This window comes from Nostoc sp. UHCC 0302 (assembly GCF_038096175.1).
Classification (GTDB): Bacteria; Cyanobacteriota; Cyanobacteriia; order Cyanobacteriales; family Nostocaceae; genus UHCC-0302.
In genome coordinates this window covers 1,904,972-1,962,642 of record NZ_CP151099.1, presented here as the reverse complement: position 1 = coordinate 1,962,642, position 57,671 = coordinate 1,904,972, and the positions used below count along the sequence as shown (strand labels likewise).

Below are 57,671 nucleotides of genomic sequence, written 5' to 3'. Positions count from 1 at the left end.
GAACTCCACTAGAGATGGTTTGCCGTTGCTCATAGCTACTTCTAGCGGTATGGAGGCATTGTCTAACTTACTGAGAGAAACTGAATTTGTCTCAGTTCGCAGTCCCAGAAATAAGGCAACAGTAAGGGCGATCGCTACAATAGCAATTAAGAAGTTTCTTACACGCGCCCCTAATGTGGATTCAGACTTTACGGGAGAATCATTTGTCATAAAAGAAACATTAAAACTTATTAAGTACTATCATTTTTAGTTTAGCTGACCTAAGCCGCGCGATTCGCTTTTGGAGGAGAGACGCGATTAACGCGTCTGTACAAGAGGCAAGAGTTTTGAATTATTCTCCCAGTCCCCAATACCCAATCCCCACTCCCTACTCCCTCATATCACGTTTAATTTGTTCACTTTCAATCGCTTCAACCAAGGCGCGAAAATTACCTTCCCCAAAACCTTGTACTTGGTAACGCCGTTCAATAAACTCAAAGAAAAAGGTTGGCTGTCCAAAAATGGGCTGAGTGAAAATTTGCAGTAGTAAAGGTACATTCTGCTGCGCTTCTGGGGAAGTATCTTCTTTCCAGTCAACTAAGATTTCTTGTTGGGCGATCGCTTCAAATTCTTGAGATGATAGTGGCAGTCTTGGCCGCTGTTGTAACCGCTTGTAATAGGTTTGAGGAACTGAGAGTAAGGATAGGCCAGAGGCACGAAATTGAGCGATCGCACTTACAATATTGGTTGTTTTCAAGGCGATATGTTGGATTCCTGCCCCTCGATTCACATCTAAAAATTCTTGAATTTGGGAATTGCCAGAAGCTGGCTCATTAATAGGTATTTGTACGTTACCGTTACGCGAAACCATCACTTGGCTGTGTAAAGCAGAGCGATCAGTTTTGATTTTAAACATCTGCTGAGGTTGAAAATCTAAGATATTTTCATACCAAGCGACAGCACGCTCTAAATCCCCTGCTGGCACATTCAGTACTATATGATCTATCGCAGTAATCGTGAGGGAAAGGGAAGAGGGAACGGCAAGGGGAAAGGGGAGAGAAGACAGAATCGCTTCCCCCCTGCTTCCCTGCCCCTCGGTCACTGAGCGTAGCCGTACTCCTCCGGGGAAGCAAGCTACGCGCAGCCTATCGTAGAGAAGTGCTGCTCCCCTGCTTCCCTGCTCCCCTGCTTCCCCCGCAGAGTGCCTTTCTATCAACGTATGACTCAGCCCGCCCCAGGCGGCAATTTTGCTCCACTTTAGGGACACATCACCTATTTGATGTTCCTGAATGGGTTGGAGGATTTTAGCACCATAGACTTGAGCCTGAGCGATCGCATCTGCCACATCTTCAACAGCGAAAGCAACATCCGCTACACCAGGTGGATGCTTACTTAGAAACTCAGCCACGGGACTTGTGGGCAAAATTGGCGAAGATAGTAAAAAGTAGACAACACCACTTTTCACCACTTCCGTGCAAGTGTGAACCGAAGTAATGCCACTGTCTATTGCTTCAAAACCGAGATGGTGTACAAACCAATCCCGCCACACTTGGGCATTTTCTACATAGAAGTGAATGTGATCAATTTTTACCATAATTTCCGAAAATCCAGCATAAAAGCATATATATCTGTAAATTCTGCCTTTTATGCCGTTTTTTCAATTCTTTCCTAAGCAATAATTATCTACGCACACTAAGATATCCTTTGAATTTAGAAAAACAGATGACTATCAGGTTGAATGTTAATTTCCATAGGCACAGCTTGCGGTTCAGCAGAAAGAGCAAAGAAAATTGCATTGGCAGCAGTTTCTGGACTAAGCATTTTTTTTCGGTCTACCTTTAAGTTCACGTTGTCCCAGAAAGGAGAATCTACCCCACCAAAGTAGAATAGCGTGAACTTGATACCAAAACGCTTGAGTTCTTCGGCCATGCACTTACTAAAACCGACAACACCAAATTTGGAAGCAGAATAAGCCGCAGCCATCGCCATCGAATGTTTACCCAGAATTCCAACCACGTTACAAATATGACCAGACTTGCGCTTTTGCATCTCCTCAGCTGCCGCTTGCGTGGTGTAGAAGCTACCTTTTAAGTTGATATCTAGCATCTTGTCTAAATCAGCTGGTTCCAGGTTGTTGTAGGGCTTGAGGATGCCAGCACCAGCTGCATTTACCAAAACATCAATTTGACCGAATTGGGCGATCGCTTTTTCTATCAAAGTGTCTACCTGTTGCGGATCAGTAATATCAACGGGAACAGTCAATGTTGTCCCTGGTAGCTCATTTGCGAGTGTTGTTAACCGAACCGCATCTCTCGCTGCCAGTACCAATTTCGCCCCTGTAGGAGCCAGTTTACGAGTCAAAGCTGAACCAATGCCGCCAGTAGCACCGACAACGAGAATAACTTTATCCTGCATCGTATTGTTTACATTTCTTTACATCATTCTACATAATATTGGGGATTGGGAGAATAATTCAAAACTCCTGCCTCTTGTACAGACGCGATGAATCGCGTCTCTAGTCCTGCCTCTTGTACAGACGCGTAGACGCTCGAAGAGCGGCTTCTCGTAAGAGTATAATCGCGTCTCTACCATGCCCAATTCAAGAAAGCTTTGTCAAAAACCCCAAAAGTCTTTTAGTATTTGATGTTAAAAGTGTGCGGCGATAACTATCTGCTGCTTTCTTAATCGCTTCAGCTTGAGTGGGATAAGGATGAATTACACCACTGAGTTTACTCAAACCGAGTTTACCAACAATTGCTGTAGTGATTTCCGAAATCATTTCACCGGCATGACGGGCGACAATGGTTGCACCTAAAATTTCATCAGACCCCTTTTTGTGGTGAATTTTGAGAAATCCGAATTCTTCACCATCTGCGATCGCTCGGTCTACACTACTAAAAGGAATTTTAATTGTCGTCACCTCAATACCTAACTTCTGCGCCTCCTGTTCGGATATCCCTACATGGGCGATTTCTGGGTCAGTGTAAGTTACCCACGGCATCACCAAACTACTGAGTTTAGAACGTCCCAAGCCAAAGGGAGAAAACAGTGTATTCTTAATTACAATCCGCGCCGCCGCATCAGCAGCATGGGTAAACTTCCAGTTCATGCAGATATCACCAGCTGCATAAATCTTGGGATTTGTAGTTTGCAGGTAATCATTCACCTTTACACCGTGGCGCTTGTCGTACTCCACGCCAACAGCTTCTAAATTCAGACCTTCGACATTCGGCGCACGTCCTGCACCCACTAAAATCTCGTTTACCGTCACAGAATCTCGGCGACCATTAGAAGAAAAATAAAGCCGTTTGCCTTCAGTAACAATTACCACCTCTTCTAATTGGGAATTCAACACGACGCGAATTCCTTCGCTCATCAAGACCTTTTGAAGAATTTCGGCAGCTTCAGCATCTTCTTTATTTAGAATGTGAGAACCGTTATGGAAAAGTACCACCTCACTACCCAAACGCCGGAAAGCCTGCGCCATTTCGCAACCAATTGGCCCACCGCCAATTACCGCCAAACGGTCTGGTCGTTGAATCAGCGAAAAAACCGTTTCGTTGGTAAGATAACCCGCTTTTTCAATTCCTGGAATCGAGAGTTGCGCGGCTCTAGCTCCGGTAGCAATTACGGCTTTTTTAAACCGGAGAGTTTTATCGCCAACTTCTATAGTATTTTTACTTGCAAACCGACCGCTACCCAAAAAGACATCGACCCCTAGCTTTTGAAAACGCTCCGCTGAGTCATTGGGGCTGATATCCGCTCTTATCCGTCGCATCCTTGCCATGACTGTGGCAAAGTCAACTCCAATATTATGTTGTGGAACGTTAATCCCAAAGTGTTTGGCGTTCCAGATTTCGCCGACTACGCGAGCTGAGCGGATAACAGTTTTAGATGGGACGCAACCAACATTTAAGCAATCTCCACCCATAAGATGCTTTTCAATTAATGCCACTTTTAAGCCTAAATCGAGACCCGCTGCACCTGCTGCTACCACTAATCCCGCTGTACCAGCACCAATGACTACCAAGTCGTAAACATCAGCGGGTAGAGGATTCTCCCAATTAGGCGGATGGACATAAGATACCAACTTCTGGTTATACTCATCCATTGGGCGAACTGTGACTCTCTCGAATTCAGAATTGGACATTATCAAACCTCTTTTAACAATTAAAAATTTAAAGTTTAAAATTAAGAACTTTTAGAGATTTAGGCAGTTCAATAATTTATTTTTAATGTTTGTTTAACAAGGAATACAGCTTTTGAAATGTTTTGTCAGTTCGATAATTGACAGATAATCCTCAAGTTTTACTGTACAAAGCTTTTAACTACTGATATAGCTTTTGAATTTTTAATTGTTAATCACTTCCTCTTCTAAAGCTTTCTGGGCAATACGGGTGATATAAATTGTTACGGTGACTGTGGCAATAAAACCCAGAATCCGAATTGCCCATTGGACAGTGGGATTGGTGGGTTGAGCCTCAGTCCCAATTCTGGCAAGATTACCAGCAAGGGAACCAAGATAAACGTACATGATGGTTCCGGGAATCATGCCTATAGAACCCATAAAGTAATCTTTGAGTGAAACTCCTGTGATGCCAAAGGCGTAGTTGAGCAAATTGAAAGGAAATATCGGTGATAGTCGCGTTAACAGAACAATTTTTAATCCTTCTCTGCCAACAGCTTGGTCAATAGCAGCAAATTTTTTGTTATCTGCGATTTTAAGCGCAACCCAATTCCTTGCTAAATAACGTCCGACGAGAAATGCAGCGGTAGCCCCCAGGGTTGCACCAACAAATACGTACAATGAACCCCAAAATATACCAAAGACAACACCTGCTCCCAAGGTAAGAATAGAGCCTGGTAAGAATGCAACCGCGGCAATAATGTAAAGTGCAATAAAGGCCAAATCTCCAGCTGCACCAAGGCTATCAATCCATTGCAAGGCATTGCGTAAAAGTGTTTGGGGATTGAAAGAATTGGAATTGGTGGATTCTTGTGCGAGGGCAAAGTCTGTGTTTAGCAGAAAAGCTAAGCTAAATGCTAGTAGTATTAATATACTTAGGCTGAAATACTCCTTTAATATTTGGTAATAAGATTGATTTTTCATGGTTTACAGGTAATTGTCGGTAAATGAATGAGATTTTTTTATCTCACGCCAAGACGCAGAGGCGCAGAGAAGAACGCAAGAGTTTGACTAGTTAATTATTGGTTTATTAAGTCTTAATAGGAAGTTAATTCTTGTTGTTATTGTTTTGAGCTTGGGTGATTTCTACTGTTGCTACACTTTCAGTTAGAGCTTTTTTGGCAATTTTTGTAATATAAATAGTGACGGCAATGGTGGCAATCAAGCCAATTACTCGCATTACCCATTGCCAGATTTGAGTTTCTGGGGTGGTTGGCTGATGAGGCGTGTTAATCATTGCAAGGTCAGTGGCTAAGGAACCGATGTAAACGTACATCACAGTGCCTGGAATGATGCCAATGGAACCTAAGATATAGTCTTTGAGGGAAACTTGCGTCACACCAAAAGCATAATTTAATAAGTTGAAGGGAAAGATGGGTGACAGGCGAGTTAATAAGACAATTTTCCATCCCTCTTTGGCAACTGCTAAATCAATTGCTTTAAATTTAGGATGTTTGCCAATCTGTTGGGAAACCCAATCCCGCGATAAGTAGCGTCCGATGAGAAAAGCTAAGGTTGCTCCAATTATTGCAGCAATTAACACATATACTGAACCCCAAAAGACGCCAAACAAACAACCGCCTTTGAGCGTTAGCAGGGAACCTGGTATAAAAAGTACTGTAGTCAAGTTATAGATGAATATGTAGGCGATGGGGCCGAAGGAACCAAGACTGTTGACCCAAATAACTGAGGTCTCTAAAAGTCCGTGAACGTTAAAGTATTTGGCAGAAATTATTAAGGTGGCAATTACGCAACTCAACAGTAGCAGTTTGAACTGGGATTTTAATTTACTCTTCCTCATTTTTATAAGTTTCACCTTCAGAAGCTCAAGTTTTATCTTCAAAGGCTCGATGTTGACCTTCGGAAGCTCGACAATGACCTACGGAGGCTCGACGTTGGCCTTTGGAAGCTCGAAGTTGACCTTCGGAAGCTCGACGATGACCTTCGGAGACTCGACGATGACCTTCGGAGGCTCAATGATGACCTTTGGAAGCTCGACGTTGACCTTTGGAGGCTCAATGATGACCTTTGGAAGCTCGACGTTGACCTTTGGAGGCTCGACGTTGACCTTTGGAAGCTCGATGTTGACCTTCAGAGGCTCAATATCTCAAATCCAATGTCTCCAACATAGGCGAAATAAGTGGACATAACAAAGTTAAAGATATTTTATGGCTTGCAGTTTGCGTTGTGAGCGCTAAAGCGCAACTACAAACTACCTACTTACATAAGATACAGCTTAAATTCTCTTAAATTTTTCCCGGCGATACCAGCTACGAATTCGCTGAGGTGAAACACCGAGTAAATAAGCAGTAATTACTATTTGATTAAGTAGGGTAGTTTTCAACACTCCCTTTTGCAACCATCTCCGGGCTGAGGTGACAACTGCAACGGGTAGAATTACAATCCTGCCAGTGCGTCTTAAACGACGTATGAGTTCAAAGTCTTCCATAATTGGCAAGTCGGGAAAACCGCCAACTTGTTGAAATACCTGTTTTGTTAAAAAAATTGCTTGGTCACCGTAGGGCATTTGGCAAAATTGCGATCGCCAATTAACTCCCAACTCCACCCATCGCAAACTCAACAGCGATGCATCAATTCGCAACTTAAACGCACCTGCCACAATACTAGGCTTTTGTATCGCTGTGCGAATCATGACATCAAATCCAGTCGGTAAACGAGTATCTGCATGGAGAAACAGCAGTATATAACCGCTAGCAGCTACAGCACCCGCATTCATTTGAGCAGCACGACCAGGAGATGAAGAAATAATTTTTATACCTAATGATTGAACGATTTCTACTGTGCTGTCTTGAGAACCACCATCGACTACAATCACCTCTATATTTGTGCTGGGTTGGGTAGTTGTAATTGCTTCTTTGATATTTCTCGCTTCATTAAGAGTCGGAATAATAATCGAAATTCTGACAGCACTAGTATCACGGCTCATGTTTTGTAAAAGTGTGTTACTCTCTGATTCTTTCCCCCTGCCTCCCCTGCTCCCCCTGCTCCCCCTGCTCCCCCTGCTCCCCCTGCCCCCTTTAATTCCAGTCTTGCTCTTCTTTCTTCCCGCGACTTTTGTAAATCCCTCCCAGGTTATGAAGTTGGCGAGTTCTCTCATAAAGCTCGGCTTCTGTTAAACCCCACTGTTGCAAAACTTTATCCAAGTCTTTTTGGATGTCTCTCGCGCCTGGAAAGCCTAAATAACGGATTCGCAATCTAGCCAATTCAGCTAAGTTGTAGTCTGTCGGCTCTTGAGAGAGTAAAATATCAATAAGGGGGCGATCGCGATTGTAAAGAGGGTGCTGTTGGTCTTTACTTCCGGTTGTATTTGTCATCGTAAGTCTTGAGTACTGAGTTAAAAGTTACGAGTTAAGAGTACTGAGTCCTGGTTTTTAAGTTTAGCTCAGAGAGTGAGGCAGTGTTTCGGCTACTTCGATTACGCTCAGCATAAGTACGCTCAACAACCAGGCAAAAGGGAATCATCTACTATTGAAGGATTGAATGTCAAATTGATAACTTATCACCTCTAACTCCTAAGACGGCTACTGAAGAATTAACTCTCATATTGAGAACTTTTAACACCTTACTCATAATTCAAGACTCCTTAGACGGCAACTACACCTGAGTCAATACGGCTCTCCTCACTGCCATTCAACTTTAAATAAAGATACATTGTCCTTAAGAAAATACAAAAAACTTTAGATGAGGGTGAGCTTTTTCTCACCCAAACTTAAAGCAGCAAGGGAGCAAGAACCCGTTATGTTTGAACACTTCACTTCCGAAGCCATTAGAGTAATTATGCTAGCTCAGGAGGAGGCCCGTCGCCTGGGACACAACTTCGTAGGAACTGAACAAATTCTCCTGGGTTTAATGGGAGAAGGAACTGGGGTTGCTGCTAAAGTGCTGGCTGAATTAGGCGTTAACCTCAAGGATGCACGTCGCGAGGTAGAAAAAATTATTGGCAAGGGTTCTGGCTTTGTACCACCAGAAATTCCTTTTACTCCCAAGGTGAAAAACCTCTTTGAGCAATCGTTTAAGGAAGCTCATAGTCTAGGACAGAATTACATTAACACTGAACACTTACTCTTAGGATTGACTGAAGCAGGTGAAGGTGTCGCCGCCAAAGTACTACAAAATCTAGGGGTTGACCTCAAGACCCTCCGCAGTGCCATCATTCGCCGTTTGGGTGATAATGCATCTGTTGCCGCAGGTAGTGGTGGTCAAAAGCGCACGCAACCGCTAACTATGGAAGAGTTTGGTAGGAATTTGACCAAACTAGCACAAGAAGGCAGACTCGACCCTGTAGTTGGTCGCCAGAAAGAAATTGAGCGGGCTATCCAAATTCTCGGTCGCCGGACTAAGAATAACCCAGTGTTAATTGGGGAACCAGGAGTTGGTAAAACTGCGATCGCAGAGGGTCTAGCTCAGCGTATTGTTAACCAGGATGTTCCCGAAACTTTACAAGACAAGCAAGTTATCAGCCTCGATATGGGGTCTTTGGTAGCAGGGACTCGCTTCCGTGGCGATTTTGAAGAACGCATCAAAAAAGTTGTGGAAGAAGTCCGTACAGTGGGCAATATCATCCTGGTAATTGACGAAATTCACACACTGGTTGGTGCTGGTGGTACAGAAGGCGGCTTAGATGCAGCCAATATCCTCAAGCCTGCTCTAGCACGGGGTGAACTCCAGTGCTTAGGCGCAACCACCCTGGATGAGTATCGTCAACATATCGAGCGCGATGCCGCCCTAGAGCGTCGTTTCCAACCGATTATGGTTGGGGAACCCTCAGTCCCAGAAACTATTGAGATTCTCTACGGTTTGCGCGGTGCTTATGAGCAGCACCACAAAGTAACAATTTCTGATGCCGCACTTTCAGCAGCAGCAGTGTTGTCTGATCGTTATATTAGCGATCGCTTTTTGCCAGATAAAGCGATCGACTTGATTGATGAAGCTGGTTCTCGCGTTCGTCTGCGGAATTCTATGGCTTCCGCTGATAGAGAAATCAAGCGGGAACTCGCTGGTGTGACCAAATCTAAGCATGATGCTGTCAGAACCCAAGATTTTGACAAAGCTGGACAACTGCGCGACCAAGAATTGGAACTCACAGCCAAACTGGAAGCGACATTATCACAAGACGATCAGCCAAAGAATTCTACTGTAGTTGACGAAGAAGACATCGCTCAAATCGTTGCTTCTTGGACTGGTGTACCAGTCAACAAACTCACTGAATCTGAATCTGAGTTACTCCTACACTTAGAAGAGACTCTCCACGAACGGCTTATCGGTCAACAGGAAGCAGTCTCGGCTGTATCTCGTGGTATCCGTCGCGCCCGCGTCGGACTAAAAAGCCCAGATCGTCCTATTGCTAGCTTTATCTTCTCTGGCCCGACTGGAGTTGGTAAAACAGAATTAGCGAAAGCATTGGCTGCTTACTTCTTCGGTTCCGAAGATTCCATGATTCGCCTCGATATGTCCGAATACATGGAAAGCCACACCGTTTCCAAGCTAATTGGTTCGCCTCCTGGTTACGTCGGATATGACGAAGGCGGGCAACTTACAGAAGCTGTGCGGCGTAAACCATACACGGTACTGCTATTCGACGAAATCGAAAAAGCTCACCCCGATGTATTTAATATGCTGCTGCAAATCTTGGATGACGGACACCTCACTGATGCCAAAGGCCGGAGAGTAGACTTCAAGAATACACTGATCATCTTGACTTCTAACATCGGTTCCAAGGTAATCGAGAAAGGTGGTAGTAGCTTAGGCTTTGAATTCGATAATCAACCTGGAGCTAGTTACAACCGCATTCGTACGCTGGTAAATGAGGAATTAAAAGCTTACTTCCGTCCTGAGTTCCTCAACCGTGTCGATGAAATTATCGTCTTCACCCAGCTTTCTAAGGATGAAGTTAAGCAAATCGCCGAAATCATGCTCCGCGATGTTTCTACCCGGTTGACTGAAAAGGGAATTACCCTAGAAGTCACAGAACGCTTCAAAGAGCTTGTGGTACAAGAAGGCTATAACCCCAGCTATGGTGCTAGACCATTACGTCGGGCAATTATGCGCCTCCTAGAAGATTCTCTCGCCGAAGCACTGTTGTCTGGTCAAATCACAGATGGAGACACAGCCATTGTTGATGTTGACGATGACTCTCAGGTGAAGGTACAAAAGGCAGAAGAACGAGAGCTGTTATTAGCAAATGTTGGCTAATAATTATACCTGAGCGCTTTTTGTTGTAAGATTTGGGGAATGCTCCGACCTCTGGCCTAGACTAGAGGCACAAACGGAGATCATCTCTGGCAAACATAAGTGAAATGGTATTAAATATTCCTCCCTTGGTAGCAATACTGGGGGATTTTTTTTAATGCTATACAGATTCAATTAATGATTGCGATAGTAAAGACGTTGCAATGCAACGTCTCTACATGGTCTATGTGTCACATTGCGATATTGATTCTTCTGGCAACAATTCTGCTGCTTCTTCACCCTCAACCAAATTCTCAGAACTAGTAGATTTAGAAAAACCATCTGCTACATCTTTAATAAATCCAGCAACAGGTACTGCAACTAGCAAGCCCAATACCCCACCAATATTAGTTCCTACGAGTAAAGCAATTATCACCCATAGTGGTCTAAGTCCTGTGAATCTGCCCAAAAGTCGTGGTGCGATCGCTTGGTCAATTAACTGATCAATTACAATAGCTAATGCAAAAACCTTAAGTGCTAACCACACATCATGTGTTGCTATTATCAAAGTTATTACAAATAGACTGACAATATCACCAAAAGGAATTAAGCTCAAAAGCCCAATTCCCAAACCAAAGAGTAAACCAAACTGTACTTGAAAAGCTAACAGTAATAAAGTTTCTGAAACGCCCATTAGCAAAGCTAAACTTCCTTGTCCAATAAAGTAATTTTGGAAGTTTTGCTGAATAGATAGGCTTACCTGCTTAGTAAAACTACCAGGCAACTTTTTAAATATCCCTTCCCACAAGCGAGGGCCATCTAACAACAGGTAAAAAGTTAATACTACTGTAATTAATGCTTCAGATACACTATCGATAGTATCTATAATAATGCTCAAAAGTTTGTCTGAAACATACTCTAATTCATCAGGCAAGCGGTCAGTTACTCGCGTTAATAATTCACTTAAATTTACATTTAATTTATGTCTAAAAAACCAATCATTTAAAATTTGAAGCCTTTCACTACTAGAATCAATCCATTGCGGAAGTACTCTAGTTATCTCATTAAATTCCTCAATAACAATAGGCAATAAGGTGATTCCAAAAGTAACTAAAATCACCAAGGTTAATATAAAAACTGATGACACTGCATAGTTGCGTTTAACTCCCCGCTTTTGGATAAACGAAACAGGGTAGTTTAAAATAAATGCAAATAAAGTAGCTAAAATAAAAATTGTTAACAGAGGTTGCAAATTTTGAAAAAGCCGAAACGCTAGCCACCCATTGAGAAAGAGTAGAGGAAACAGCAGCGTAAAAATTAACCATTTAAGTAGTTGATTGAGCGAGAAATTCATAAGTAATTTAAAATTCAAAATTATTCGGTTGCTTAAAAGCGTCTAGGAAAATAAAACTGGTCATAGTTAAGAAAATACAATAGATTTTTAATAATCTATCAGAGTAACTTGACTGGGTAAACAAAAAATTCAGTGAAATACAAAAACGTCTACCAGTAAACTTAAATTGAGTACTAACTTTCAGTAAAAGCTAAAAATTGCTCATCATTTATCCTTCCTGCTTGATATAAAGTATTAGTAATTTCTGAAAGAGTTAAGACCGCATGACCGCGATAACCATTGTCTTGTAACCTATCTCTTACTCCTTTTTCATGGTCAATAAATACCACAATATCATTAACATTTAATCCTGCTGATTTCAATTTTTCTGCTCCTTCCATGACACTTTTACCACTGATCAGAATATCATCAACTACCACAATTGTTTCACCAGGGTAAAAACTACCTTCAATTACTCTACGAGTTCCGTGGGCCTTGACCTCTTTACGAGGAAAAATCATCGGACACTGAAGACGTAAAGCTAAACCAGTAGCAGTGGGCAAAGAACCATACGGAATACCTGCTAATCTATCAAAATCAAGGTTTTTCAAAATTTTCTCATAGGCACAGAGAACTTGATTAAAAAGTTGAGGATTGGAAATAATTTTGCGTAAGTCGATGTAATAAGGAAATATAGCTCCTGATGCTTGGACAAATTTCCCAAACATAATGCAACCAATGTCATAAAGTTGCAAAATCAAATCTTGTTGAGGGTGCTGATTAAAAACACAAACATTAGGTAACCACACAGAACACGTAGAATTCTCATCAATAATTTCAGTTTTAAATTGATTAATTTCTGCGTTTAAAGACTGGATTTCTTGAGATAATTGTGAGCTTCCTAGCATATCTTGAGGAACCGGAATCAGCAAACCATCACCGTTAGTATTCAAACCTGCTTCTAAAATTTGCTTGAGATTTCCACCTTCTGCCCAGATACTACGCGCCATAATAATACGTTCAGGAGCAACTGATCGAATGAGCGCTAAAACTTCAGGATTTATAGTTCCTACTTCCAAACCCAATTGTTCTGGAGTTCCCCAGTTTTTTGACTCTTTAACGACTTGTAAATAAAGAGGTGTTTCGTTACCAGGATACTGTTGTAAAGCTTCTGCACCTGCATTAGAAGTACAGCATAAAATAAACACTGCTTTATCAGGATAAACCAAAAAAGGCACTACATGATCTTGTCCTGTATAAGGACTCAGAGTGATTGCATCTACCTGCCATTCTGTAAATACAGCGCGAGCAAAGATGGTACTAGTATTTAAATCACTATGTTTAGCATCTAAAATAATTGGGATGTGGCTTGGAATAGCTGCTAAAGTTTTATGCAATAGTTCTAAGCCTGGAATACCCAAAGCTTCATAAAAGCCAAGTGTTGGTTTATATGCACAAACAAAATCAGCAGTTTCAGTAATGATGAATTGCAACCACTGCCATAAACCAGTGATGATGTCTTCAGATTCGTAACGAGCCGGCATCATCTCTGGATTTGGATCAAGGCCTACAAAGAGTAAACTTTGATTTTGAGAGATGTTAATATGTAATTTATCGAAAAAATTCATATCTTGTATTCCTAAAAAAGGATGAATAGCCACATCATAAATTTATAACTCCTCACTCCTAACTCTCTATAATCCTGCAAACCATTCATAGCCCTGATCTTCCCAGTAACCTTTAAAAAGTGATAAGTAACTAACAAGTGTAATTCGAGTTACCCACTTGCTCTGCTTATATCCAAGTTTAATTGGTGATGCTAAACGCAAAGGTGCACCATTTTCTATTGGCAAAGGATCACCATTTTTCTGATAAGCTAACAAAGTTTGGGGATGTAAAGTTGAAGCTATATCCCAACTTTCATAGTAGCCATCAGCTGATTTAAAGTAAGCATATTGGACATTTGCTTTGGGTTGAGCAAGGGCAACTATTTCCTGTAGACGTACGCCACCCCACTGAACGATCGCTGCCCAACCTTCCACACAAACATGGCGTATAATCATGGAAGTCAGAGGTAAAGCCTGGATTTCTGCCATACTCAGGCTTAGAGGATTGTTAACCTCACCATCAATAATTAAACGATACTGTGCCGTATCTATAATTGGAGTAGACCTAAAACTATTAACTATTAATTCTTCTGGTTTAATCTCACTAAAAGAAAATTCCGCTACAGGCTTTTGTGGTTTAAACACTAACTCTTCAACTTTCTGATTAAGTGGCTCAGAAAGTTTACCTACAATATCTTCAAATGCTGGTGTACCACAGCCACCCATAAGAAACCCCATGCCAGAAACTCCAGAAATTTCTAAGAATTTGCGGCGTGTTAATTGAGGACGATTTATGCGAATTAATTTTTTGTCATTTATCATTAGTTATTAGTCATTTGTAATTTGTCATTGGTTTTTCTCCCTCATCCTCCAAAGTTTTGTTTACCAAAACATTGATTCTGTAAGTTGGGAACCTCCAGCCTTACGTCCTAATAAAGAGTGAATAATTGTAAAGATAATAAACATCGGTACTGAGGCAAAGTGAACAATTCTTAGTGCTTGCCAACTACCAAACATATCAACAACCCAGGAAAATTGAACAGGTTTATACATACCTATTCCTGTAAGTAACGCTAACAGTAAAATAGGAATAATGGCTGTATAGACGATGCGATGCCAAGCGTAAATGAGACGCTTGGAATTTTGACTTTTTTGTAATGCTCTAAGATCATTGCCTCCTATGAACCGATGTCGCCAACGTCGGGTAATTAAAACGTAAATTCCATACCACAACAGATTTAACGAAAATAGCCACATTGCTGCAAAATGCCAGTGTCTACCTCCCGCTAGCCAACCTCCCAAGGTAAATATCGAAGGAATATGTAAACCTTCACGTCCACCAAAAACAGGGTTGGCGTTGTAAATTTGTAGTCCACTGGTGAGCATTATTGACAGGCTAACAACATTACAGGAGTGAAAAATTTTGGCTCCTATTGCTTGAGTTGGTAAATTCCGAGTTTTAGGGGGAACGGTCGAAGTCATATATATTTACTGAGAAAATTTTATATCTCTCTGTCTTGGGTAAATAGCCCAGCAGGTTCGGAAATTAACATTGCTTACTCTTATCTTCCCATCCTCTGATTCAGTTAAAACAAAGAACTTATGCTACACATGAGGTTATATCTATGTGAACAGTTTAGTGTTGTGCTTTCAACGTCTGAAACTAAGCACGAAAAACAAATAAGTGAGTAGTTATAGCCTAAGAGACTTCTATATTCTGAATTTTAGCTTCTGGAAAAGAGGCGTTTTTATAACCAGCTCTGAATATTTTCTTCGTGAAAAGTTGGCGATAGCTTGTGAGATTATTAACTAGTGTTATGTAAAAAGTTCAGCTTCTATCAGAAGAGAGGTAAGTGATTTTATATACACGAGTATTGCTAAATTATAGGAGATATTCTCAGCTTATAGCCTGTTTTAATACCCAGGACTTAAGTATATTAAGTGTAATTTTATTAACAAGATAGTGAATTTAGCCTATTAGGCTGTAATCTATTTAGACATTTATCAGCCCCTCAGATCAATTTTGATGTAATCAAGAAAAAGCTAACTGGATGAATCTTAGAGATATTGCGATCGCCGACATTATTCTCTAGAAAAACTATACATATCATATTCAGATAAATTCTTAAGAATTATTAAAATAAAATATATTATATGACATAAAAATTAGATAAAATTATAGAAAAATATTAAAAAAAATCTTCTTATCAAGTTATGTTAAATTTTCCTCATCCAAAAAATTGTCAAAGCTTGTTTGTAGCTGTTGGGGAAAGACTCGCTAGTTAAGTATCCTCAGAAATAAAGCTAGGTTGAGCGACGAAAAAGCAGGATTTGGGCAAATGTCATTTAGAAGTAGAGCTGATGACTAATGACTATAGATGAAGTAGTACTGCTACTAAAAGCCAGTCAAGCAACCGGTTTAACGACACTCCAAGAGATAGTGTTACGTTCTTTATGGGAAGGAAAAACCTATACGGATATAGCGTTGGCAACGCAGCACGGAGAAGAGCAGGTTAGGAAAGTTGCTGCTAATTTATGGCAACTTTTGAGTAACTTTTGGAAAGAACCTATCAATAAATCTAATCTCCGTCAGAATCTAGAAAATCGCCTTATTAGCCAAGCATATAAGCAATTAATAAGAGAATTTCATCGGACAGCCACAGCCATATCCTTAGAATTTCCTAGTGGGCCAGTATCTCTTGATTCTCGGTTTTACATTTTTCGTCCACCAATTGAGGAACTTGCCTATGCAGAAATAGCTGTACCAGGGAGTGTCATTCGGATAAAAGCTCCCAAGAAAACGGGAAAAAGCTCCCTGATTTTACGGTTGCTTGCACATGCTGCTAATCAAGGTTTTAATACCGTAAGTTTGGACTTCCAGCAAGCAGACAAAGTAGTATTTACTAGTTTAGATAAATTTTTGCGCTGGTTTTGTGCCAACCTCAGTCGAGAATTACAGTTAGAACCAAAACTCAATGATTATTGGGATGAGGATATGGGTAGCAAAGTCAGCTGCTCTATCTATTTCCAAAGGTATTTGCTGCCTGCTTTGGAAAGCCCTCTTGTCTTAGTATTGAATGAAGTAGATTGGTTATTTGATTATCCAGAAATTGCTAGTGAATTTTTGCCACTATTACGTTCTTGGTATGAACAAGCTAGACGAACAGAAATTTGGCAAAAATTACGCCTTGTTTTGGTATATTCTACAGAAATTTTTGTTCCCTTAAAACTGAGTCAATCACCATTTAATATCGGTTTGCCAATTAAACTGTTCCCGTTTACAAAAGAGCAGGTACAAGATTTAGCACAACGTCATGGATTGGATTGGACAGATGGTAAAGATGCCGAACGTTTAATGGCAATGGTGGGGGGACATCCTTATTTAGTAAGACTAGCTTTGTATCACCTTGTCAGTAAAGGGGGGTTAGAGCGGGATTTACAGCAACTTTTGCAACAAGCACCTACAGCAACAGGAATTTATAACGAATATTTAAATCGGTACTTATTAGCACTGCGAGACGAACCAGAACTAAGTACTGCTTTTTCTCAAGTAATTAATGCTGAAGCTGATGTAAAATTAGAGCCATCATTGGCACATAAATTACAGAGTTTGGGGCTGATTAATTTAGAAGGCGATCGCTGTACTCCAGAATGTGAATTATACCGTTTGTATTTTCGAGACAAACTGACAGTAACTGAAAATTTCAGCAACGCTAGCTTTGAACGCTTGAAAAGAGAAAATCAACAATTGCGTGTCCTCTCTATCTTAGATGAACTAACTCAATTAGCCAATCGCCGTTATTTTCAGACCTACTTGCAAATTGAGTTGCAACGCTCCGCTCGTGAAGGCACGCCGATATCATTGATTTTATGCGATATTGATTATTTCAAAATTTATAATAAAATCTACGGGATTTCTGCCGGAGACAAGTGTTTGCAAAAAATCGCCAACACTATTTGTAACTGCGTTAACTTACCAATAAGTAATAGCAGTATTTCATATGCCACTAAGAGTATTGAATACCCTGCCACTAATACTTTTGCAATTACCCGAATGGCAGATTCTAAGATTGAAAACATTTCGATGCTAGCGGCTCGTTATGGTGGTGAAGAATTTGCCATCCTCACCCAGGCAGATGTTACTGTGGCTATGTATATCGCTGAACACATTCGAGAGCAAGTGAAAGCTTTGGCAATTAAGTGTGATTATCCAGGTATGGGTGGTCTTCCCGCTGCTGTTTTAACTGTCAGTTTAGGCGTAGCTAGCATTATTCCCACAGTATCAACTGAGCCTGCAAATTTAGTCCACGCTGCTGAAAAAGCGTTGCATCAGGCAAAAAGAAAAGGACGCGATCGCGTGGTTTTGAGTTAGGAGTAGAGACGCGATTAATCGCGTCTGTACAAAAGTTCTCTGTTTCTTTAAAAATCAACCCCTCGTTTAAGTTCTACGCCGTGATTGGCGTAGTGTTTGTGGCAGTAAACTTCAGAGTGAATACTAGCTAAGTCAAAGTATGCTGGTTGATTTTGGCAGCGACCGGTGATGATGATTTCAGTGTCGCGGGGTTTGCGGAGCAAAGCTTGGACAATTGGTTCAACGGGAAGTAGTTCTAAATCAACGGTGGGATTGAGTTCATCGAGAATGATAGTTTTATACAAACCAGAGGCGATCGCTACTTTTGCAATTTCCCAACCCCGTTCAGCTTCTACATAGTCCAATTCTTGCCGGGAATTGCGCCAAACGATCGCATCTCGACCACAGCGTTGATGATCCACCACTTCTGGATATGACTGCTGCAAAGCGGCGATCGCTGCATCTTCTGTGTAACCACTACCGCCTTTAAGCCACTGCATAATCAGTACGCGGGTAGACCCTGGATGATTGATTCCTCTACCAATTGCCTGCAAGGCTTTACCTAAAGCACTAGTAGATTTACCTTTACCAGCACCAGTGTAAATTTCAATACCCTCCAAAGAAAGTGCTTTTGCCGTTGGATGGTGTTGAGGTTTCATTTCTGAGTGCAAATCCGCAATATCGAGCAACTTTTGCGGTGCGGCGCGTCCAGTAGCGATAATTTCCAACTCTTGGGGTTTAGATTTTAACGTCCCTACCACCTCATCAACTGGGAGTAAACCCAAATCTAGAACAGGGTTAATTTCATCCAAGACAACAACTGAATATAAACCGCTGGCGATCGCACCTTTAGCCACATCCCAACCCCTTGCTGCTTCAGCTTTATCAAAGGGGGTAATTTCTTCTGCCCCAAAAAATTCTGCTCTACCTGTGCGAACTTGGTCAATTAAATGGGGAAAACCACGCTGCAAAGCTGCGATCGCGCCATCCTCATCATAATCACGTTCTGGGCCTTTTAAAAACCGCAGTAGTAACACACGGTTGGAATAGTTAGGTGTATTTATCCCTAAACCTATCGAGCGCAAAACCACCCCCAAAGCTGCTTGGGACTTACCTTTGCCTACACCATCATAGACATGAATTTGACCAATGAGCCGTTCAGAACGCACTTGCGCCGTGCGAATACCGATGCCGTTCCTTGTCATCTGTTGAAAAGCTGTAACGTGGAAGTCTTTCATCTTACCGAACGTCTTGTACTCTGAGATAGAAACATTGTTGCTTCAGTATCTCAGTACAAGTCCCAGCGAAATGTATAAACAAGATTAATAAGGGAATACTGGCATACCACATGGTAAACGACAAGAACAATGCGATAATTTCCCCCATCACCCTGGCTATGCCAGTTATACTCTCTACAGCTAACCCTTGCAGTTGACCTTTATGTTGGAAAATTTAACACTTCCTATAATTTTTCCTGTCGGTGTAGTTTTATTTGACTTTTTATTTTTACTAATAGCTATTCCCATAGAAGCATATGTTTTTAGCTATAAACTAAAATTTGATAAAAGAACTAGTACATTTTATGCTATTTCGACCAATCTATTTTCTAGCGTCATTGGTTGGTTAGTATTTTTTCTAGCTGAGCCAATGTTGCCAATAACGCTTAAATCAGAATTAATTAATTATGTATTTTTCAATAGTTTTAAATCTGCGAGTTCTCAAACTTTTTTGATTTTAACAGCCTTTATAATTTTCTTTGCTACTTTTATAATGAAATTCTTTATTTTAAGAGTTTTATTAATATCGTTAAGAGAAGAACTATGGAAAAAAGAAGAAGAGGAAAAACCATTTCAGCGGCGTAGGGCAAGTCGCTTTAGCACAGCAAAATTGCAAAACACAAATTTAGTTACTGCTACATTAATAGCTAATTCTTTAAGCTACAGTGCTATTACTCTTGTTTTATTTATTCGCTCAAGGTAGGAGATAATAAACTTTTTTACTCGGAAATATGGCTTCTAACTTCGGCGCAATACAGTCATAACCTCACAGAATATTTGAGTAAAGCAAATGCTTCCCTATCCTTACTAAAGAAAGAGACAGTGGGTGAGGTTAAAAACTATACTTAATGCAAACGATAAGCGCTATAACTACTCCACAAAAGCAAATTTGTTAAAAAAATGAATCCTATGTCTGTTTAAAACAGCAAAATCAATCTTTTCGTACTAATTAGTTAGAGGTCAAAATATGGATACATTGCTAAAAGATGTATTTAAAGCATTTAAATTTGTTGAAGAGCTTTACGCAGGAGTTAAAAAGTTATTAGTTCCGCCAAAGGCTTATTCCTGGCAAACTTTAATTTATTTAAGTGTTTTTTCTTGGTTTATCTCATCTTTTGCTACAGGTTATATAAGAGATATAATTGCCTTTTGTGGTTGGTTATTTTTAATTACTGGAACATCTTGGTATACCACTGAAGACCCTTTAAGGGTTCCTGGAACTTTTATGCCAGTAGGAGCAGTAATCACTGGCTTTTTAGTCAGTGTTTTTGCGTTTGGAAGTCCAGAAAACGTAATTTCGGAAAGAACAATTGTTTTCTGGCCGGTTCTTTCGGCGCTAATTACGGCGATTCCCGAATTCATTGAGGGGAGTGACACCGATGCTAAAGCTCGTATTCCTAAATCAGCAGACCGACCAAAAATCATAATTTTAGTTGCCAGTTGTATGGTACTGAGTTGCTGGATTCAGTTTTACTTTGTTTTAGATAGTTGGTTACAAGAATATCCTAGTTTGCAGGCAGACAGTTTTAAGCGCAGTACCTTTGTTGTGTCAACACAACCCATAATAAAAGTTCCGCGAAACGGCGTTGTAATTTTAGAAAAACTTCAACCAATAGTCGAAGAACAAATAGCTGAAAGACCTTGGTCAGAAGTTGAAAGATGGTTACTAGATGCAAAACAGCGAGTAGGCAGCTTGGGTAACCAAGTCATTCAAAAAAATCTAGCAAAATATGAAGAAAAAGAACTGTGGCGCGTTGAACCACGAGTAGTAAATACTAAATCTGGGTATATATTAGATTTGCTCAGTATCTGGATAGGGCCAAGTTCTAATCCACGCGGATATTACCTCAAAAAATCTTGTCGAATCGAACCAGTTGCAGCAACAAACAACTCAGGTAACAAAATCACAGTTGCAGAAATTGAATGCGATCGCCTGAGTAAGTTTATCGCTGGGTCACCACCTCCGCAGCAGTAAGAGTAGGGGGAGACAAATTAATTAAAAATTAAAAATTAAAAATTAACAAATTAAAGCAAGAAGATTCATTCTGCCTTCTACCTCCTGGCAAATGACCAATGACCAATGACCAATGACCAATAACCAATGACAAATGACTATTACCAGAATTTTTGTACTAGCAAAGAATGTGTTTCAGGAAATGGTGCGCGATCGCATCTTATATATTATCGGTTTTTATGCGCTGATACTTGCCACAGTTTTCCTTGTGCTGCCGCAATTTGCTGCAACAACTGAAAACAAAATATTTTTAGACTTTGGCTTGGCAGCAATGAATGCAATTAGTTTAATTGTTGCTATATTTGTTGGTACAGGATTGATTAACAAAGAAATTGAAAAACGCACTGTTTTGGTACTAATTGCTAAACCTGTTAGCCGCAGCGAAATTATTATCGGCAAATACCTGGGGCTATCCGCAGTTCTAGCCGTAATGATTGCCACGATGACAGTGATTTTTCTGATATTTTTACAATTTGGGAAAGCTACTTATTCAATACCAAGCATTTTGATAACTGCATTTTTTTTACTTTTGCAGTTATCCTTAATCACTGCTGTGGCAATGGTTTTAGGAGTATTTACTAGTTCCCTGTTAGCGACTGCTTTAACATTTGCCGTGTATTTAACCGGGAATATTACTCAAGATTTAGTCAAACTCGGCCGTCTTAGCCGCAATCCTGGACTAGAACACATCACACAAGGTTTGTTTCTCATATTGCCAGATTTATCGCGGTTAGATTTAAAAAATGATGCTGTGTATGGTTTCCAAGCACTACCAAACACAACTGCGCTGATTACCAATACTGGCTACGGCTTACTGTACAGTGCTATGTTGTTAGCGATCGCAATTTTTATCTTCTCACGACGCGAGTTTTAATCATTTAATCCTTTGTCTTTGAAGTTCAGAGTGCAGGAAGCTTAAGCCACGACTTTTCTGGTTGTCTTTTGTTATTCACTAATGACAAATACTTCTCTACGAGAGGCTGCGCCCTAAGCGTAGCTATGCCGCAGGCTTTACGACTTCTCTGCGAGACCAAGGCGTTAGCGGAGCTTTCGCTTTAGCGATACGCTCAGTACAAGTGACAAATGACTAATAACCATTAATAAATCACCATTTGAGGTTGTTCAATTGTCCCATCAGGCATAATAGTATCCCGCAACTTTGCATAAATCAGGTTTGTTTCCCAAAGATTTGCTTCACTCAAGTTAGCCTTAGTTAAGTTTGCCCATGCGAAGTCTACACCAGTTAAGTTGGCTTGGTTTAAATTAGCTTCTAATAAAATTGCACCACATAGCTTTGCTCCGGTAAGATTTGCCCTGACTAATTTAGTTTCAATTAGTGAGGCTTCAATTAATATGGCATTGCTTAAGTCTGCTTCACTTAAATCCGCGTCGCACAAAGAAGCACCCCAAAGGTTACTATCTGTGAGCTGCGCCCGTAATAAGGAACTTCCACACAAATTTGCTTGTGTTAGATCAGCATCAATTAAATTAGCTTCACGCAAACAAGCTTCATACAAATTAGCTTCACGTAAACTAGCGTGCATTAAATTTGCACCACTTAAATTAGCACGAGTCAGGATAGCACCACACAGATTTGCATCCTGCAAATCTGCTCCTATTAGGTTAATACCACTTAAATCAACTGCTCTCAGGTCAATTCCCCTCAAGTCACATCCACTGAAATCTTGGTCTTTAAAACATTTATTTGGGATTTGACTTAAGAGCAATTCTTGCTGCTCAGCATAATTTTTCATGGTATTCACCTCAGGTGTAATTTATCTCGAAGACCGATCATGAGAGCTACCGTATATTGAGAGTACACCCGAAATGTAGATAAGCTAGATACATAATCTTAAATAAATTCCAAAAAAATGAGAAAGAACGTAAAAATGCGCTTTTGAATAGGTTTTTACAACAAAAAATGCTGACATAAGTCAGGAAATATTGATAATGTAAAAATATCCTAGAATTAAGAGATTATGAATCGTTTTGTATGCAATTTTCTTTAATAAACAGTAATTACTACATCAAATGTTAATTATTTATTAACAAATGCATAGCTTTTTGAGAACGAGAAACTTAGCTTTGAACAGTACGGGAGCGACTATATGATACATCTGGAAGCAGACATAAAACCAAGGGTTTATCTTAGTAAAAGTTACAGCTATTTTAAATAGTCTTTAATTAGTAAAATCGTTGTAAAACCCCTATCTATAGGAGGATTTATTTGCTGCCAAAGTTAGATTTAAAAAAAGGATCTACTTATATAAAAATATGCCAGATTCCTAGAAAAAAACTGCTAGTACAGCACGGCGAAAATAAACCATCCATTGAGAATGCCTGAAACCTTTGTGAAAACGTAATTAAGAATTACGAACTTGTACTGAGTTTCGACTACGCTCAACTACCGCGTAGCCGTAAAGGTTGCGGCATAGCTACGCTTAGGGCGCAGCCTCTCGTAGAGAAGTATTACGAATTCCGCATAGCGGTACTAGTAACTAATTATTACTCAAGCAAGCAATCCTAATTCATGGGCAAAAAAGTCCCGCCTAGTTTATTGAACCTAACAAGATGCAAGATCAGGAAAAGTGCAATTATCAGGTAGTTGGGGAGCAGTTAGATGCTCTACGCAGCAGACACGCCACTGTGGAAGAGGGGATGATCTTTCAGTTGGCTGATGGCAACATCCAAGCATATAATGCTAGCGCTGAGAGCATTCTAGGGCTTACAACCGAGCAAATACAGTCCTGGGCTGCCCTAAACTCTTCCTGGGTTCATCAAGACGGGTCACCCTTGAGTGCGGAAACTCATCCGGCTATGGTTGCTTGGAGTACAGGCAAGCCCTGTCTAAACTGCGTTATTGGTTTTTCTAAGCAAAGCGATGAGTTAATTTGGTTGTTGATCAATTCGCAGCCCTTATTCCAGCGTAACAAAACTGTACCCTACGGAGTTGTATCGACGTTTACCGATATTACTGAGCAAAAACGGGCAATAGATGCGGTTGCCTCTAAAACTGCACGTAGCGCGATCGCCCCAATTATCACTCACCAAGATACTGCTGAAGCACAAAGACCTTTGGTAGAGTTAACTGCCGAGCTTCAACGCCTACATACTGAGCGCCAGCAGATGGAAAAAGCGCTACAAGAAAGTGAAGCTCGCTGTCGGCAATTAGTTAACTCCAATATTATTGGCATTGTTTTGGCAGATTTTGAAAAAATTATAGAGGCTAATGATGTTTTTCTCCAGATGGTGGGCTATACCCGTGAAGAGCTACTTGCAGGAGAAATCCGTTGGCCACAAATTACACCCCCAGAATATCGCCACTTAGATGAAAAGGCATTGCAAGAACTTTTAACGTTTAATTGCTTTACTCCTTTTGAAAAGCAATATCTTCGTAAAGATGGCTCTCGTGTATCAATTTTGATTGGTGGCGCTCTTTTGGAGCAGTCTCCACCTAGTTGTGTCTGTTTTGTGATGGATTTAACTGAGCGCAAGCAGGCAGAGAAATCGTTGCGCGATGTCTTACCAAGGCTCAATTCTCATGTGGAGAATTCTCCTTTGGCAGTAATCGAGTGGGATCAAGAATTTCGTGTATGTCGCTGGTCACGAGAAGCCGAGCGAATTTTCGGCTGGCAAGCTCAAGAAGTTATGGGTAAAAAGTTTGATGATTGGCAATTTATCTGTGATGAAGATGAAGAGACAGTCAACGACATAATTATGGAGTTATTGAGCGGCAGAGAAACGCAGCGTGTTTCTGTAAACCGCAACTATACCAAATATGAGTCTATTGTTTATTGTGAGTGGCACAACTCGGCTTTATGTGATGAATCAGGCAAGCTGATTTCCGTGCTATCCCAGGTGCTGGATATAACTGAACGTAAACGGGTAGAAGCCGCATTACGAGAAAGTGAGACACGATTCCGTCAGGTGGCAGATGCATCTCCCTCTCTGATTTGGATGTCTGGTGCTGATAAGCTTTGTTACTACTTTAATAAACCGTGGCTGGAGTTTACAGGACGCTCAATAGACCAAGAAATGGGTAATGGTTGGGTGCAAGGAGTGCATCCTGATGATTTACAGTACTGTTTTGAAACTTACGTCAATGCCTTTGATGCTCGTGAAGATTTTAGAATGGAGTACCGCCTCAAACGCTTTGATGGCGAATATCGTTGGATTTTAGATATAGGTGTGCCACGTTTAACACCAGAAGGTAATTTTCTCGGTTATATCGGCTCATGCATTGATATTACCGATCACAAACAGGCAGAAGCAGAACGAGAACAAATGCTAATGCGATCGCGACAATACGTCAGCCAATTACATGGCTTGACTCAAGCAGCATTAACCATTAATTCAACACTCTCGATTGAAGAAGTTTTGCGGTTGATTACAGAACAGGCGCGTGGCATCATCGGCGCACACCAATCAGTCACCAGCACGACAATTGATCATAATTGGGCGCAGTCTGTAAGCTCGATTTCACTCTCAGATAAGTATGCCGCATGGCAAGATTATCAGGAAAAGCCTGATGGTACAGGCATCTACGCCTCCGTCTGTCACATGAATCGTCCCATGCGGATGACTCAAGCCGAATTGCAAGATCATCCCAGGTGGCGAGGGTTTGGCAAAGAAGCCGATAAACATCCTCCAATGCGTGGGTGGCTGGCTGCACCCCTAATTGGCAGGAATGGTGGCAATATTGGACTAATTCAGTTATCTGATAAATACGAAGGTGAATTTACCGAAGAAGACGAAGCCATTATTGTGCAGTTAGCTCAGATGGCATCAATCGCAATTGAAAACACTCGCTTGTACGCAGCCGAACAGCAGGCACGCGCTCAAGCTGAAGAAGCAAACTGCATCAAAGATGAGTTTCTTGCCGTTCTTTCTCACGAATTGCGATCGCCCCTCAACCCTATCTTGGGTTGGTCTAAGCTACTCCAAACTCGCAAATTCGACGAATCAAAGACAGCAATAGCCTTAGCAACTATTGAGCGCAATGCCAAATTACAGGCTCAACTCATTGAAGACTTGCTAGATGTCTCACGTATTCTTCAGGGCAAACTGACATTAAATATTGCCAAAGTAAATCTGGCATCTACAATTTCCGCCGCAATAGAGACAGTACGCTTGGCAGCAGAAGCAAAATCCATCAATGTAAAATTGTCCCTAGTTGATGAAAATAATCAGAGTAATTCCACATTGCTAGTGACGGGAGACCCTAACCGCTTGCAGCAAGTTATTTGGAATTTAGTTTCCAATGCTGTTAAGTTTACACCTCCAGGTGGACGAGTAGAAGTACGACTGGAAAGGGGATTGGGGGCAGGGGAGCAGGTGGTCACTGAGCGGAGTCGAAGTGAGGCAGCACTTCGGCTCCGCTCAGTGACCGAGGGGCAGGGGGGCAGGGGAGCAGGGGAAGCAGGGATAAAAATTACAGATGCCCAATCCCCAATGCCCTATGCCCAAATTATCGTTAGCGATACAGGTCAAGGAATTAAATCTGACTTTTTACCTTATGTATTTGATTACTTCCGGCAAGCCGATAGCGCTACCACCAGAAAATTTGGTGGACTAGGACTGGGGTTGGCTATTGTTCGACAGATAGTAGAACTTCACGGTGGTACAGTCTTGGCAGAAAGCCAGGGTGAAGGACAGGGGGCGACATTTACCGTGAATCTGCCACTTTTACATCCAACACTAGCCGCCGGAGAAAGCCAACAAGAAGATGAAGTGGACTCCAATTTGGGAAATCTTCAAGGGTTCAAAATACTAGTAGTTGATGATGAAACCGATTCGCGGGACTTTATCAGCTTCGTCTTAGAAGAGGAGGGGGCAGAAGTAATTGCAGTACAATCGGCGACGAAAGCACTGCAAGCCTTAGCAGATTATCAGCCAGATGTTCTATTAAGCGATATTGGAATGCCAGAAATAGATGGCTATATGCTAATTCGCCAAGTGAGAACCTGGACACCAGAACAAGGGGGACAAATACCTGCGATCGCTCTCACTGCCTATGCCGGAGAATATAACCAGAAACAGGCACTTTCAGCAGGTTTTCAGTTGCACCTTCACAAACCAACGGAGCCTTCTGAGCTAGTTGCAGCTGTCGTCAGCCTAGTTAGCAGAGTTCGGCGTTAGGAGTCGAAGTGCTGCCTCCTGCCTCTACTCCTCCCCCCAAGTTCGCAGCTGCAAATACACTAGTACCAACGTCATTGCTAACAGCACCGTTGCCCCTGCTGCTGCATAACCAAAATCAAATTGAGCAAAAGCCTCTTGGTAAATGTAGTAAACCAGCAAATTAGTTGAATTCAAAGGGCCACCACCGGTCATTACATAAACTTGCTCAAAACTCCGTAATGTAAAAATCGCAGTGGTAATTGTTGCAAATATGACGGTGGGACGTAATCCAGGTAAGGTTATATACCAAAATTGTTGCCAAGCATTCGCTCCATCTAAATCTGCTGCTTCATAACGACTGGGAGGAATTGCTTGCAATCCAGCTAGAAAGACCACCATATTGAAACCCAGTTGTTTCCAAATACTCATTACAATCAGTACTGGCATTGCCCAAAATGCATCTCCCAGCCAGGGTATTACTGGAATTCCTAAAAAATCTAAAAATGCGTTTACAGGCCCAGTGTTTTGAAACAGCCAGCGAAACCCCAAACCAGCTGCCACAAGGGAGATAATTGAAGGCAGAAAATAAGCACTTCGCAATATTCCCCGCAATGCTATAGAGCGGTTTAATAAAACTGCCAGCCCTAAAGGAATAACTAAACTGGGAATAAGAGTGGCAAGGGTAAAATATAAGGTGTTACCAATAACTTGCCAGAAATCTGGGTTCAGTAGCAAGCGCCAGTAGTTTTTTAAGCCTACCCAATAAGTACCTTTTGAGGTAAAACTGCCTGCGGTGAAACTAAGATAAAACAAATAGGCGATCGGCCAAATAATGAATAAGGTGAGTAAAATCAGTGCTGGTGTGAGAAAAACCCAAGCGGCAACTGTATCATTATCAAGCAGTTCCATACGAGAGGAAGGCGGTGTTTTCATGGCAATGTTAGCTGTTGAATGTCGGCAGAGTGCAATTCTACGCAGAAGTACTGTTAAGATCCTGTAAATCTAGTGGCTCTAATGCAAATGCCTAAAATATTCCCTTATTTTGATCAACTTGCGATCGCCCAAGGAGCGCAAGCAAAGGTAATCGCTAGCAAATTCATTACCTCAAGCGTATTTATAGCATTGTTGGTCACACTCGACACAACTGTGCTAGCTCAACCTACAACAGCACCAACTCCCAATCCAGTACCAACACCGAATCTATCACCAACTCCAAATCCATTACGAACACCAATTCAGTCTCAACCACCACAAGCAACAAATCCTATTGCCAAGAAATTATTAGGGCAATGGCTAGCTAAAGACCCTTCATCTCCTCAAACATTAACTTTTATCTTTACACCAGAAGGCAAACTATTTTTTCTTTTTCCCGTTCCTGATAAGCTTGTCGCTGTTGAATTTCAATATCAGATTGATCCAACGCCAAAACCAACGCATCTAAATGTCACAATTCCAGGTAGCAAGGAACCGGTGCAAACAATTTTGGAATTTACTCCTGATGGTCAACTGCGACTACAGTTAGATGGCACTAATCCTGGACAACCCAGACCTAGAAATTTTTCTCGAACAGCGACGCTATTCAAAAAAGTTTCTGATGCCACAACATTACCTGCTAATGTTCAACTCATCGACCCAAATAAAGAAGCTCAACCAACTAATCAGCCCGAAGTTGAAGGTAAACAAGTTATTGGCACTATAAACCGCGTACAACAAGCTTATTACCTGGAAAACAAAAAGTTTGGTACAACTCTTGAGCAACTACAACTTGGTATTAAACCAGAAACTGAGAATTACACTTATCGAATAATACCCCAAGGCAGACAAACCCAAAGTGTAATTAGTACAGCCGCTGCTAAAAAACCTGAACTCAAAAGCTATACAGGCATTGTATTTATCACAAAAGTTAAAGGCGAGACTGTTACAAATACAGCTATTTGCGAAACTGATAAACCATCTACCACACCGCCAGCTCAGCCGAAACTTCCCACCAGAGAATCACAGCAAGTTCAATGCCCAACAGGCTCACATTTATTGTAATATTGATACTCTATGAGTAAAAATTCCACAATAGATCCTGCTGCTAGCCTGATTTCTCCTAACATCTCTAGCAACCACTTTACACAAAATCCTCCCTTGAAATTGGGAATTATGGCTTCTGGAAATGGTAGCAATTTTGAGGTAGTTGCCCAAGCTATTCAAGACGGAAAGCTAAATGCCGAAATTCAAGTTTTGATTTATAATAACCCTTCTGCTAAAGCAGCAGTCAGGGCAGCAAACAGAGGCGTAGAAGCTGTGTTATTAAATCACCGCAACTACAAAATCCGAGAAAAATTTGATGAACAAATTGTGCAGACATTACATAAATATAATGTCGAATTGGTGATTATGGCAGGCTGGATGCGATTGGTGACAGAAGTATTAATTGATGCTTTTCCTAACAAAATTATAAATATACATCCGAGTTTGCTACCCAGCTTTAAGGGAGTTCATGCTGTAGAACAAGCTTTGGCATCTGGGGTAAAAATTACTGGCTGTACCGCGCATATAGCCTGTTTAGAAGTGGACAGTGGCCCAATATTAATGCAAGCAGCAGTGCCAGTATTGCCAAATGATACACCAGAAACGCTTCACGCCAGAATTCAAGTTCAGGAACATCGGATATTACCACAGGCGATCGCTTTAGCAGCTTATCAATTGATAGTTGACAGTTGATAGTGGACAGTGGACAGTGAGCAGTCAATAGGATTCAAGAGCTATTAATTAGTAATCAGTAATTATTTTTATCAACTGTCAACTGTTTAACTTCTCTTAAAACAACTCAAAATATTCTCTTTGCTCCCAGTCTGTAACCTGTTTTAAATAATCTTCTGGGGCTTGATCAGCGACAGCAGCCAAAAAGCGGTTAATTTCGCTCTCTTTGATTTTAATAATGTAGTTAATGAACTGCTGCCCCATTTTTTCAGGGAAAAGTTCGCTTTGTTTGAGATGTGCGATCGCCTCGATTAAACTTTTGGGTAAGGTGGGATTTTCAGTAGTATATGGTTCTTCTGTCGGCGAACCAGGGTCAAGTCTGCAATCTACTCCATCTAACCCAGAAATTAATTGTGATGCCATGTAGAGATAGGGATTGGCTGCTGGTTCTCCAACTCGGTTTTCAATATGAGTACTGGGATCACCAAAACCCCCTTGAACTCGAATCATTGCCCCGCGGTTTTCTAGACCCCACCCAGCACGGTCTGGGGCTAGGGAATTTGGTCTAAAGCGTTTGTAACCGTTAATTGTCGGGGTTGTGAAAACAGAAGCAGCATTGGCGTGTTTGAGAATACCAGCAACAAAGTGTTTGCCTAAATCTGACATTAGTGTTGTTGAGTCCGCAGACATGAAAGCATTTTCGTCTGTAGCTACGTCTACAAGCGATTGGTGTAAGTGCCAGCCATTAGAAGAACTGCCTTTCAATCCTGGACGACACATAAAAGATGCTAAATAACCTTGCTGACGGCAGATTTGCTTAGTTGCCATGCGAAACATCATCATTGTATCCGCGGCTTGTAATGCCGGAATCGGTTCAAAGGTAAATTCAAATTGACCGATTCCCCCTTCGTTTTCCACACTCCTTAAAGGCAATGCCATTTCTACTAAATTCTCTGCTAGAATTCCCAGCAGGTCATGAATCGCTGGATTGTGGGATTCCAAAAGGTATTGGAAGCTATGCTCAACGGCGCTGACTTTTGGGGGTTCACCAGGGTTTCCCGGAAAGCCAACATGAGCGATCGCTAACATCGGATCTTCCAATTTTGCCAGATACCATTCAACTTCTAAGCCGACAATATGCTCTAATCCTCTTTGGTGTAATTCTGCCAGCGATCGCCGCAAAATGCCTCGACTAGAAAAAGGCATCGCCTGACCATTTTGAAAATACTGATCGCAAAGGATAAAGCCAGTCCGTTTCGCCCAAGGCAGAATTCGGAAAGTATGGGGGTCAGGAACAGCTAGAAGATTTGGCGCACCCGTCATTTCTGGCATCTCTAAGCTACCACCAGCAACAAAAGGATTAAATACCAGCGCACCCCCACTATCAAACAAGTATGTACCTGTACTAATTTGCATCCCGTTTTCTAAAGCGCTCAAAAATGCTTGAGGTAGCAGCGACTTACTCCGAACTATGCCATGTTGGTCTTCCCAAGCAGTGCGAATTAATAATAAATTTTGTTCTTTGACAATAGTCTTAATCTGCTCAGATAGTTCTGTTTGGGCTGCTGTCCACAGGTGATGACGCTCAATAAAACCAGGTTTTTTCATGTTGATGGTTAATCATATTCAATTGTTTAAAGCTCCTCCAAAGTAGATACAGCTACAAAATGCAGGACTCAAAATCAGATATATATTATTCCTCTACACCCTTCTTTTGTGGCCGTACCGTTAGTTTTAAATCGGCACTCATCAAGCGTTTCCATTCTTGATGATAGCCACGAATTGCCAATTCATCAGTTACAGGGCCAGTCACTACACCATTATCATCTACATGATGGCGATCGCTCATGCCAAAACCCCGATTCATGGCTACCCACTCTATTTCTGGAATACTCAGCCCCCGATGACATTCGGCAAAGTTCATCAAATCATCAGGGCTACCAAAACTCGGAAAGTCTTCCTGAGTTCGCATTCGCAGCACATTGACTTCATCTGGTACTCCGGTAATAGTGGTGGCATAAATGGTGAGTTGAGTACGATCTACAGCTAGTGGTTCAATCACCTCAATTTGATTGCCAAAAATTATCAGATTGGGGAAGATAGTCAAATTCATTTGCGAACCAACGGATAAATCTAACCAATAATTTGCTTTATTACCCCACTTTTCTTTAAGCTTTGCTTCATAAACTTCCCGTCCTGGCTGAGGCCGCTGTTGCTCCCAGAAAGCGCCATCACGGTTCTCGTAACTGGGGCGCTGATCGATGAACATATGTCCATTGCCAAGATATTGTACGTACATCGGGCTTTCATCGGGACTTTGAGCAAAATATTGCATATCTTTTTCTTCATCTAACCGATTTGCTACAGCCAGTAAAGAACGGTGTGAGAAGGCAACATGATAACCGTCAGCAGCATTGTCGTAGGTAAACTTCCAGTTACCTTGATAAATCATTTTATGAGCGCTGCTTTTCACAGTGATTTCGGCGTTGGGAAACCGATCAATCCACTGATCTAACAAATCTTTCGCTCTTCCCAAATATGTCTTTAAGTCTGCTGCTTCCGGGTTCAAAGTACCAAAGATAAAACCCCGATAGCTTTCTACCAAAGGAATTTGCCCAAGGTTAAATTCAGAGCGATTAAAGTCATCAGCATACCCCTTTGCCCAAGGAACGCCTGTTAATTTACCTGTGTTGCTATAAGTCCAGCCATGATATGGGCAAGTGAAAGTTTTTGCACCACCACGAGTTGAACGACAGACTGTCGCGCCTCTATGACTACAACGATTGAACAAGGCGCGAATTTTTCCTTGATGATCGCGGAGGATAATAATTGGACGATGCCCAAGTTGAGATATCTTAAAATCGTTAAGGTTGGGAATTTCACTTTCATGGGCAAGATAAACCCAAGTTCCCCCAAAAATCCGTATCATTTCTTCTTGGAAAATTCTAGCATCGGTATAAACTGACCGATGCACTCGCTCTGGTTGAACTAAATAATCCCAGTCATATCCTTCCATAAAAGTTACAAGACTAATGTTGATGAAGAAGTAATCAAGAATCAGGAGGCAGGAGGTAGGAGGCAGGGGAGCAGGGGGAGCAGGGGGAGCAGGGGAGCAGGGGAAGCAGGGGAGCAGGGGGACAAGGGGGAGTTTTTATACTTGTTCACGAGTATCAAAGACTCGTTAACGAAGCTTTGAGAGAGATGAACGAAGCTCTGAGAGAGATGAATGAAGCTTTGAGATAGATGAACGGAGTATCAAACACTGATTGTTGCATTCCAAAATATATCTCTCACTCGTCCTCCTTGTCCCCCACTCTTTTATCCCCTCATCTCCCTTTAAAGTAAAAAAGTCAAGTTTTCATGTCCCTGATCTGAGTCAATCAAATTAACTTGTTTGAGAGCTATTTTCCATTTGCCATCCTGCTGGTGCAACTTGTGCCGATACGACCCAGCAAAAGTTTTCATCTGACCGAGGCGAAATTCGTGGATGACAAAGTTAGAACGAATTTTGATTTCTCCTTCCTTTGCACAAGGAAATAGTTCTATGTTGCTAATCATCCGGCTAGTACGCGATCGCGGTGTTTGCGCGTAAGCAAAACCACACTGCAACCAAAATACCCTATCTTCTAAGCGTCTCTTGTCATCGAAAGCGATCGATACTTCCCGTCTTGGATCTCCACCACCTGAAATGCTAGGAATCCAATAAAGGCAATTGCTGGTAAACAACTCCAACCAAGCATCAAATTTTGCCTCATCTAACAACCGCGCTTCACGAAACAGCAACGCCTCGCACTCTAGCCTAATTGATTGGTTAACTAATTCCTGTTCATCTTCCCATCTCTTAATTTCCTCAACTAATTCAGTATAAAATTTATCATTTACATAATAGGAAAAACGGGAACTGTTAGTATATTCTTCTTCCTGATTAACTGACAATCTTCACCTCTTTTCTATTTAAAATTTTAAATTTTAGATTAAAATTGCAAAATAGCTATTTATTCAGTGACGAATAGCTTAACAGTATTTTTAATTCGTATTATTTCCTGCCCTCTGCCTCCCTGCCTTCTGTAAGGTACACAAGCCAATTGCTGGTATAATTCCCAGCATCACTGCCGCAAATCCTTGTCCAATCCAAGTACGATTTGCCTCTGGAATCAAATCTTGCACAAGAGAAAGTAATCCAATTAAGACACTGATAAAGAAAAAAGAAATCGAGGGGAGAAAATTCCACCACCAAACATCTGCTGTGTATCGTCTCAACACTAGCCATTGACAAATACCTAGCCAAATTCCCGAAAAAATATAAGCAATAGTTGACAGAAATCCAAAAATAATTGCTGCTTCAGGAGATAAAGTTTGATTTAACGATAAGGCAACAGATGAAATATAGCCAATCCAAGCTGTAGAAACGGTGTTGGCAATCAGCCAACCTAAGCTAGTTGCAAGTATCCACAGCCAACCGGGTAAATATCGGTAAAGTACTAGTGCTTGATCGGCGGCAAAAACCACTGCAAAAATAATATTGCTGAGAAATCTTACCAAAGTGACGAATATTGCTGACTGTTGAGCGGCAGTAACTGCCAAGCTTTCCAAAATAATTTTTTCTATAGCTATGCTGGCAATGCCACCCACAATCCATCCCAAGACGGTCATTAAGGTAAACTGGATAAAGAATCTCCGGCGCTGGGAGCGGGGGATCAAAAACTTTCCAGAATTGGAATCGTTATTAGTAGATGCAATATGATAGGGACTGTTAGAGTCGCTTTGCATATAAAGTTAAGTAAAGATGCAATTAGGGCTTTTGACACGAACCTGCTGAAAAAGCGTAATCTCAGAATGATAAGCTAAACAGTGGCATAAAAAAGTGACTTAGGATGAAGTGTTAAATGGGTGTTTCGTTAACGGCTCCTCATCTCCTCCGGGCTGCTCGCGGTGAAGTAGTAGATCGTCCCCCCGTATGGATGATGCGACAAGCGGGACGATATATGAAAGCATATCGAGACTTAAGGGAGAAGTACCCTTCGTTTCGCGATCGCTCAGAAATTCCTGAAGTCGCAATTGAAGTGTCCCTCCAACCTTGGAAAGCCTTTCAACCAGACGGAGTGATTTTATTTTCCGACATTGTAACCCCATTGCCTGGTTTAGGCATTGATATGGACATTGCCGAAGGTAAAGGCCCAATTATTTCCTCGCCGATTCGCACTCAAGCACAAGTTGATAGTCTGCGCCCCTTAGAACCAGAAGCAGCTCTACCATTCATTAAGACAATATTGCAGGCTTTGCGCTCAGAAGTGGGCAATAAATCAACCGTGTTGGGTTTTGTGGGTGCGCCGTGGACATTAGCAGCTTATGCAGTAGAGGGGAAAGGTTCCAAAACCTACTCCATCATCAAAAACATGGCATTCTCAGACCCCGCAATACTGCATCAGTTGTTAGCTAAATTCGCAGACGCGATCGCTGTTTATGCCCGCTATCAAATTGACAGCGGCGCTCAAGTTGTGCAAATGTTCGATTCTTGGGCTGGACAATTAAGTCCTCAAGATTACGATACCTTTGCGCTACCTTATCAGCAAAGAGTCTTCCAGCAAGTCAAGCAAACCCATCCTGATACACCTTTAATTCTGCTAGTTAGCGGGAGTGCAGGTGTGTTAGAAAGAATGGCAAAATCCGGTGCTGATATTGTCAGTGTAGATTGGGCAGTAGACATGGCAGACGCACGAGCAAGATTAGGCAAACAAGTGAAAGTACAGGGTAATCTCGACCCTGGAGTGTTATTTGGTTCCAAACAGTTTATCCGCGATCGTATTCTTGATACCGTTCGCAAAGCTGGAAATTGGGGTCACATTCTCAATCTAGGTCATGGTGTACTACCAGAAACTCCAGAAGAGAATGTCGCTTTCTTCTTTGAAACGGCAAAACAACTCAATGCACTTGTTTAGTCATTTGTCAATAGTCATTTGTCATTGGTTAGTTGTTATTAACTGCTGACTATTAGCAAATGACTATTGACTCTAACAATAAAAATTTTATATGAGCCAGAAACGCATTTTAGTGACTGGTGCAAGTGGCTGTGTGGGCCACTACCTCAGTGAAGCTTTAATTAAAGAAACAAATCACGAGTTGTATTTGCTGGTAAGGAACCCCAGTAAACTGCAAGTTGATACTCAAGCACGTCCAGGTATCACCGTTTTGCAAGGCGATATGCAAAAAATTAGCGATTTTGCTGATTTGCTCAAAATAATTGATACGGCAGTACTCACAGCGACGGCTTGGGGTGGTGAAGAGACATTTGAGATTAATGTAGTCAAAACTATAGAGTTACTTAAGCTTCTAGATCCAAATAGGTGTGAACAGGTAATTTATTTTTCTACTGCTAGCGTTTTAAATCGCCACAATCAACCGTTGAAGGAAGCAGGAGAACTTGGAATAGATTATATTCGTTCCAAGTATAAGTGTTTAGAAGTGATGTCAGAGTTAGCGATCGCACCCAAAATTACTAAAGTTTTTCCGACTTTAGTTTTGGGCGGTGATGTTAATAAACCTTATTCTCATGTTTCCTCTGGTATTTCAGAAGTTACCAAATATATAAATTTAATTCGCTTCTTCAAAGCAGATGGTAGTTTTCACTTTATTCATGCACGAGATATTGCCACCGTCGTGCGATATTTAATTGATCATCCCCCTAAAGAAGATGAACCACGACAGTTAGTTTTAGGTCAAGCACAGTTAACAGCAGACCAAGCAATACAACAAGTTTGCACCTATTTAGGCAAAAAAATTTACTTTCGCATTCCATTATCTTTAACCTTAGCTAATTTTATTATTGCTGTATTCCGCATTCAGATGGATGCTTGGAGTAGATTTTGCATGGACTATCGACATTTTACTTATGAAAATGCGATTAATCCTGCTAGTTTTGACCAACCAAATTACTGTGCGACTATGAGTGATGTGCTAAAAATTAGCGGTGTTGATGCTGATTATGATTGACTGCAAAAGTTATTGTAGTGCAGGTCAATGGAAGTAGTAAATCCATTCCTAAATATAAAATATAGACTTATACAAAAGATGTTTAGGAACTATCGCAGTCCTGTTTGATTTGTAAAAATTATATATACATTAAAAGAATAAAGAATACGCGATCGCTAATTACTGCGGGACTAAAAAGACAGATAATTTACGTTATGGCTGAGAAAATCAGAACAATTACTAGTTGCTAAAAGCTGGTAAGTTTTGGTTCGGTTTTCTTGCGCTTATGTAATTATTGTTGGAAGAATCTAGTTCTTAGAGTTCTTATAATGAAAAAATAGAGGTATCTAATGTGGCAAGTATTTCGTTCTAGTTTGGTTATGCTTAACACTTTACTGATTGTGATGTTGCCAACAGTTTCTCATAGTCAATCAAAACCAACTGCAAAACAAATAAACTGGAATACTAGTGCTTCCTCTCTTAAACTTAGTGGACAAATAGATCGGGCTTTTAAATTTGTTTGCCCCTCTAGTGGTCGTATTAGTTCGGTGTATGGGACTGATACATACTACATCGGTTCTTCGATTTGTAGTGCAGCTGTTCATGCTGGACTAATCACAGCTAAAAATGGGGGGCAAGTAACCATTAAAATTATCTCAAATCCAGAAGGAAATTATGTAGCAACCAACCGTCATGGTGTAAGAAGCAATGGACTTAACTCCGGTTCGGAAGGCTTCATTTTTCTAAATACTAATGGTTCTCCTGTGGCAAATCTGGATTCAAGAGAAATAAACTGGAATACTAGCGCTAGTTCTCTTGACCTGAGCGGACGACTAGATCAGGATTTTAAATTTGTTTGCCAACCTAATGGTCGTATTGGTTCGGTGTATGGAACCGGCACTTACTACATTGGTTCTTCGATTTGTAGTGCAGCTGTTCATGCTGGACTAATCACAGCTAAAAATGGGGGGCAAGTAACTATTAAAATTATCGCAAGTCCAGAAGGAAATTATGTAGCAACCAATCGTCATGGTGTAAGAAGCAATGGGCTTAACTCCGGTTCAGATAGCTTTATTTTTCTAAATCCCGATGGTTCTCCTGTAGCAATTGAGCCTACGTCATCAAATGTTCCTGCTGTTAATCGAGTTATTAATAAGGTTAAGCCCAAAGTTTGCTTACCTGTTGTCGGTTGCTTGTGAACTACCGTGTACACACATCTTTTTGGATTACTAAAATACTTACTGCATGAACATTTGAGCGTAAGTTGGCGGTCATACAGATTGTTTAACCACGTACTTGTCGCAATGTATTAAATGCTTTACTCCGTAACTGCACTGGTAATAACGATAAACCTAAACCAGTCAACGCTTTAACTGTTGAAATAGATTTTCCTGCCAAAACTAGCTCTCTACCTTTTTGCGTTTCACCTTTTTCAATTAAACGTAAACCTAATAATAGTTGCGCTTCTGCAAGGCGATTTCGTCTGATAGCTTCTAGTTTCTCTAAATCAAACTTATAACTTTCTAAATATTTGATTTTATCAAATAAATAAGGAATCGCTCGATTAATACCTTGCTGTTCTGCATGAGAGCGATATTCCATCAATAATTCTGGTAAGTAATAGCCTTTTTTTCCAGCTAAAGCCAACCGTACAAATAAATCATTATCCTCACAATTTTGCAGATTGGGCAGCATAAATCCTAATTCTTGTAAAGTTTGACGACGAAATAACGTTGCTCCAATTTGAAAGCTTTGGTGAATAAACACAACCTCTAGCAAGTTATCCACAACACCCGGCATTAAATTTTTCCGACCCCAGCGTTGAGAGTTTTCTTTAGTTTTAGCCTCATCGCGGACATTATTTATATCTATTATCCAGTGGTCTGTGCCAACAAAATCAACACTAAAATCTTGTTCCAGAATTGCAGCAGTACGTGCTAAAAAATCAGTTGTCAACCTATCATCATCATCAAATTTAATAAAATATTTACCGCTGGCAGCATCAAAACCAGAGCGCATATTATTGCTTTTACCAATATTTTGCGGATGACGGATATATTTAATCCGGCTATCTGTGTACCGTGACATCAACTCAGGTGTCCCATCGCTAGAACCGTCATCACATACAATTAATTCTAAGTCCTGCTCAGACTGGTTGAGTACACTTTCGATGGCATAGGGCAGGAGATTGACACGATTAAAAGTAGGAATACAAACAGTAATTTTGGGCATATTCTTATAAATAAAAATTTATATTTGTATTAATTACTAACTAGATTTATATTATTAATGTTTAGCAAAGCTACTAGTTGGTCATAGACCACATCATTAGCAAACGTATAAATACCGAAAGAGTCCTTTAGCATAAATCTTTTTTACCTGCATCAGCTATTGTTCCCAAAAAATTCATTATATAAACACCACCTTTCAATTTTGAAACTACCACTATGCCCTATCTATTAACCAGATTTTCAATATTTGGGAGAACTATGGGTCAGGAAAAGCCCTTACGCAATAGACAGCGGCTTGAAGCAAGTGGCGTCTAAGAGATTGTTTGAAAAGTCGCAAAGTATACTATAAACCGCTCTCCAAGCCTCTCTCCGTTTCGGGGAGAGGCTTTAAAATCCCCATTCCCGCACTTCGTGCCGCTACGCGAACGTAGGGAAGGGGGGCTAGGGGGGTTAGGTTTGGGAGGCTTTGATGTTACCAAAAATACTTTTCAAACATCCTCTAAGAGTGCGACCTCCCCAGCGCCCAAGTCTACGCTTACCAAATCCTGAAGCCTTTTATTTGGAGCTATACAGTGAATTTACCATTGCTATTAGTGAAATATCAGCTAGCTTTTTATTTGCTTTAATTTATAAGAATTTTCCAAAAAATATATAAGGGATATTTGTGATGACATCCTGCTGGTAATGAGGTCATGGTATATATATCACCTTTGTTTTACGAATAATCACTTGTATGAACATATTAATGCTATCTTCTACCTTTCCCTATCCACCAACGCGGGGGGGAACTCAGGTGAGGACATTTAATTTACTGAAGCACTTGAGCCAACGTCATACTATTACCCTTGTGACTCAACGCGAAGGCGATGTGACAGATGCAGAATTAGCAGAATTACGCGATTTTGTGGATTATCTGATCGTTTTCAATCGTCCCCAAGACTCTGAACCCACCTCAAAAATACTTAAAAAAATACAACGCTTTGGCACATTTGTACAACAAGGAACACCCCCTAGCGTACTCAACCGTTATTCAGCCGAGATGCAACTATGGATTGACAATTTTGTGGAGTCAGGGAAATGTGATGTAATTACCTGCGAACACAGCGTTAATGAAATTTATGTACGCCCTGATTTCCAGAAGCAGCTAAAAACTATAGTCAATGTTCATAGTTCTGTTTATGGTACTTGTCGTAATCAACTAGCAACAGGCATTTCTGAAAATACACTTAGAGACAAAATTAGTTTACCGCTTTTGCGTCGTTATGAGCAAAACTACTGTTCTAAATTTTCAGCAATTGTAGTAACAACAGAAGAGGATAAAATTCAACTGCAAGAATTCAATCCCAATAGTGAAATTACAGTTATTCCCAACGGCGTAGATTTAGTTTCTTTCTCCAACCGTACCAATGATCCAGGTGGACATCGCTTAATTTTTATTGGCGCAATGGATAATTTGGCAAACATTGATGCTGTCTGCTTTTTTAGCAATCAAGTATTGCCAGAAATCCAAAAATATTATCCTGATACAACTTTTGATATTGTCGGTTCTCGTCCTGTAGCAGAAGTTCTAGCACTCAAAGAAAAACCGGGAATTAATGTAACTGGGCGTGTGGCTTCGATGGTAGAATATTTACACAAAGCAACCATCTGCGTTGTACCTATGCGGACTGGCTTTGGTATTAAAAATAAAACTTTAGAGGCAATGGCAGCAGGTATACCCGTAGTGGCAAGCGATCGCGGCTTAGAAGGACTAGCTGTAGATGATGCTGATGGTACACTACGGGCGTTACGAGCAAATGAGCCAGCAGAGTATGTTACTGCTATTAGTCAACTATTTGATAATCCACAGATTAGACTTGAATTATCACGCAATGGGAGACAGCTGATAGAAAGATATTTTACCTGGGATATCGCTGCTAAACATTATGAGCAAGTTTGTCTGACTGGAGATAGTAATGGATAGTAGTAATGCCAAACTGAATTGTACTAATCTATTCTCTAATCAGTTCAAATAGCTAAACTAAATGTGTAGCAGCTAATTACTGCTGCATTGAAGGTGCAGGAAAAACTCTACTAAATATAGGAATACGCGGCTTAGGTTTAGTTGCAGTTATGCTGGCGTTAGAAGCAGAGGAATTATTAGCTTCAACAATAGATGACTTGCTAGTAGAACTAGAAGTAGCAAGATTACTCAATTCTCTGGCAGGAGGTTGATCTAAAGATATAGAACTAAGATTATTGGTAGCTTCGCGATTAGATTCTCCAGGAGTTTGAGCTTGACATGGAGTAATAATGAAAGCAGAACTTGCTCCCAAGATAATAACTAGCAAATTAAAAATATTTTGCTGCATAGTGACTTTTAAAATAGGTTAAAAGATATCTACAGGTTGTGAAATTAGCTTTGGTTACTAGTTAAAAATGAAACAGTTATTTTTCTCAAATAAATACTTGCAGTTCAAAAAAAACATAGATTAAAAAATAGTTTTACTTTGAATTGTAAGTTGCGTTAAGATTTTGAAAAAATTAAGTTACCTATGAGTCTGTAATGGCAGGTATTTCGCCTGCCGTCCGCTTCATATTTAAATGCAACTTAGTAAAGAGAATTAGAGATTACACAAATATGCACCTGGAATCATCTAGGTTTCTTTAAGAACTAAGCCAGCACAACCATTAACAATTTAAATCTCTATACCTTGTTTTTCAAAGAGGAATATTACTGATTTTTTAAGAAAACTTATTTTGGGCTAATCAGTTACTAATTTACAAATTTCATGAAGTCAAATAAAAGTATGTAAATCCTTAATAAAATCTGAATTTTGCAAAGTAGCTTCTCTAGATGGCTATGTGTATGAGTTAAGGAGATGGATATAAATCTAAGACTGTTGGGTAAATGCGGAGAAAACTTTTTGCTTATATACTTATCCGTATTTATTCTGAAATATAGAACTAGTATTTGATTTCTGAAAAAGCACCGTACATTTGAAGAGTGGCAAAATTAAAGGTAGTGTGTCGGAGAAACCACTTAAACATCCACGGATTGTCTTCTATAACTCCTGTGCTGCCGTCAAAGGTTTATTAGGGTTAATACAAAGGGAAACACAACGCCTTGGTTTAGCTTACTTAACTTCCAAGGTGGCAGTCTTCTACAGTTCCTTGAGGGGTGATCGCCGCAATGGAAATTAACTTTCGATAGTATTTGGTCTGATGGTAGCGGACGCAGAAATATGTCCGAGCAAGCTAATGCTTGGTCAGAACGAGTATTAGATATGTCAGGGTTGTTCGAATCCATCTAAAATTTTATTTAAAGACTGTTGCCTTCACGTACATGAATACTCAAACACCCGCCAATTCTCCAGATATTTACTCGATTTTGAGTCAAACTCAACTCTTGCGAGTTAGTGATGCAGAGATTAAACCTGTTTTAGATGGTTGCACCCATACTTCAAAGTTGCTCGTACTTATTTGGTCGCAGTTAGGAGATTTTGATAATCTGGAATACGCTTGGTGGCTGCGAAGAGAAAAAGAAGAGATCGAAGCCAGAGGAATCACAATTCGTGCTATTGGAATTGGAAATCGCAATTCTGGAATCAAGTTTTGCGAATATACTGCGTTTCCTCAAGAATGGCTGTTTATAGACGCAAAAGCTCAAATTCACGAGCTTTTAGGGCTTTATCGCGGTTTGTCTATACAATTCCCCATGTTATCAACATCACAAAAAGCTTGGCTGAATTTAATGCTTATGTGTGCAGGGATTGGTAGCCCTGGAACGCTGAAGGAAGTTTTTAGGGGTTATAAAGGTGATAAAAAAGCACCGCAATTGATTGCTGATGAGGAAGTTGTGAGGGGTACGCCATTACCACCAATCAAAGGTGTGTTTTTCAAAGCGGCTGGAGGAAAAGGCTTTCAGCGTCCATTTGAACTAGCAACTCTGCGTCTGCGAAACATGACCGAAGTTTTAAGCAACTGGAATATTTATGTACCGGACTCATCTTATTTGACACAACGCGGGGGAACTTTTCTATTTGATTCTCAAGGTCAATTAATTTATGAAAATCGCGATCGCGGTATTCTGGGTTTTGCGGAAAATATGAGCAATCCCTTATCTTTCCTGTATAAGTAATTCATTTTGGTGCTTGCACCATTGGGAAGTTCCTCATGCCTTGCCCTTTTTTCAATTGAAGTCATTACGATTAGGTGTCGGCTCTTGTTGCACAAAAGAAAAACGCGAGTACTTAACTGCATCGGTAGGAGGATAATCTGCCGACACTGCAATTAACCCAATTTTTATATCCTCAAAATAAGCAATCCAATCACTGCAAAACTGTACTGTAACCTCGCTCTTATCTTATAAAGACAGCATAGGGCAACGGCAGGGGGAACGCGAGTGTGGAATTGCCGATGTTACAGATGGCGATCGCTGCACCAATGCCCTACTCAGTTAATAATTCTTTATTAGGAAAATTATCAGCTTTAGGGTTATGTAATTAATGTTAAAACACTTCTGTTGTGTGTTAAATTTACTCACAAACGCTTATTAGCATCTGTCGTAACCAAGAATTTGCCTGATCCTGCTGTATAAGTTTGCTCCACAGCATTGAAATCATCCACGGTTGAGTTTGTACAGGAAGTTCAAAAATTTCTAATGCACCTTGATATGCCAATGGTGTTACTAATCGTGATGGAACAGCAGCAACCAAGTCAGTTGATGAAATGATTGCTGGTAGCACAAGTAAGTGAGGAGTCGTCAAAACAATTCGGCGCTGGAGGTGGCATTGGGCAAGTGCTTTATCGATTTCACCAACTTCATCTTGTCTGAGAGTGAAAAGAGCATGAAGAAAACTAGCGAAAAATTCTGGTGTAATAACGTCTTGGGAGAGAATGGGATGTCCAAGACGACAGATGCCTACAAAGTGTTCTGGAAATAATGGCATTTGCATTGTTTGCCTGGGTGGGTCTTGGAAAACACCCAAGGCTAGATCAATCTCTCGTCGCTCTAATAATTCTCCCACAAAGTCTTTTGCAAAACCAATTAATCGAAAATTAATGCTTGGTGCAATTCGACGACAAACTTCTAGAAGCTTGGGCATGACAACAAAGCTAGTGTAATCTGAACTGCCAATTGTAAAAGTACTTTTAGAAGTAGTAGAGTCAAATGTTTGGCTGGCTTCCAATGTCTGCCGAATTTGTTGTAAAGCAGCTTTTATACCTTGGGCAACTTCCAGAGCTTTTGCTGTGGGTTGCATTTGTCTGCCAATTCGGATAAATAATTCATCTTGGAATAGTATGCGTAACCTTGCAAGTGCTGCACTCATAGCCGGTTGCCCTAAATACAATCGTGTTGCTGCTGCTGTTACACTCCTTTCTTCAAAAAGTGCTTCAAAGGCGACCAGAAGGTTCAGATCAATGGCAGACAAATCTATTAATCCCATCGATTAAATATATTATTTCAATCAATTTGATTAATTTAGAACATTTCAGTAAAGTGAAACTGAAAGTTGTGAAAAGTTATTAAAATGATAAACCAGAAAAAGATTGCTGTAGTAACAGGTAGCAATCGCGGGTTAGGATATGCCATAGCTCGTAAATTGTCCCAAATTGGCATCCATGTTGTTCTAGCGAGTCGTAACCAAACAGATGGTCTTGCTGTTAAAGAGCAATTATCTAGTGAAGGACTTGATGTGAACTATCACACACTGGACGTTACGAGTGATTTGAATGTGGCACAGTTTGTTCAATGGCTAAGAGAAACCTACGGCAGGGTAGATATTTTGGTGAACAATGCCGGCATCAATCCTACAACCAAGCCAGAGGAATCTAGTTTATTGACAGTTCAACTAGAAACGATGCGCTCTACATTTGACACCAATGTTCTAGCGCTCCTGAGAATTTCTCAAGCATTAATTCCATTGATGAATGTTCACAACTACGGTCGCATCGTCAATGTCTCAACCGAAATGGCATCTCTGGCTGCAATTAATAATGATTACTACCCAATAGCACCTTCCTATCGACTATCCAAACTAGGGGTGAACGGGCTAACTGTACTTCTGGCAAAGGAACTCCTTGGTAGTAATATTCTCGTTAATGCTTATTCTCCAGGTTGGATGAAAACTGACATGGGAGGAGAGAATGCGCCGTTTACAGCAGACCAAGGAGCCGAAACTGCTGTTTATTTAGCAACACTTCCAGATGGAGGAGCGCAAGGAAAGTTTTTTGCAGAGATGCGTCAGTTTGGCGGCCCCATACAATTACAGTGGTAAATCTAGATGAAAAATAGTGCTTTGATTTCCATTGAACTGTATTAGGGAGAAATAGCAATGAAGGTCAGCTTTATCGGTTATGGCAGCATGGCAGAGTCTTTAAGTTCACATTGGGTAGGAAAACACGAGCTATTTATTGCAGGTTGAGATTCTAGCAAAGCACAGAGTTTGGCAAGTAGGCTGACTCAGGGGACAAAAGCTGGTTCCCTTGTAGAGGCAGCAGAGTTTGGTGAAGTCATTGTTCTAGCGACTCCTCACTAAGCAGTATTTGAAGCTATGGAAGCAGCTGGAGGAAGTGAAGCTTTTGCAAACAAGATTCTATTAGACATAAACAATCCTGTTGACCCCTCTAATGTTGATTACTTAACGAAAACTTATGATGGAGTATCACTATCAGAAGCGATCGCTGCTTATTCTCCCAAGGCTAAGGTAGTGAAGGCGTTCAATATGTGTCAGGCAAAAGTTTGGCATTAACGCCCTTTGAGTTCAAGCTTCACACCCTCGATGAAATTAATTTGGCACTGTGACAAATAAAAACTCACTGTACATATATCAAGAAATTAGGTAAAACGATGTCAAAGTCTCTGTGTATATATATTTGAGTGTTTTTTCTGACTGATTTTTGTCTAAGTCTATATAGTAAAAAGCGGGATACACCACAGTTGTACCCGCTTTTTACTATGATTGATCAAGGGTATATCGGACACTAGAATTTTGTGGTGTTGAAATTACTCTGCACCGATGGCACGAGCAATAATGACCAGCTTTACCAAAGTAGTGTGTTAACTCCAAGAGCGATCGCTCTTTCGATTCAGCCCCAGTATGAATCCCCAGTGAATGCATCAAAGCCACCGTCACCTCGCCAATCCCGTAAAACTTTTCAATTCTTTGTTGCTCTATAAAGGCGATTGCGTCCTCCGGTAAAATCACCGTTAGTCCGTTGGGTTTATTTTGACCTGATGCCATCTTTGCTAGGAACTTGTTAATCGAAACACCCGCAGTTGCTGTCAACTTCGTTTCTTGGAAAATTGCAGTTTTGATGTGTCTTGCAATGGTAGAAGCATACTTGGATGTTTTGCCTATTCTCAGTAACATCCAAGTATGTTTCATCGAGTGCTACTCCTTCAACTACATCGGTATAACGTTTGAATATGGAGAAATACGGTTCAGATAAAACCAAAACACTCGTAGAGACGGCGATTTATCGCGTCTCGAAAACCCAAAATTTTGTACGAGTAGCCCTTAACTGAACCGTATTGGAATATGGAGTGGATTTGAGCCGAAACTTCTCGAGAAACATCAAATCTTGGTCGAACGAAGATAAGGGAGGGGCAACGAGCGATAGCCGTTCGCGCTAGCGTCTCCAAATGAGAAAGCTTAAGCTTCTCTTCGAGACGCTTCGCGAACGCTTATCGCAACTACTGTTCGCGCAGCGTCTCCGATAGGAGAAGGCATCCATATCAACGTGAACTATCTTCCTAGTTCTAGCGACAGGTTCTTGTCCCAAGAGTAGCTCCACCATAAGCAGTCTCGCTTTTCACATACCATTTCCAAGCAAATAAAATCCTAAACTAGAAATCTTATAGTACACTAGCACTAGTTTAGAGTGAAAATTACCGTATCTGCATTGAATTTAATTGTTGGAGTATGATTGCCTACTTGTACATTGCCTAATCGTAGTTAATTTCTACTTTTCAACTGGAGCCTCAAACTGCAATGGCACTCTCACTAACTGCTAAGGGCAATTGCACTTGGTGTTTATTTAAGGGATATATCTGATTGGTTGATGCTGCTGAAAGCTCAAGTTAGATATGCTACTGCCAAAGTATTACTAATGACGAGGTTAAGAGTGGGATTACCTTCCGGATACCACTGTGGAAATCAAGTCTATGTATAAAAGTAGAACTGCATCTCACTATGAGCAACCAAATTACCGTTTTGGAATCCTGTTGGCATTCTTCTTCACCTTGGGGACAATCTATGCCCCCACTAGCAGTCCAAATCCAGGAAAAGGTTTTTTTACCAAATTTAAATTTATCAGGGTACTGCTGTGGCGTTCAGTGGTCTGGGCAGCAGTGGATTTATGCGATCGTCTCCAATCACATAAGGCTCTACTTATATAGCGAAGAATTTCACACAACAAACTTATTTGAAGACTCTAATGTTCCTACTCCAGCTTTTTGGCTAGGCGATGTGGTTGAGGCAAACATCAGTGAACAACCTTCACGCCGAATTATACAAGGAGTTTTTCGCCTGAAAGACAATTGGCTTTACGGTGTCGAGTCGCGTTCTCCAATTTTAGAACAGTCCGCGCTTTCACAAAGCCAATTTGTATGGCTGACCGATATTGACTTAGTGAGGTAAATACATGAGTGTCTTTAACTACTAATACTTAGTTAAATCAAGCGCGAGTCCTAAGCTGAATTCTCTTTTAACTATTAAATAATCAAAGATAATGTGGCTCAAATTTGGTGTAGCTCCAGATGGAGAATTAGTCTGTGTTGAAGATGTTGGTAGTGGTAAAACTGAGCTTTTATGCCCTTACTGTCAAGGTGAGCTAACTGCCAAAAAAGGTAAGGTCAAGCAACATCACTTTGCACATTCGTCAGCCACCTGCTTGCCTATAGCTAGCCGTAATTTTCCAATTTTACCACTGTACGATAATTTCAATATTTACCTATCACGCAAAGACTTAGCACAGTTAAAATTGTTGTGGAAGGAATATGGTTCAATCAATTATCCTATTAGCCCTGGCTTAGTTACTCCAGGGTTATTAAAAGCTGGAATGTTCCATAAAAACGTGTATTTAGCCCCTCCAGCTTATGAATTTACTAATTTAGGAAAAATTCCTGTTGGAGCGCTAGAATTCAGCTTGTTCAACGAAGTGCAAGAACCATTGTTGCTCAAAAAGCTGTTGAAACTGGAACTAGCGGCCAAATACGCCTTACACAAAAATGCACTTATGAAGTCATATTGCCTCACTGACTTAACACTTTATCGCGCTCAACTTCAGCGCATTTTATCTTGTACTCTATATTTTTTAGAGATTCAAACGCCTAAACGTAATTTGTACAAGATAGGAGTTACTACTAGACCCATCCAACAGCGATTGGCAGAAATAGAAACAAATTTACTTGCATATTATGAAACTGTTGATATTCAAGTATTAGGAACTTGGTCACACCGGGGTAATGTCGAACTTTACTTCAAACACCGCTATCAGGATTTCAATTATCGTATCGGCAGTTTAACCGAGTACTTCAAATTTGGTGTTGCCGATGCTAACGCTGCTCTACATGAGCTACAACAAATGAAAGCTAAAGTCCTTTCTCCAGTCGAAATAGACATTCTTAAGGACAACATTAGCTTATCTCAAGTTGCTATTTAACCCAGACTCATGCTCTACAACAGCCAAAAACTTAAGATTATAGTTGGGTTAAATATGGTTGAAGCTGCTTTCCTAACCTGGACAACAGCTACATCCTGAAAGTATCATTTATTACCTGCTCAACTGATTTGGAGAGAAGGAGGAAACAATCATTAAAGAACAGGCTTTAACTAAAAGCTTGATTTGAACTGCTGGCGTACTAGAGACGTTCCTATGGAAACAACCCTGGTTACAAAAAGTTTGTTGGCTAAAACATAGTTCAAACCGGAACAGTCCTGTATACTTTCCACTCGTACATTCATACCCCAAGTACCATGCTTGGTTGCAAAATACTATCTGTAGAGGAAATGCTAAAAAGAATCCTTCCTCGTCTAATGCAAACTTACCTCAGCCAGCAAAGCGATTGAATTCCAAACTAGGGCAAGTGGTGCTTTAGGAAGAACTATAGGTGGCTTCATCACTCAATTTACTGGGTCTTTCGGCATAGTGGAAGTGTTCGTTGTACCTAGAATATTACAATTAGCGGCACTTGTTCCACTTATTGTTAAAAAAGCTCAAGATAGTTAGAGTGAAATTTGTTATTTTATAGATGTGAACAAGCAATGTTGCACTCAGACTGAAAATTTTTCCACCCACAGAAAGAATTTCTCACTTAATCTATACTTTATACTTAAAAAAATTTGTTACATAGTGACAAAGTTTATAACAGTAAAGCAGGTTCTAGAAATCTGTTGTTACATAAGCTGATATGCATTTAGTTTGCAGTCTGGTTGTAACTTCTGTTTCCATATGCAATTTGAATGCCAATTAGCTTATCTGCTCCAAAACAGTTAAATTTCAAAATCTGAAAAAGTTACGATGCTCAAGGTAGACACATCAAAAATCAGCCCTCAACAAGTTAAAGCTTTCGAGCGAGATGGTGTTATTTGCGTCAAAAATGTGTTAAATGACATCTGGGTAGAACGGATGCGAACAGCCGTTGAAAAGAACTTATTAATCCCTAGTCCTTTGGATGTACAAGGCACCGAAAAAGCAGAAGGTCATGTGGAGCATAGCAGTAGTTTATGGATCAATGATGGTGATTTCCGTGCTTTGGCTTTTGAATCTCCCCTGGGGACGCTCGCTGCTCAAGTCTTGAAATCGAAAAAACTTAACTTTTTGGGTGACGGTTTCTTTGTTAAAAAGCCAAAAGCAGATAGCCGTGTCGGTTGGCATAATGACAAATCTTACTGGCCTATACAAGGCGACCAGTGTTGTAAAATTTGGCTGGCTTTAGATAGTGTCAACCAAGAAAATGGTAAATTAGAGTACATCAAAGGATCTCATCTATGGGGCAAAGAGTTACGTGAAGCATCTGATCCATTGTGGTTTGTAGAGCCAGAAGCTCACGAAATTTTATCCTGGGATATGGAGCCTGGAGATTGCTTGGTTCATCATTTTATGACAATTCATCATTCAGTAAAAAACACATCCTCTACAAGACGACGCGCGGTGGTGACCAATTGGACTGGTGATGATATAACTTATGAGCGCCGCCTGAATGCTTGGCCTTTCAGACCTGTTGAGGAAATTCATATCCCAGAATTTGAGTCACTCAAAGCAAAAAAAACTGGTGAGCCAATAGACTGCGACATCTTTCCGAGAGTTGAACTGCATTGCTAATTGGTGCAAATAAATAAATTTGATCAAATTGGGAAATGATTTGTACTAAATATTCAACTGCATACGATCATGCTTGAGTAGCCTGAAACTTTTTGTTAGTGAATAAACAATGATTAAGCCTCTATTGGTTAATGCTTATGATCCCAAGGGAGGAGCGGGAGCTGCTCGTGCTGCTTATCGGCTACATCAAGAACTACTGAGGCTAAAAATTGATTCTCAGATGCTAATTCAAGATAAAAGAATAGCTGACTCTACTGTGGTCAGTTCTCCTAATAAGGTAGCCAAAATAATATGGAAAGCTCGCCCGATTGTAAATGCTTTACCACTAAAACTTTATAGAAATAGACAACGTAAGCCTGAATTTTTTCGGCTTCAATGGCTCCCTAATACAGTTGCGTCGCAAATTGCTAGACTTGAGCCAGATATCATTAACCTGCATTGGATATGTGACGGATTTATACCAATTGAAGCACTGGCAAAATTCAATAAGCCGATTGTTTGGACATTTCATGATACGTGGGCATTCACAGGTGGATGCTGCTATTCTCTAGGGTGCGATCGCTATACAAAATCTTGTGGAAGTTGTCCTCAACTGGGTAGCAAGCATAGCTGGGATTTATCTCGCTGGGTTTGGCAGCGTAAAACTAAAGCATGGCAAAATCTCAAGCTTACTATTGTCGCTCCTAGTAATTGGCTTGCTGAATGTGCTAAATCCAGTTCACTATTTTCCAATAGTGATATCAGAGTTATTCCTCACGGGTTAGATATCAGCATTTATAAACCAACAAAGACTCAAGTAGCCAGAAACTTACTGAGCCTACCGCAAAATAAGCAACTAATTCTATTCGGAGCAATCAACGCAACTAGTAATTTCAGAAAAGGATTTGATCTATTGCAATCAGCGTTGCAAAGATTGAGTCAGTCTGAGTGGAAAGATCAGATTGAACTAATTGTTTTTGGCTCATCTCAACCTCAAGATTCAGTTGATTTAGGTTTTAAGGTACACTACTTAGGCAAAGTTGATGATGAGGATAAATTAGCACTTATTTATGCATCTGCGGATGTGATGATTGTGCCATCAATTGAAGAAGCTTATGGACTGACTGCTTGTGAATCCCTGTCTTGCGGCACACCTGTGGTTTGTTTTGATTCAACGGGACTCAAAGATATAGTCGAACATCAAAAAAATGGATATCGAGCGCAATGTTTTAGTTGTGATGACTTAGCAAATGGTATTATCTGGGTCATAGAGAACAAAGAGCGGCATCAAAAACTTTGCGATCGCGCTCGCGAGAAAGCCGAACAAGAATTTACTATCGAGCTACAAGCACATCGTTACCTATCCCTCTTTGAGGAAGTGGCTAACATTAATTTAACAACCACTAACTATGAATTAACAACCTTTTGAAAGCATTTGCCCTACTGCCCTTCTCCAAAAGGAGACGCTACGCGAATGGGCATCCTACGACGGGTGTAGGCAAAGCGATCGCTTTGCCTACACACTACAAGGAGAAGAACCTATACTGAGAAATTCATTATCAATTCTGCAACACCTTTTTATTACTGCCCAACGTTTCATTAATAGCCATCATTAATAACTCATTTAAAGGGATTCCCGCTGCTTTAGCCATAGAAGAAATCACACTTTTGGGTGCAAAAGAACAATACAAGCCGGCTTCTAAGAACCAAGGTTCTCCTTTTGGGTCGATCCGGAAGTCAAATAAACTGTAGTGGCGACAGCCTAAAACCTGATGGCACTTCTTCGCCACTTGCTGAACCTTTTGGGTGATCTGGTCGTTAGGGTCTACAATCCAAGACTTGATATTATCTTTAGCAGCGAAACCCAAGTTGCCATCGTCCGTTTGTTTGAGTTTATCAGCATGGCTGCGGATAGGTTTTTCGTAGGGGTCTAGCAGATACTCTTCAAGGGGTAAACCTACTAGCTCTCCGTCTTTGACAATGATGCCGCATCTAACCTCTCGACCGAGTTCGATGAATTCTTCTACTATAATCTCCGAAGCATATTCAAATGCTTTCTTCAGAGCAGCGTCATAGTCAGTAGCCTCTTTGACTAAGGTCACCCCTAATGAGTTGTCGGAACTTACGGGTTTGATGATTGCTGGAGGTGTAATTGTCGGAACATCTCCTTGACGAAGCAGTTCTCCACGAGGCACTTTCACCCCTGCGGCTTCAACAATTGCTTTGGCTCTGGCTTTGTGGGCCGTTATTGCCATAATATCCGGAGTATTGCCTATGTAAGGAATCTTCAACAGGTCGAATAAAGCCCGGTAGTTAGTCATTCCCGGAATACAAAACATTTGTGGTAACACTAGGTCAATGTTTTGCGCTGTTATAAACTGTATAGCTTCAAACAAAGGCATCGGTTTGGCGACAGCGATATCTTCTGGACTGAGGGAGGTAGGAAATCGCCAGTGGTGATCAGGTGTGATGTATGCAATCTGAAAGTCATAGCGCGATCGCTCTGCTGTTGCTGTTAGACAGTCTTGAGCATAAAGCCGTGACAAATTACAGTAAAAATCATCTTGTGCAGACCCAACTAAATGAAGGATACGAAGTAATGACATAATTCATTTGCCTATGTAATTTTATAACTGGAGTTTAATTGTTCATGAATTTGTAGCACAACACGACTTATAAAAGCAGTTTTTCCTCACTGAGTTGAGCAAAATATGTAACGGCTAGGATGTAATCTTATCAAGTTCATTAAGAATATTGATATCTATATCAATGTCAAATTTTCGGGCGAAGTGAGCAGATGAAGCGAGCAAATTTGGCAAATCTTCCATCAGCAATGTCTTTGGATGACATCCGGAGGCTGACCAATCAATATAGCGGCGACGGTCATTTTTTAATTTCAGGTGAGGTGCATTAGCAAGTACAGTTTGAAAATACGACTCATCTGCATACTTAATCTTACTGTAGTACAAGGTTAATGCATTTTTCTGGCTGTGAAAATCAATAATGTAATTAGCAGCTTTGCGATTAGCACAAAACCATTGACTACCACTGAAGCAAGCAAGTTTTTTTGAAAATGGCAGGAAAGGTTTTGTTAATAGCGGATGATCTAAGGATATTTCCAGATTTTTGAAGTAATGAAAAGAAAACGACTTTGTACAGTATCGTTGATAGGAATTTTTCTGCCATAACATATTGGGTTTTAAATCTTGTTTATAAGTCTTATACGTGATTTGTTCATACTGAATATAAACATCGTATGGATTTGATGTCAGATCATCCAATATTTGCCTTGCAGTTTTAATGGGATAGTCTGCTCCACTTAGTAATACAAACCAATCTGGTGCATCTGCTACTTCGTACATTAGTTTAAGTGCTTTTCCTGTAGCCTCTACAACAGAAAAACCTGCCCATTCAGTCTGTAAGTGAGGGCGTACCAATAAAACATTTTTTGGTAGCTTATCTACAGATAAATCACATTTCGAAAAATCATGATGACAAACAATCAAAGGATAATTGAACATGCTATTTAACTTATTAATTAGCCTGTTCAATTGTAAATTATTCCTATGAGTTATTAAAATAAAACCTATTAAATTCCTATAATTAGACATTTTCTCTATTTTTCGTGAAAATCTTGCTGTGTATTAGGTGAATAAGCACCCAATAATTAACAGATGGATTTAGGCTTAATCACATTCATTTTTACCCAATTAAAAGGAAGCGAACACCAAAAAATAAGTTAGGACTAAATTACTTTAAAATCCACATAAATTAATCTAAATTTTGCTGAGATTTACACTACATAATCAAGATTAATGTTGCGTAACATTTACAGTACTTTCCTGTAAATATTCCACGCTGCGGGGCAGAGTCTCCCTGCCCTCACGTTCTGTGGTTATTGCGTGAAAATTGCTGTAATTGTATGTGATTTTTATTAGTGTCTCTGAAATGAAAAACAAAAACACTAAAACAAGATGAAAATAATCTTTTAATCGCCATCTAATTCCACTAGTTTGCCAATGTTGAAGTCTATTTTTACCCATCCTTTGAGTTGTTGCAGATTTTTCAGCAAAAGTAAGGGAATTTGCCAGTGATACAAAGTCAAAAATGGTAGAGGATCATCAAGCTGATAAATAGCATCAGTTCCCCTTACTAGGATATTCACCCGTGTTTGCAATTGTTTCCAGGAACGGATACCAGTTAGTCGCCAGATTTCGTGATATATCCAGTAAGTGGGCTTGCTACTGGCTAGGGGTTCTAGAGGTGCAGGTAGGGGAGTTTTACCAAAATAGGCATTTGCAACACCGGGATGATTGTAAAATATGGTGATTGCCGAATGAGTCCGGGGATTGCATTCAATGGCGTAAACTGTACCGTCTTCGGCTTGGATAAAGTCGAAAGAAACTTGTCCAGTCAGGCGCAAACTTTTGACGAAGTGTTGCACCCATGCACGAATTTGGGGATTTTCGACGTTTTCATAGTTGATTTGAAATGCAGAAGAGTGACAACAGCAATGCAATCTTAATTCCCCATCCCGGACTGTACTATGTGTACAGAACTCTTTGCCAGGAATAAACTCTTGCATAATCCAAGGTTTTTCTGGACTGATGGGTAAACTATTGACAAAGGCTGCTGTCTCTTCTGGAGTATCGCAAGGAAGTTTGGTTAAATTTAAGCGCCGAACGGAGTCGTAATCAATACTTTTAAGAATATATTTGCGGGTTTCTTGACTAAAGTCAAAATTAATAACCTGTTGAGGATCTGTGATCTTAAATGATTTGGGGACAGATAAACCAAGCGATCGCGCCTGATCGGTGAAGGCAAATTTATCATCCAACATCTTGGTTATATCTGCATCAAAATGGAAGACTTCGCAGTATTCTGATAATGTAGGCTTTGCTAAAGAGTCATAGTAGCTAGCTACGGGACTGCACACAGGTACATAAACGTCAACCTTTTCTTTCTTGACGATTTCCACTAGTGCCTGGATATAGCCTTCTGGATCTTCTTGCGGAGCAGGAACTGTATAAAAACGACTCACCGCCTTTGAGAATCTATGGCCAGACAACCAGTATTTGTGACCTTCAATCAGAATAACTCTGTGTCCTGCCGCATGGAAGGAACGCGCAAGTTGCAATGCTTTAGTCATCTTGGCTCCACTTACCAAGATAGTCTGAGGATGAGCAGCTACGACAGCTTTTTTCGTAAACGGCGATCGCACAATACCCCACAGCAAAGATACCAACACTATCAAAGCATTGAACGGCAAGGCTATTAGTAATAATGTCAGAGTACCTATAGTCTTGAATAGAGCCACTATCTTTACCCTCACACCCGTTGAAGGCATTGTAGATTGAGGCAGAGATAAAGAGATTGATTGTGCCATAAGTCTTTCCTTTGTGTTTATTGTAGAGACGTTGCAATGCAACGTCTCTACTTCGTTACGCTACGCGTCTAATCAAAGTCACACCATCTCGTATGGGTAACAGAACTTGTTCTACACGAGGATCGGCGGCGACTACATGGTTAAACTGAGCGATCGCTTCACCATTGGCGGTGCGTTGTTCGGGTGGTAGGTAAACTTGTCCCTGCAACAAAGTGTTATCCACGCAGATTAAACCGTCAGGAGTTAGTAACTGACTATCCAAGATAGTCTGGAAGTACTCTACATACTCCTTTTTATCGGCATCAATGAAAATCAGATCAAATGATTCTTTTCTTGCTGCTAACTTGTGGAGTGTTTCTAGGGCAGGTGCTACTTCTACAACGATTTTGTTGCCGTGGGGAGACTCAGCAAAACAAGCTTGAGCAAATTGGGCTACATAGGGGTCTACTTCACAACCTATTAATTGTCCATCGCTTGGTAGTGCCTCTGCCATTGCCAAGGCTGAATATCCTGTGAACATTCCTACTTCTAGAATGCGCTTTGCCTTGGTCATGTGAACAAACATTTTCAATGTCTGTCCTTCAAGATGTCCAGAGAGCATCTCCTGCTCTAATTGACGCACCGTTTCACCATCACTGAAGCGTTTGCTCCAGTCTTCTTTACTAGTTTTTTGCGCCAAAGCTGTCAATGCGCTCGATTCGGGCGTGGTGTAATCATCCAAATAGGGATCTAAACCCGTCGCTAATTGAACTCCCTGACGGAGAGAATCTAATATCTCTACGGGAATATTGCTCTCTTCTGCTAATTTAAGGGTTTGCTGTAGCTGCGCTACTAAGATGCTGTGTGGCGTTATCGGCCTAGCTGTTTCTCGTCCTAAAACACTCGTCATATCTTTACACCCCCAAGAGTTGAGCTTCTTGACTTTCAATGTAAGCGTCAACACCTTCTCCACCACGTGGGTATTTAGCACAAAGACGTTTATGTTCAGCTAAGGCAGCATCAAGTTCTTCACGAGTCAGATCATTAACAAAGATGCACTCACCAATCGGCCGAGGCATGGCTGCGCGTTGTTTGCCGTCTCGTGTCAAGCTAATAGACTGGGTAGCGTACCACAATAAATCGCCATCTAGTAGAGGATGATCGAGTGATAAACCTATACGGCTCATCAAGTCCAGGATGCGATCGCGCTCCTCTGTTGGAATATAGCCGCGTTGTGCTGCAATGGTTGCAGACAAGGCCATATCTATATTGACGGCATGACCATGATATAAAGGTACGTGCGGCGCTAATTCTAGGGTGGGACTCCAGGTGTGACCGTAAGCAATGACGCGATCGAGGTCTATTTCATGCAAGTTTGGAGTCTCTAACTCCAACATGGTTTTGATTGCCTCATAGTTGAGTTTATGGGCAATTTCTTTGAGTTCTGGTGTACCATTCACGTGTCCAAAGTGAGTGGAAAGCAGCTCTTCGCCATATTCGTATAGCAGTTCAAAGACTTGCGAGTTCGCAACTACAGCAATTTTCACTAACTCTGCCATACCATTACGAACTTGAGCCGTTGGCAAGGTTTTCAAAAATGAGAAATCAAGGATAACTTTCAAAGGTGCATGATATGCTCCCAAGCGATTTTTCAACTTGCGATGATTAACTGCTACCTTAATCGCTACACCTGCATCGATTAAACCAATCAACGTTGTAGGAATGCGAATATAGTTACTCTTGCGACGGTAAGCAGCGCAAGCAAACCCAGCCACATCAGTAATTAGACCACCACCAACAACTAAGACTGGTTCCTTACGAACTAAGCCAAAATCCGAAAAAGCATCAACAATTTTTTCAAAGCTTGCAAGGGTTTTAGCTGGCTCTGTAATGATGATGGGAAATACTGTGAGTTCAATATCATAGTGTTTAAAATATGACTTAATCTGCTTCCCATAAAGCTCATAGACATTGGCATCAATTACAGTCAGACAGCGACCAAATTTCGCATAGCTATCTGCTATTTCTCTATTTTTAATATCAAAAGCACCATTCACATAGACAAGACTAAAA

At 40.7% G+C, this 57,671-nt stretch carries 48 protein-coding genes (2 of these 48 running past the window's edge); 20 read left to right on the top strand and 28 right to left on the bottom strand.

What is annotated here, in order from left to right; genetic code table 11:
* The 8 genes from WKK05_RS08185 to WKK05_RS08150 all read right to left on the bottom strand — a co-directional run.
* Positions 1-210: the beginning of a thioredoxin family protein gene (locus tag WKK05_RS08185; protein ID WP_341529252.1), read on the bottom strand. Its footprint begins 369 nt before the window's first position; the window shows 210 of its 579 coding nt (coding positions 1-210); the start codon lies at positions 208-210; the stop codon falls past the left edge of the window.
* Between the two features lie 157 nt (positions 211-367).
* The gene (locus tag WKK05_RS08180; RefSeq protein ID WP_341529251.1) at positions 368-1,573 is read right to left on the bottom strand and encodes a VOC family protein; all 1,206 of its coding nucleotides are present in this window, start codon (positions 1,571-1,573) and stop codon (positions 368-370) included.
* Positions 1,574-1,689: 116 nt separating this feature from the next.
* Entirely contained in the window at positions 1,690-2,394 is a 705-nt protein-coding gene (locus WKK05_RS08175; protein ID WP_341529250.1) for an SDR family oxidoreductase, read from the bottom strand.
* A 184-nt stretch (positions 2,395-2,578) separates the two neighbouring features.
* Positions 2,579-4,129, bottom strand: a complete 1,551-nt coding sequence (locus tag WKK05_RS08170; RefSeq protein ID WP_341529249.1) for a mercuric reductase — start codon at positions 4,127-4,129, stop codon at positions 2,579-2,581.
* A 201-nt stretch (positions 4,130-4,330) separates the two neighbouring features.
* A complete protein-coding gene (locus tag WKK05_RS08165) occupies positions 4,331-5,089 on the bottom strand; it encodes a TVP38/TMEM64 family protein (RefSeq protein ID WP_341529248.1) in 759 nt (252 codons plus the stop codon).
* 124 nt (positions 5,090-5,213) lie between these two features.
* Positions 5,214-5,966: a TVP38/TMEM64 family protein gene (locus WKK05_RS08160; RefSeq protein ID WP_341529247.1), complete on the bottom strand. Its 753-nt coding sequence runs from the start codon at positions 5,964-5,966 to the stop codon at positions 5,214-5,216.
* 435 nt (positions 5,967-6,401) lie between these two features.
* Entirely contained in the window at positions 6,402-7,112 is a 711-nt protein-coding gene (locus WKK05_RS08155; RefSeq protein WP_341529246.1) for a TIGR04283 family arsenosugar biosynthesis glycosyltransferase, read from the bottom strand.
* Positions 7,113-7,203: 91 nt separating this feature from the next.
* Positions 7,204-7,500, bottom strand: a complete 297-nt coding sequence (locus tag WKK05_RS08150; RefSeq protein WP_341529245.1) for a DUF3288 family protein — start codon at positions 7,498-7,500, stop codon at positions 7,204-7,206.
* Between the two features lie 424 nt (positions 7,501-7,924).
* Here WKK05_RS08150 and WKK05_RS08145 point away from each other — a divergent pair, with 424 nt between their 5' ends.
* A complete protein-coding gene (locus WKK05_RS08145; RefSeq protein ID WP_341529244.1) occupies positions 7,925-10,378 on the top strand; it encodes an ATP-dependent Clp protease ATP-binding subunit in 2,454 nt (817 codons plus the stop codon).
* 220 nt (positions 10,379-10,598) lie between these two features.
* Here the strand turns inward: WKK05_RS08145 and WKK05_RS08140 are convergent, their stop codons facing one another.
* The 4 genes from WKK05_RS08140 to WKK05_RS08125 all read right to left on the bottom strand — a co-directional run bounded on the left by WKK05_RS08140 (position 10,599) and on the right by WKK05_RS08125 (position 14,776).
* Positions 10,599-11,708: an AI-2E family transporter gene (locus WKK05_RS08140; RefSeq protein WP_341529243.1), complete on the bottom strand. Its 1,110-nt coding sequence runs from the start codon at positions 11,706-11,708 to the stop codon at positions 10,599-10,601.
* 173 nt (positions 11,709-11,881) lie between these two features.
* Positions 11,882-13,315, bottom strand: coding sequence for a bifunctional orotidine-5'-phosphate decarboxylase/orotate phosphoribosyltransferase (locus tag WKK05_RS08135; RefSeq protein WP_341529242.1), 1,434 nt, complete (start codon positions 13,313-13,315; stop codon positions 11,882-11,884).
* A 66-nt stretch (positions 13,316-13,381) separates the two neighbouring features.
* Positions 13,382-14,116 carry a molybdopterin-dependent oxidoreductase gene (locus WKK05_RS08130; RefSeq protein WP_341529241.1) on the bottom strand — a complete coding sequence of 245 codons (735 nt, stop codon included), beginning with the start codon at positions 14,114-14,116 and terminating at the stop codon, positions 13,382-13,384.
* Positions 14,117-14,176: 60 nt separating this feature from the next.
* Complete coding sequence (locus WKK05_RS08125) at positions 14,177-14,776, bottom strand: cytochrome b/b6 domain-containing protein (protein ID WP_341529240.1); 600 nt, start codon at positions 14,774-14,776, stop codon at positions 14,177-14,179.
* Between the two features lie 886 nt (positions 14,777-15,662).
* On the opposite strand from WKK05_RS08125, the gene WKK05_RS08120 reads away from it, so the two are divergent.
* Positions 15,663-17,666, top strand: a complete 2,004-nt coding sequence (locus WKK05_RS08120) for an AAA-like domain-containing protein (protein WP_341529239.1) — start codon at positions 15,663-15,665, stop codon at positions 17,664-17,666.
* A gap of 47 nt (positions 17,667-17,713) precedes the next feature.
* Here WKK05_RS08120 and WKK05_RS08115 read toward each other — a convergent pair whose 3' ends face one another.
* A complete protein-coding gene (locus WKK05_RS08115) occupies positions 17,714-18,850 on the bottom strand; it encodes a cob(I)yrinic acid a,c-diamide adenosyltransferase (protein ID WP_341531048.1) in 1,137 nt (378 codons plus the stop codon).
* Positions 18,851-19,085: 235 nt separating this feature from the next.
* Here WKK05_RS08115 and fraC point away from each other — a divergent pair, with 235 nt between their 5' ends.
* From fraC to WKK05_RS08100, 3 genes are all read left to right on the top strand, one after another.
* The gene (gene fraC / locus WKK05_RS08110) at positions 19,086-19,625 is read left to right on the top strand and encodes a filament integrity protein FraC (protein WP_341529238.1); all 540 of its coding nucleotides are present in this window, start codon (positions 19,086-19,088) and stop codon (positions 19,623-19,625) included.
* A gap of 264 nt (positions 19,626-19,889) precedes the next feature.
* On the top strand, positions 19,890-20,897 hold the full coding sequence (fraD, locus tag WKK05_RS08105) for a septal junction protein FraD (protein ID WP_341529237.1): 1,008 nt from the start codon (positions 19,890-19,892) through the stop codon (positions 20,895-20,897).
* Positions 20,898-21,030: 133 nt separating this feature from the next.
* Positions 21,031-21,810 (top strand): ABC transporter permease, encoded by a 780-nt coding sequence (locus tag WKK05_RS08100; RefSeq protein ID WP_341529236.1) that lies wholly within the window; start codon positions 21,031-21,033, stop codon positions 21,808-21,810.
* Between the two features lie 223 nt (positions 21,811-22,033).
* On the opposite strand, the gene WKK05_RS08095 is transcribed toward WKK05_RS08100, so the two are convergent.
* The gene (locus WKK05_RS08095) at positions 22,034-22,690 is read right to left on the bottom strand and encodes a pentapeptide repeat-containing protein (protein WP_341529235.1); all 657 of its coding nucleotides are present in this window, start codon (positions 22,688-22,690) and stop codon (positions 22,034-22,036) included.
* Between the two features lie 817 nt (positions 22,691-23,507).
* On the opposite strand from WKK05_RS08095, the gene WKK05_RS08090 reads away from it, so the two are divergent.
* On the top strand, positions 23,508-27,074 hold the full coding sequence (locus tag WKK05_RS08090; protein WP_341529234.1) for a PAS domain S-box protein: 3,567 nt from the start codon (positions 23,508-23,510) through the stop codon (positions 27,072-27,074).
* Positions 27,075-27,098: 24 nt separating this feature from the next.
* Here WKK05_RS08090 and WKK05_RS08085 read toward each other — a convergent pair whose 3' ends face one another.
* Complete coding sequence (locus WKK05_RS08085; protein WP_341529233.1) at positions 27,099-27,986, bottom strand: sugar ABC transporter permease; 888 nt, start codon at positions 27,984-27,986, stop codon at positions 27,099-27,101.
* An 87-nt stretch (positions 27,987-28,073) separates the two neighbouring features.
* On the opposite strand from WKK05_RS08085, the gene WKK05_RS08080 reads away from it, so the two are divergent.
* A complete protein-coding gene (locus WKK05_RS08080; protein WP_341529232.1) occupies positions 28,074-29,090 on the top strand; it encodes a type IV pilin-like G/H family protein in 1,017 nt (338 codons plus the stop codon).
* Positions 29,091-29,102: 12 nt separating this feature from the next.
* Complete coding sequence (purN, locus tag WKK05_RS08075; protein ID WP_341529231.1) at positions 29,103-29,765, top strand: phosphoribosylglycinamide formyltransferase; 663 nt, start codon at positions 29,103-29,105, stop codon at positions 29,763-29,765.
* 96 nt (positions 29,766-29,861) lie between these two features.
* Here the strand turns inward: purN and WKK05_RS08070 are convergent, their stop codons facing one another.
* From WKK05_RS08070 to WKK05_RS08055, 4 genes are all read right to left on the bottom strand, one after another.
* A complete protein-coding gene (locus WKK05_RS08070; protein ID WP_341529230.1) occupies positions 29,862-31,352 on the bottom strand; it encodes a glutamine synthetase family protein in 1,491 nt (496 codons plus the stop codon).
* A gap of 85 nt (positions 31,353-31,437) precedes the next feature.
* Positions 31,438-32,760, bottom strand: a complete 1,323-nt coding sequence (locus WKK05_RS08065; protein WP_341529229.1) for an aromatic ring-hydroxylating dioxygenase subunit alpha — start codon at positions 32,758-32,760, stop codon at positions 31,438-31,440.
* Positions 32,761-33,080: 320 nt separating this feature from the next.
* Positions 33,081-33,680, bottom strand: coding sequence for an aromatic-ring-hydroxylating dioxygenase subunit beta (locus WKK05_RS08060; RefSeq protein WP_341529228.1), 600 nt, complete (start codon positions 33,678-33,680; stop codon positions 33,081-33,083).
* 90 nt (positions 33,681-33,770) lie between these two features.
* On the bottom strand, positions 33,771-34,514 hold the full coding sequence (locus WKK05_RS08055; protein ID WP_341529227.1) for a hypothetical protein: 744 nt from the start codon (positions 34,512-34,514) through the stop codon (positions 33,771-33,773).
* Between the two features lie 116 nt (positions 34,515-34,630).
* On the opposite strand from WKK05_RS08055, the gene hemE reads away from it, so the two are divergent.
* The 3 genes from hemE (at position 34,631) to WKK05_RS08040 (ending at position 37,912) form a co-directional block, all read left to right on the top strand.
* A complete protein-coding gene (hemE, locus tag WKK05_RS08050) occupies positions 34,631-35,683 on the top strand; it encodes a uroporphyrinogen decarboxylase (protein ID WP_341529226.1) in 1,053 nt (350 codons plus the stop codon).
* A 91-nt stretch (positions 35,684-35,774) separates the two neighbouring features.
* A complete protein-coding gene (locus WKK05_RS08045) occupies positions 35,775-36,734 on the top strand; it encodes an NAD(P)-dependent oxidoreductase (RefSeq protein WP_341529225.1) in 960 nt (319 codons plus the stop codon).
* A gap of 329 nt (positions 36,735-37,063) precedes the next feature.
* The gene (locus WKK05_RS08040; protein ID WP_341529224.1) at positions 37,064-37,912 is read left to right on the top strand and encodes an LCCL domain-containing protein; all 849 of its coding nucleotides are present in this window, start codon (positions 37,064-37,066) and stop codon (positions 37,910-37,912) included.
* 85 nt (positions 37,913-37,997) lie between these two features.
* On the opposite strand, the gene WKK05_RS08035 is transcribed toward WKK05_RS08040, so the two are convergent.
* Positions 37,998-38,945, bottom strand: coding sequence for a glycosyltransferase family 2 protein (locus WKK05_RS08035; protein ID WP_341529223.1), 948 nt, complete (start codon positions 38,943-38,945; stop codon positions 37,998-38,000).
* A gap of 732 nt (positions 38,946-39,677) precedes the next feature.
* Here WKK05_RS08035 and WKK05_RS08030 point away from each other — a divergent pair.
* The gene (locus WKK05_RS08030; RefSeq protein WP_341529222.1) at positions 39,678-40,907 is read left to right on the top strand and encodes a glycosyltransferase family 4 protein; all 1,230 of its coding nucleotides are present in this window, start codon (positions 39,678-39,680) and stop codon (positions 40,905-40,907) included.
* A gap of 76 nt (positions 40,908-40,983) precedes the next feature.
* Here the strand turns inward: WKK05_RS08030 and WKK05_RS08025 are convergent, their stop codons facing one another.
* Positions 40,984-41,295, bottom strand: a complete 312-nt coding sequence (locus WKK05_RS08025; protein ID WP_341529221.1) for a hypothetical protein — start codon at positions 41,293-41,295, stop codon at positions 40,984-40,986.
* Between the two features lie 655 nt (positions 41,296-41,950).
* Between WKK05_RS08025 and WKK05_RS08020 the strand changes: the two genes are divergently transcribed.
* Both WKK05_RS08020 and WKK05_RS08015 read left to right on the top strand, forming a co-directional pair.
* Positions 41,951-42,127, top strand: coding sequence for a hypothetical protein (locus tag WKK05_RS08020; protein WP_341529220.1), 177 nt, complete (start codon positions 41,951-41,953; stop codon positions 42,125-42,127).
* Positions 42,128-42,269: 142 nt separating this feature from the next.
* Positions 42,270-43,064, top strand: a complete 795-nt coding sequence (locus tag WKK05_RS08015) for a peroxiredoxin-like family protein (RefSeq protein WP_341529219.1) — start codon at positions 42,270-42,272, stop codon at positions 43,062-43,064.
* A gap of 397 nt (positions 43,065-43,461) precedes the next feature.
* Here the strand turns inward: WKK05_RS08015 and WKK05_RS08010 are convergent, their stop codons facing one another.
* Entirely contained in the window at positions 43,462-44,373 is a 912-nt protein-coding gene (locus WKK05_RS08010; protein WP_341529218.1) for a LysR family transcriptional regulator, read from the bottom strand.
* 84 nt (positions 44,374-44,457) lie between these two features.
* On the opposite strand from WKK05_RS08010, the gene WKK05_RS08005 reads away from it, so the two are divergent.
* Together WKK05_RS08005 and WKK05_RS08000 are read left to right on the top strand one after the other, a co-directional pair.
* A complete protein-coding gene (locus tag WKK05_RS08005) occupies positions 44,458-45,204 on the top strand; it encodes an SDR family oxidoreductase (protein WP_341529217.1) in 747 nt (248 codons plus the stop codon).
* A 276-nt stretch (positions 45,205-45,480) separates the two neighbouring features.
* Positions 45,481-45,678, top strand: a complete 198-nt coding sequence (locus WKK05_RS08000; RefSeq protein ID WP_341529216.1) for a hypothetical protein — start codon at positions 45,481-45,483, stop codon at positions 45,676-45,678.
* A 204-nt stretch (positions 45,679-45,882) separates the two neighbouring features.
* Here WKK05_RS08000 and WKK05_RS07995 read toward each other — a convergent pair whose 3' ends face one another.
* A complete protein-coding gene (locus tag WKK05_RS07995) occupies positions 45,883-46,314 on the bottom strand; it encodes a hypothetical protein (protein ID WP_341529215.1) in 432 nt (143 codons plus the stop codon).
* Between the two features lie 807 nt (positions 46,315-47,121).
* Between WKK05_RS07995 and WKK05_RS07990 the strand changes: the two genes are divergently transcribed.
* The 4 genes from WKK05_RS07990 to WKK05_RS07975 all read left to right on the top strand — a co-directional run bounded on the left by WKK05_RS07990 (position 47,122) and on the right by WKK05_RS07975 (position 51,662).
* Positions 47,122-47,568, top strand: a complete 447-nt coding sequence (locus tag WKK05_RS07990) for a DUF1392 family protein (protein ID WP_341529214.1) — start codon at positions 47,122-47,124, stop codon at positions 47,566-47,568.
* Between the two features lie 91 nt (positions 47,569-47,659).
* Positions 47,660-48,592 carry a GIY-YIG nuclease family protein gene (locus tag WKK05_RS07985; protein ID WP_341529213.1) on the top strand — a complete coding sequence of 311 codons (933 nt, stop codon included), beginning with the start codon at positions 47,660-47,662 and terminating at the stop codon, positions 48,590-48,592.
* A gap of 858 nt (positions 48,593-49,450) precedes the next feature.
* Entirely contained in the window at positions 49,451-50,254 is an 804-nt protein-coding gene (locus WKK05_RS07980; RefSeq protein ID WP_341529212.1) for a phytanoyl-CoA dioxygenase family protein, read from the top strand.
* 109 nt (positions 50,255-50,363) lie between these two features.
* Positions 50,364-51,662: a glycosyltransferase family 4 protein gene (locus WKK05_RS07975; RefSeq protein ID WP_341529211.1), complete on the top strand. Its 1,299-nt coding sequence runs from the start codon at positions 50,364-50,366 to the stop codon at positions 51,660-51,662.
* Positions 51,663-51,792: 130 nt separating this feature from the next.
* Here WKK05_RS07975 and WKK05_RS07970 read toward each other — a convergent pair whose 3' ends face one another.
* From WKK05_RS07970 to WKK05_RS07950, 5 genes are all read right to left on the bottom strand, one after another.
* Positions 51,793-52,839, bottom strand: a complete 1,047-nt coding sequence (locus WKK05_RS07970; RefSeq protein ID WP_341529210.1) for a D-alanine--D-alanine ligase — start codon at positions 52,837-52,839, stop codon at positions 51,793-51,795.
* Between the two features lie 114 nt (positions 52,840-52,953).
* Positions 52,954-53,844: a beta-1,6-N-acetylglucosaminyltransferase gene (locus WKK05_RS07965; protein WP_341529209.1), complete on the bottom strand. Its 891-nt coding sequence runs from the start codon at positions 53,842-53,844 to the stop codon at positions 52,954-52,956.
* Positions 53,845-54,221: 377 nt separating this feature from the next.
* Positions 54,222-55,619, bottom strand: a complete 1,398-nt coding sequence (locus WKK05_RS07960) for an ATP-grasp domain-containing protein (RefSeq protein ID WP_341529208.1) — start codon at positions 55,617-55,619, stop codon at positions 54,222-54,224.
* 55 nt (positions 55,620-55,674) lie between these two features.
* A complete protein-coding gene (locus WKK05_RS07955; RefSeq protein WP_341529207.1) occupies positions 55,675-56,508 on the bottom strand; it encodes a class I SAM-dependent methyltransferase in 834 nt (277 codons plus the stop codon).
* Between the two features lie 4 nt (positions 56,509-56,512).
* Positions 56,513-57,671, bottom strand: the 3' portion of a protein-coding gene (locus WKK05_RS07950; protein ID WP_341529206.1) for a sedoheptulose 7-phosphate cyclase. The gene runs 71 nt beyond the window's last position; the window shows 1,159 of its 1,230 coding nt (coding positions 72-1,230); its start codon lies beyond the right edge, outside the window; the stop codon is at positions 56,513-56,515.

Bases quoted from the DNA above. Each gene is read 5' to 3' on its own strand.
- WKK05_RS08150 (WP_341529245.1), bottom strand. From the start codon at position 7,500: ATGACAAATACAACCGGAAGTAAAGACCAACAGCACCCTCTTTACAAT.
- WKK05_RS08000 (WP_341529216.1), top strand. From the start codon at position 45,481: ATGGAAGCAGCTGGAGGAAGTGAAGCTTTTGCAAACAAGATTCTATTA.
- WKK05_RS08115 (WP_341531048.1), bottom strand. From the start codon at position 18,850: ATGACAAGGAACGGCATCGGTATTCGCACGGCGCAAGTGCGTTCTGAA.
- hemE (WP_341529226.1), top strand. From the start codon at position 34,631: ATGGGTGTTTCGTTAACGGCTCCTCATCTCCTCCGGGCTGCTCGCGGT.
- WKK05_RS08080 (WP_341529232.1), top strand. From the start codon at position 28,074: ATGCCTAAAATATTCCCTTATTTTGATCAACTTGCGATCGCCCAAGGA.
- WKK05_RS07960 (WP_341529208.1), bottom strand. From the start codon at position 55,619: ATGGCACAATCAATCTCTTTATCTCTGCCTCAATCTACAATGCCTTCA.
- WKK05_RS07980 (WP_341529212.1), top strand. From the start codon at position 49,451: ATGCTCAAGGTAGACACATCAAAAATCAGCCCTCAACAAGTTAAAGCT.
- WKK05_RS07970 (WP_341529210.1), bottom strand. From the start codon at position 52,839: ATGTCATTACTTCGTATCCTTCATTTAGTTGGGTCTGCACAAGATGAT.
- WKK05_RS07990 (WP_341529214.1), top strand. From the start codon at position 47,122: ATGAGCAACCAAATTACCGTTTTGGAATCCTGTTGGCATTCTTCTTCA.
- WKK05_RS07955 (WP_341529207.1), bottom strand. From the start codon at position 56,508: ATGACGAGTGTTTTAGGACGAGAAACAGCTAGGCCGATAACGCCACAC.
- WKK05_RS08055 (WP_341529227.1), bottom strand. From the start codon at position 34,514: ATGCAAAGCGACTCTAACAGTCCCTATCATATTGCATCTACTAATAAC.
- WKK05_RS08005 (WP_341529217.1), top strand. From the start codon at position 44,458: ATGATAAACCAGAAAAAGATTGCTGTAGTAACAGGTAGCAATCGCGGG.
- fraD (WP_341529237.1), top strand. From the start codon at position 19,890: ATGGATACATTGCTAAAAGATGTATTTAAAGCATTTAAATTTGTTGAA.
- WKK05_RS08155 (WP_341529246.1), bottom strand. From the start codon at position 7,112: ATGAGCCGTGATACTAGTGCTGTCAGAATTTCGATTATTATTCCGACT.
- WKK05_RS08145 (WP_341529244.1), top strand. From the start codon at position 7,925: ATGTTTGAACACTTCACTTCCGAAGCCATTAGAGTAATTATGCTAGCT.
- WKK05_RS08090 (WP_341529234.1), top strand. From the start codon at position 23,508: ATGCAAGATCAGGAAAAGTGCAATTATCAGGTAGTTGGGGAGCAGTTA.
- WKK05_RS08135 (WP_341529242.1), bottom strand. From the start codon at position 13,315: ATGAATTTTTTCGATAAATTACATATTAACATCTCTCAAAATCAAAGT.
- WKK05_RS08100 (WP_341529236.1), top strand. From the start codon at position 21,031: ATGACTATTACCAGAATTTTTGTACTAGCAAAGAATGTGTTTCAGGAA.
- WKK05_RS08070 (WP_341529230.1), bottom strand. From the start codon at position 31,352: ATGAAAAAACCTGGTTTTATTGAGCGTCATCACCTGTGGACAGCAGCC.
- WKK05_RS08140 (WP_341529243.1), bottom strand. From the start codon at position 11,708: ATGAATTTCTCGCTCAATCAACTACTTAAATGGTTAATTTTTACGCTG.
- WKK05_RS08175 (WP_341529250.1), bottom strand. From the start codon at position 2,394: ATGCAGGATAAAGTTATTCTCGTTGTCGGTGCTACTGGCGGCATTGGT.
- WKK05_RS08035 (WP_341529223.1), bottom strand. From the start codon at position 38,945: ATGCCCAAAATTACTGTTTGTATTCCTACTTTTAATCGTGTCAATCTC.
- WKK05_RS08180 (WP_341529251.1), bottom strand. From the start codon at position 1,573: ATGGTAAAAATTGATCACATTCACTTCTATGTAGAAAATGCCCAAGTG.
- WKK05_RS08015 (WP_341529219.1), top strand. From the start codon at position 42,270: ATGAATACTCAAACACCCGCCAATTCTCCAGATATTTACTCGATTTTG.
- WKK05_RS08170 (WP_341529249.1), bottom strand. From the start codon at position 4,129: ATGTCCAATTCTGAATTCGAGAGAGTCACAGTTCGCCCAATGGATGAG.
- WKK05_RS07965 (WP_341529209.1), bottom strand. From the start codon at position 53,844: ATGTCTAATTATAGGAATTTAATAGGTTTTATTTTAATAACTCATAGG.
- WKK05_RS07985 (WP_341529213.1), top strand. From the start codon at position 47,660: ATGTGGCTCAAATTTGGTGTAGCTCCAGATGGAGAATTAGTCTGTGTT.
- fraC (WP_341529238.1), top strand. From the start codon at position 19,086: ATGTTGGAAAATTTAACACTTCCTATAATTTTTCCTGTCGGTGTAGTT.
- WKK05_RS08125 (WP_341529240.1), bottom strand. From the start codon at position 14,776: ATGACTTCGACCGTTCCCCCTAAAACTCGGAATTTACCAACTCAAGCA.
- WKK05_RS08030 (WP_341529222.1), top strand. From the start codon at position 39,678: ATGAACATATTAATGCTATCTTCTACCTTTCCCTATCCACCAACGCGG.
- WKK05_RS08130 (WP_341529241.1), bottom strand. From the start codon at position 14,116: ATGATAAATGACAAAAAATTAATTCGCATAAATCGTCCTCAATTAACA.
- WKK05_RS08095 (WP_341529235.1), bottom strand. From the start codon at position 22,690: ATGAAAAATTATGCTGAGCAGCAAGAATTGCTCTTAAGTCAAATCCCA.
- WKK05_RS08025 (WP_341529221.1), bottom strand. From the start codon at position 41,295: ATGCAGCAAAATATTTTTAATTTGCTAGTTATTATCTTGGGAGCAAGT.
- WKK05_RS08165 (WP_341529248.1), bottom strand. From the start codon at position 5,089: ATGAAAAATCAATCTTATTACCAAATATTAAAGGAGTATTTCAGCCTA.
- WKK05_RS08040 (WP_341529224.1), top strand. From the start codon at position 37,064: ATGTGGCAAGTATTTCGTTCTAGTTTGGTTATGCTTAACACTTTACTG.
- WKK05_RS08160 (WP_341529247.1), bottom strand. From the start codon at position 5,966: ATGAGGAAGAGTAAATTAAAATCCCAGTTCAAACTGCTACTGTTGAGT.
- WKK05_RS08085 (WP_341529233.1), bottom strand. From the start codon at position 27,986: ATGAAAACACCGCCTTCCTCTCGTATGGAACTGCTTGATAATGATACA.
- WKK05_RS08010 (WP_341529218.1), bottom strand. From the start codon at position 44,373: ATGGGATTAATAGATTTGTCTGCCATTGATCTGAACCTTCTGGTCGCC.
- WKK05_RS08065 (WP_341529229.1), bottom strand. From the start codon at position 32,760: ATGGAAGGATATGACTGGGATTATTTAGTTCAACCAGAGCGAGTGCAT.
- WKK05_RS08120 (WP_341529239.1), top strand. From the start codon at position 15,663: ATGACTATAGATGAAGTAGTACTGCTACTAAAAGCCAGTCAAGCAACC.
- purN (WP_341529231.1), top strand. From the start codon at position 29,103: ATGAGTAAAAATTCCACAATAGATCCTGCTGCTAGCCTGATTTCTCCT.
- WKK05_RS07995 (WP_341529215.1), bottom strand. From the start codon at position 46,314: ATGAAACATACTTGGATGTTACTGAGAATAGGCAAAACATCCAAGTAT.
- WKK05_RS08045 (WP_341529225.1), top strand. From the start codon at position 35,775: ATGAGCCAGAAACGCATTTTAGTGACTGGTGCAAGTGGCTGTGTGGGC.
- WKK05_RS07975 (WP_341529211.1), top strand. From the start codon at position 50,364: ATGATTAAGCCTCTATTGGTTAATGCTTATGATCCCAAGGGAGGAGCG.